Origin of the sequence: Shewanella sp. SM32, from assembly GCF_025654235.1 — a bacterium.
Lineage (GTDB): Bacteria > Pseudomonadota > Gammaproteobacteria > Enterobacterales > Shewanellaceae > Shewanella > Shewanella oncorhynchi.
The window spans coordinates 57,672-115,342 of the sequence record NZ_JAKKRO010000003.1 but is presented as its reverse complement, the minus strand read 5'-3'; the positions used below and the strand labels follow the sequence as shown (position 1 = coordinate 115,342).

Here is a 57,671-nt window from a genome sequence, read left to right as displayed (position 1 = left end):
GGGCGACCGATTGCTCCGCCGCCGAAATGGTAAAGGCAGGGCCGTTAAAGTCCCAAAGGGATGCGATACGTGACGCCATGATGTTGCCAATAAAACTGGTGTATTGGTTCAGTTTGGCGGCATCGAGCACACTGTCCATGGCGATCTTTTCAAGGGCGAGATACTCGGCTTGTGTGAGTGTTATCCCTTGTTTTTTAAGACTGTCTGCCAGTTGAGTGTGCAGATTTACGCGGCCACGGAACTGGTGTAATTCCAGTTCGGTTTCCATCGCTACTAATACAGCAACCTTGCCACCGGGTTTTAAGTTGGCATCACGGATCGCTTCATCGGCCACTTTGATCAGCAGCAGTTGCTGGGAGATCAGGCGATCATCCTCATTGGGCGGCACTTTAAAGCGCAGGAAGTCAAAATCGAACTGGTCGATATAGGCGCCTTGCGGGACAGAAGGCAAGCCAAAGTTAGCTAAGATCTCAGGATGTTTATCTAAGCCTTTCCAACGTTTAGCGGGTAGCGGGATAAAAGTATCTTGCTTCGCGCTTATCGTTTTATCCAGTGCATTTATGGAGGATAAAGGCCCGAAGTGTGATGCTAAGCCAATGATATTTAATGGTGTGTGCTGATAACTTACAGTAGCAGCCGGTTGTTCACTCTTTTTGTTTGTATTGGCAGCATAGGATTCCAGCAATAAATGCGCGTTACAGCCGCCAAAACCAAACACAGAAACACCCGCGTGGCGGCGGTCATTGCCGGCTTTATCTGGCCAAGCATGCAACTCTGTTGGCAGATTTTTAGCGCTAAACAAGCCCTTAGGCGAAGATATCGGCGCTGATAAGTTAATACTTGGCGGCAGTCGACCCGAGCGCATGGCAAAAATCATCTTCATGATCCCCGGCATGCCCGCGGCTGTGAGTAAATGGCCTAAGTTGGATTTTGCCGAACCGATCAGCGGCACCGCAGAGCCCGCGAGTTTGTCCTCAAAAAAGCGTTCCATCGAAGCGAGTTCGACCTTATCCCCCAGCGGCGTGCCTGTGGCATGGCATTCAATCACTTCGATATTGGCGGGCAGTGTGTTTGCCGCACTATAGGCGCGCTCGAAGGCTTGCACTTGGCCCTTGCTGTTGGGGCTTAATACAAACTGGCCTTTACCGTCGTTCGACAAACCAATGCCGCTGACGACGGCATAGATGTTGTCGCCATCGCGCTCGGCATCTTCTAAGCGTTTTAAGACTAACACCCCAGCGCCTTCTCCAGCGAATAAGCCCTTGCTATTGCTATCAAAGGGCGCTGAAATACCGTGATCTGGGTAGGCGTGGAAAATTGAGAATCCCATGTTGATAAAAAAGGGATCGGCGCCCGATACTGCGCCCGCAAGCATCATATCGGCCTTGCCAGTTGTTAGGTAATCGCAGGCGAGTTTGAGTGCATAAACCGAGCTGGCGCAGGCGGCGTCCAGACTCAACTGGGTGCCACCCAAACCGAGTGCATCGCTGACTAGCTTTGAGGCTGTGTGAGCAACGGCGCCATTGGCGACGTTTAAGGCTTGGCTATTGGCATTGAGATCGTTAACTGAGTTGCCAAAGTCAGCCAGCTGAAATGCGCTTTGGTTAAGTTTGTTTTGCAGCGCCTTTTCAACAGTTTGATGATACAGAGGCAAAAACAGTTCGTTGGAGCGGGCGGTGGGGAACGACAAGGTTCCCATTACAATACCTGTGCGCGCCAGTACGGCATCGCTTGGTGCAATCCCTGCGTCTTGAAGGGCTTTGCGACTGCAATCGAGTGCCCATAAAAAGCTTTCATCTAATCCGTCAAAGGCGGACTCAGGCAGTTGATAACCCTTGGCATCAAACTCAAAGTGTTGGATATAGCCGCCTTTATCACAGTAAAAACGGTCAGATTGCCCCTGAACACCTTGGTAATCGGCGGGATTGGCATTGAGCTTTTCGCGACTGATTTGGGTGCGAGAGTCTTTTTTATCCAACAGATTTTGCCAGAAGGTTTGTGGATTATCGGCGTCAGGATACTGAGTCGCGAGACCGACAATCGCAATTTTTGATGCGCTTTTTGATGCGCGGTTTGACGCAATGGTAGGCACGGTAGTTTTATCAATAGTAGGGGAATGCTGAGAACTCACAGGGGTTCTCCTTTTGGTGATACTGCTGATGATAAAGGGGCTGCGTTAGCACTTAATGGCTGCATGAGCGACAGCGGCACTCTGTGGCTTATCAGCTGAGCTAAACACTTGAGTAAGCTGGTAATCGCGTCGGCACCCTTGGCATTGCAGGCTATGGCGACTGTAGTTGCGTTCTCGGTGCTTTGGCTTGCATGGGCATGGCTGATTTTATCTATGAGTGTGCTGGTTTGCCTATCGGCGCCCACTTCGACAAATAGCCTTGCGCCTTGCTCAGTGGCATTTTGAATGAGCGCACTAAAGTCGAGTGGCGAACAAAAGGTATCGGCAATCGCGCGGCCAATGCTGTGACTATCCACGGTGACTGGCGCAGTTTGCGCTGCGCTGATAAAGCGAATAGGCGAGCCATGTGCTGCCGCTTCCAGCGCCTTAGGTTTTAATGCCTCAGGTTTCAGTGCCTCGGGTTTTAGCGCTTGCGTATAGAAATCTTGTACTTGCCCATGGACTAACATGGCAGGTGCGGTATGCATTGCCGTGACGCGATTGGCGGCAATCCCACGCTTACCTAACTTTGCAAGCAGGGCTTTGCAGCTTGTTTCGCAACCTGCAATGACGCAGGTATCACCTTGAATGATGGCTAAGTAAGCGCGAGGGAACTCTGGCAATAAAGCCTTGATTTCATTGCTGTCGGTGCGCACCACAAAGCTGTTCCACACTATGGATTCATTATCCTTAAGCTGCCATGCTCGGCGCACTGCGGTTAGCTCGCCAGAAATGGCATGGTTGAAAATATCGCTATTTTCGGTGGTGTTGATCATAGCATGGGGTGTTTGCCACACATCTAGGCTGGCCCACATGGCTGCTTCGCCCATTGAGTAACCGAGCGCCATTTTTGGCTTAATATTAAAGACTTGGGTTAACAGTTTAGTGAATAGGTAACTGGCACCCACGCCACTAATCGCTTGTTGGCTTAAGCTCATGCTTGCTGCGGTTTTTACATCTGCTGCATAAATCTGCGGTGATTGCAGCATGGCGCTTAAATCGCCTTCACGCTCCAGTTGGTGATACAGCGCGGGGAAATACTCATGCAAGTTATTGAACATATTGGCGTAAACAGTGCCAACGCCGGGATATACAAAGGTCAGCCCCGCATCCCCTAGCGGCTTAGCGGTGAAACAGCTACCCGCTGGCGTCTTAAAGTGTTGACCATGATGACGTACTGCATCATTTTCAAGCGCCGTAAGCATGGCCTTAGCTTCAAGTTTGAGGTCGTCAATCGATGCGGCCATCAAGACTAATGCCAGTGGTGCGTTGGCATCATAGCGTTCAAACCAAGCTTTGAGTTGCTCAGCGCGAAAGTCAGCGTGAAAGCCTACGCTATTTTCCAGTGTGTTAACTAGTTGCAATACTTGCGCGATGAGTGAATCAATATTGTCACCACTTATCGGCACAAACAGCCGGTTTTCATCAACAAGAGCTTTGGGCGCGATAACTTGTGTGCCTTGGGTCAGTACTAGGCTTTGGCAAATATCTTGGCCTGAATCCAGCAAGGTATCTGCTGGGTTTGATCTTGTTGCCGCTAGATTCTTTGCTACAAGATTTAGACATAAAACCCGCGCTTGATGTTGGTCGCTAAACCAATAGCCAGTTTGATGATTGGTGTCGTTTGTCTGTTTTATATCAGTAGTGCCTTTAAGCGGCGCTTGTGTTCGTGCGGCGAGGGCGGTTACACCTTGGCGCAGCGCAACAAATGCTTCGTTGAGCGTGTTGGCGATAAGCTGATGCTGAACGGTTTGTGCTGGATTACGCTTTGCCGCCGCTAATGCAGCATTAGCAACCGCCGCTGCATTAGCAACACCTATTGCCTCATTACCAGCGGCAAAGCCAGCAATAAACGCGTGGGCGTGAAGACGCAGTTTGGCGGCGCGTAAACCATCAAGCAAATACAGGGACTGAGTCAAAGGCTGGGGCAGATTGCCATCATTGAATTTAAGTTCAACGAGCTTGCCTTGCTCAATGGCTGTTGTTGCTTGGCCTAACAAGGCAGTGAGCGAGCTTTGCTCATACACTGACGGTTCATGCACTTTTGGTTCATGAGCTGTCGGCTCTTGTGTTGTAGATGGGGCAGCATCTAAAGCGCAAATTTGAACTCTTTCACGTTCCGCAAACGTCTCTAATACTTGGGCTGAGTGAGAGTCAAGATTGACCGCGTCGCCAAGCAATACTGCAATACGCAGTGGCTTGGCAAGCTTTTCAGTCATAGCCGTGTCTGCTATCGACGTTTCAGTTTGGCCGCTATGTATAGTTACTAAAGTGTGGGCTAAATTCACTCGACTTTTGCCTCCACGCTTTCAATGGCTTTATTAGCAACTTTATTAGCTAAGAATGCACCGTTAAGGTTTTTGCTGATGGTGACTTTGGCGTTGTTCATCTCGCAGCTTAAGCGGCCATCTTGATGATACAGAGCAATATTGGCTTCAAGGGCACGGCCTGAGTGTTTTACCACCTCGAGCACTAGATACCCTTTATCGCCAAAGGCAAACGGCGCATGGGAGATAAACTCACCAATGCTTGATGGCAAACTTGCCGCGCCATATTTGAGTCTCGCCCACACCAGCATCGCCTGTAGCAACAAATCTTCCGCAAAGGCTTGTGAGCCTTTAGGCGTGAGATTAGGCACAAAATCCCCGCAGTCTGCTAACGCAACATGGGGTAGGCTCACCTTGGCGATTAAGCTCGCATCGTCAAACTTCACCACCGACTCAATACCTTGCAGTCTTGGGCCGTGGAAAAGTGTGCCGTCGCTGTAAAGGCTGCCCGCAGTTGTGATGACAGAAAGTCCCGCCAAGCTTTGCGCGTCAAAGGCGGTTGCTTTGCTGTTAGTGGCTAAGTAATCGTTAGCCGCGTCATCAACAGCATCATCAACGACTAGGATAGCTTGATATTGCGGACGACCTTCAAAGCTGATTAAGGCACTGAATTGTCTACTCATGCACTCGTCTGTGTCTTCCGTTGCTTTATCCGTTAACGCAATCGGTACAAGTTCAAGTTCCAGCGTGATGGGGGCTGCACTTTCTAACACTCCATTTTGTAACACGGCAGTGTCGAAAATAATGCCCTTCAACAGCTTGTAGCTTTGCACTTTGACTGGTTGCTTGAGCACATCAAAGGCGGCTTCACGCATCCACTGAATCGCGCACACAGTCGGTAATACGGGATTACCGTTAATGCAGTGATCTTCAATAAAGATCATTGCCTTAGGGTCCAGTGCGCGCTGCAGTGTTAGCGGTCGCGTGAAAGCGATTGCAGCAAGTGTTGATGCCAAAGCATGCGGATCCGACGCGTCAGTGGTCAGATCCGCTTCAGGCTTTTTTAGATTGCTACCTTGAGTTGCTTGCTCGTCACTTGGAACTGTGCCTTGCATATCAGTACCGACCAGCAATTGTGCGCCTGTGTTGCTCAGTAATTGGCTAGCAAATAACTCAGCGCCTGCCTTTAGCGGGATCACATAAACACCGCGATCGATAAACATCTTTTTCAGCGCAGGATTCACCATGCCGCCGTCCCACGGACCCCAATCGAAGCTCATCACTTTGGCATTTGGCAGTTGCTGCGCCAGTTGCAGTGCGGCTTTGTTGAGTATGTCGTTGGACATGGCGTAATCGCTTTGGCCAGTATTGCCGTAAAAACCCGCCGCCGAAGAGAATAGGGCAATCAGTTTTACTTTATCTAAATCCAGTGCGGCTAGCAGATTGCTAATGCCTGTGACCTTAGTGCCATAAACCCGTGCCAACTCATCTAAGGTTTTGTCTTGGATGTGTTTATCGGCGAGTACGCCCGCACCATGGATGATGCCAGTAATAGGCGACAACTCGGTGATCGGCACTATCGTGCTGGCGATCGCATCTGGATTGTTAACATCGAGACTTAAGTACTCGGCGCTCGCGCCCACAGCGGTAAAGGCTTGCAGTGCTGCTGCAATTTCTAGGCTGCTTTGAACTGGCCATACTAAGGCATCCACTTGTTTTGGCGTGGGTTTCTCGCCCAAGCTTTGAATGTGGGCAATAGCTGCGGCTTTAAGTTCACTGTTATTCTTACCCTGTGCCCAAGCGGGAATGGCTTGTTGGCTGCTTCTGCCAGCAAGGATAAAGTGCGCCTTGCTGCGTTTGGCTAAACTTAGCGCACATTCAAAGGTCACGCCTTTTGCGCCACCGGTCACCAGTATTTTATCTGCACTCGTCAAGTTTGCCGCGCTGTGGCGGGTATCAGCCTTGCCAGCAACTAAGGTTACGCGCTCAAGTGCTTGGGCTGCGTCTTGGCTAACACCGACTTCCAATAGCTTATCGGTTGCAAATAGCTCAGCGATCACTGCATTGGCCAGTTGCTTGGCATCAAGTGCTGGCGCGATATCTAAGGCGCGGCAATGCACGCTTGGCCACTCGTGACTCAAGGTTTTAGTCAGACCTGCCAATGCCGCTTGGTTTAACTCGCTGCGGGCAATTTGGCTGTGGTTAAGATAGCCAAAACCACCGTCGATACGACTGACGCTGATAAAGCTACTGCCAGTATTGGCGGTTGCTGCTGTTGTTAAAAGCGGTTGTAAGTGCTTGGCGAACAAGAAGGCTTGTTCGACCGACGCTTTGGCGGCACTGGACAACACTAAACCTTTAGTATCTGCTGAGGTTTTATGTTGTGGTTGCAGATGAATAAAGCCTGCAACCGTACCTAAGCTTTTGATCTCATTAATTACTGCACCAATGCTGGCATCGTCAATCGCCGCCAATGTGAAGCTGGCAATGTGGCTATTGAGCGGTGATGCACTGGCTACAAGGCTTTCTGGCGAGCGTACAACCACAACAGTTAGACCTTGAGCATGCAATTTTTCGGCAAGTACGCCAGCATTGTGACCATCATCGCTAATGATAATGCAGGCATCTTTAGCAAAAACGCGTGGCAGACCTTGTTGCGCTGATTGCTTTGACGATTGCTGTGGCGATAGTTGCGCTAGCTCAGCCGCCGCTGGCAACTTTTTTAGCACCACCTCACTGTGTGGCGGTAAATCGATAGTAGGTTCAGCTGCGACAGCGACGTTTACCACATTTACCGCAGTATTCTGTCCTAGCTTACCTTGCATATAGCTAACGATTTCACCTAAGGTGCGGCACTCGGCCAGATCTTCAGGATTGAGTTCAGGCAAGCCCGGTAGCTCGTCTTGCACTGTGCCTAAAATTTCAACGCGCTTGATGGAATCTATGCCTAAATCGGCTTCCATATCCATGCTGAGTTCCAGCATTTCAGTGGGGTAGCCAGTCTTGTCGGCCACTACTGACATCATGGTTTGTTGGACAAGTGCAGCACTTAAGCCGTTATTTGTTGTAGCGGTAACAGTGACTTGCGCTGCTGTTGTAGCTGAAACCGAGCCAACCGCAGGTAGTTTGCTGTTCATGTAGTCAACGATTTCACCTAAGGTGCGACACTCGGCCAGATCTTCAGGATTCAGCTCAGGTAAGCCCGGCAGTTCGTCTTGCACTGTGCCTAAGATTTCAACGCGCTTGATAGAATCGATACCTAGATCAGCTTCCATATCCATGCTCAGTTCCAGCATTTCAGTGGGATAGCCTGTCTTGTCGGCCACCACAGCCATCATGGTTTGTTGCACTAACGCAGCGCTTAAACCGCTGGCGGCATGCGCGGCAGTTGTCACATGAGTTGCTACGATAACTGCGCCCGCTGCAGGCAGCTTGTCATTTTGTGTAAGCTTACTTTGCATGTAGTTAACGATTTCACCCAAAGTACGGCACTCGGCCAAATCTTCTGGGCTGAGCTCAGGTAAACCTGGCAGTTCGTCTTGCACTGTGCCTAGGATTTCAACGCGCTTAATTGAATCGATACCGAGATCGGCTTCCATATCCATGCTGAGTTCCAGCATTTCAGTGGGGTAGCCTGTCTTGTCGGCTACCACAGTCATCATAGTTTGCAGCACTAACGCAGCACTTAAACCGCTGGCTGCAGGAGTTGTTGGCGTTGTTGTAGAAACTACAACTTGGCCAGCCGCTGGCAGTTTAGAGTTCATGTAGTCAACGATTTCACCTAAGGTACGACACTCGGCCAGATCTTCTGGGCTGAGTTCAGGTAAGCTGGGCAGTTCGTCTTGCACTGTACCTAAGATTTCAACGCGCTTGATGGAGTCGATACCTAGATCGGCTTCCATATCCATGCTGAGTTCCAGCATTTCAGTGGGGTAGCCTGTCTTGTCGGCCACCACAGCCATCATGGTTTGTTGAACAAGAGCAGCACTTAAGCCGTTAGATGCAGGAGCTGCAATGGTTTGCGCAACTGGCGCAGCTGTCGAAGCAATAGCTCCCGCTGCAGGTAATTTGCTATTCATATAGCTAACGATTTCACCCAAGGTGCGACACTCGGCCAAATCTTCTGGGCTGAGTTCAGGTAAGCCTGGTAGCTCATCTTGCACTGTGCCTAAGATTTCAACGCGCTTAATCGAATCGATACCTAAATCGGCTTCCATATCCATGCCAAGTTCCAGCATTTCAGTGGGATAGCCTGTTTTATCGGCCACCACAGCCATCATGGTTTGTTGCACTAACGTTGCACTTAAGCCGCTCGTTGCTGGTGCCGCAGGTGTCACTTCTGGCATCACTACAGCAGGCATGACTAATGCAGGAGCGGCAGGCGCAACTTGTACTGTCACAGCTGGTGCATAAGCAACGGGAGCCGTTTGCACAACAGTCGCAACAGGTGTGCTAACAGCGGGGCTCGTCGCAACAACTTGAGTCGCTACTGGTGTAGGAGCGGCATTGTGCACAGTTGCAGCCACAGGCGCTGGAGCAACAGGAGCCGGCGCAGTTGCTCGTGGCTGACTTGCAACTGCTGGAGTAAAGTTAATCGGCGCATTGTTTAACATGGCCAAGGCCGCTTGGCTGCCACTGCTTTGCAGTTGCATAAATTCGGCGTGGCTTTGCAGGGTTTGTGCTTGATGCTGGTGGAACATTTCCATCGAGCGTTGCAGGCTTTCAGGGATTGCAATGCCAAGGCTTGCCATCTTGGCTTGTTCTGTCATCAGTGTCGTGAAAGTATCGCCGTATTGCTGTGGGATAGCTAAAAACTGTTGATGCAACTGCGCCGCTTGAGATTGTGCGCTGAAAAATGCCGTTAACGCATCGCCGCTGACGCTTGCCGTACTTGGATTCAATTGCGCCGTCGCTTGTTGCTGGTGATTGTTTAAGCCTTGCGTCACGCTTGGGGATGTTTGTTTCATTTCAACAGTTGCCACTTGATTCGCTTCCACTTCTATTATTTTTTCAACAACTTTTTCGACGATGACTTCTTTCTCAACGATTTTTTCGACTTCTTTTTCGACAACCGTTTCAACGATGCGATCCACATATTGCACTTGGCTAGTCACGCTGCCTGTGGCGAGGGATTTAGCCATCTTAGCTTTGGTTGCAGCACTAATATGGTTAGTGGCAGTGAGTTTGATGTTCATCGCTGATGGCGCTTCACGTTCGGCAATTTCTTGTGACGTGACGGCTTGATAGGGGTCAACCTCAGTTAACGCCACACCGGCTACCGCGAGTTGTACTGCGGCTAAGCGTAATTGACTGTCACTGTCGCCCTTAGGATTCGGGTTCATGCTGACAAGGCAAAGCTCATTTAAGTGTTCACCTAAGGTATTTTCAACTAACTTTTGCAGTATGTTTTTAGGGCCAAACTCAACAAACACACGGGCGCCAGCGTCATACATGGCCTGCAGTTGTTCGCTAAAGCGAATCGATTGCAGCATATGTTGCTTGAATTCTGCTTTAATCGCTTTGCCATCGCTTGGGTGCAATTGACCCGTACCGTTGGCATAAAGTGCGACTGAAGGCGCGCTGAATTTAGCTTTATCAATGGCTTTGGCAAATGGCTTTTGTGCGTGTCCAACCAATGGGGTATGGAACGCGCCTGAGACAGGCAGGGCAATCGCTTTAAAGCCCAGTTCACTAATGGCTTTCGCGGCCAGCTGAGTTTGCTCTGTGCCACCTGCGATGACTAATTGCGTCGGCGCGTTGTAGTTGGCAATTTTAACGCCATCAAACTGGGCTAAACAGCTATTGATCGCATCGATATCATTCTTTTGCTTAAGAATAATCGCGAACATGGTTCCTAAATCAACTTGAGTCCCAGTATCGCTCGGCACTTGCGCCATGGCATGCCCACGGGCGAAGGCCAGTTCGACGTAATCTTCATTGGAAATCACGCCTGCCGCGCAAAGGGCTGACAATTCACCAAAGCTATGACCCGCCACCATATCGGGTGCAAAACCCGCTTGCGTTAATAGCGAATATTGCGCCATTGAAACCGCGCCTATGGCGCTTTGGGCGAACATGGTATTGGTCAGCGCCGCTTCTTGGGCTTTAACTGCATCTGCATCGAATGCCGGAATAGGGTAAAGGATGTTCGATAACGGCGTTTGGCCGTGGCGAGCAAATACCTTATCGCTGGCCGTCACTTGTTGGCGCATTTCTGGGAAATGGCAGGCGAGTTCGCGGCCCATGTTCAGGTACTGTGAACCTTGACCAGCAAACAGGGCAGCTACTTTCTTTGATTCATTTTTAGCGACCAAGGCATGGGAGCGGTAGCTGATCCCAGACGGTAATTGCCACGCCTCGCTTGCACTGGTTTCTAGGTGCCCGCTTTCTAAATGCGCACTGCTTTCTAGATGAGAGATGGCTTGATTTAACTGAGCTTGCAGCTGTGCGATATCCTTAGCCACAAAACCTAAACGGGCATCTGTGCTTGCCAGCGCGCGCAGCGGATATTGCTGAGCGATAGCGTTTAGGTTCGCAGCGCTGCTCTTATTCGCGTTTGCGCTTGTGTTCACGCTTTGGCTCAGCGCAGCTTTTAACTCGCTAAGCAGCGCGGCTTTATTGGCTGCGGCAAATAATAGCGTCTGCGGCACACTGCGCTGACGATATTGCTCGTCACGGCTGTGCTCAGGTTTGTATTCTTCTAATACAAGATGGAAGTTCGTACCGCCAAAACCAAAGGAGCTTACACCTGCACGGCGCGGCGTTGCATCGGCGCGCTGGAACCATGGGCGAGTTTCGGTATTTAAATAGAATGGTGAGCTTTCGATATTCAGTTTTGGATTAGGCTTGCTAACGTTAATGGTCGCAGGCAATACCTTGTGGTGTAGCGCTAGCGCGGCTTTGATCACCCCTGCAGTACCTGCGGTTGATTTAGTGTGGCCCACTTGGGATTTCACTGAACCTAACGCGATATGCTGATTGGTGTCGTTGCCTTGGGCAAATACCGATTTTAAGCCATTGAATTCGGCCACATCACCTGCGGCAGTACCAGTGCCGTGGGCTTCAACCAAACCAATGCTGTGCGGTGCAAAACCTGCATCGTCGTAAGCGCGCTCCAATGCTTTAGCTTGGCCTTCAGGGCGCGGCGCATAAATACTCTTAAACTTACCGTCAGATGAGGCGCCAACGCCTTTGATGACCGCATAAATTCGGTCGCCATCGCGCTCGGCATCTTCAAGGCGCTTAAGTGCGACCATGCCAATACCTTCGCCGATCATCATGCCTTTTGAATCGATATCAAAGGGTTGAATGGTTTCATTGGTGGTGAAGGCTGGCGTTTTTGAGAAGCTCATGTACATGGACGGCGAGTTATCGGTACAGACACCACCAGTGATCATCATGTCGCTGCGACCTTCGGTCAGTTCAGTTAGCGCCATACGCATAGCGGCAAGCGAGCCCGCACAGGCAGCATCGACCACACAGTTCATGCCGCCAAAATCAAAACGGTTGGCGATACGGCCTGCAATCACGTTGCCTAAGGACCCTGGGAAAGAGTTTTCTTCCCAGTGGATATATTGGTCTTGGAACTTTTTGATCAGCATTTCGCTGTCTTCATCGCTCAGGCCGCTGCTTTTGAATACTTTTTTAAGCACTGGATATTGCAGGCGCGAGTTCAAGCTCTGACTGATTTTTTGACCACCACCCACGCCTAGGGTGATGCCGATACGGTCACGGTCGTAATCGGCGGGCAGATTAGCATCGGCAAGCACTTCTTTGGCGACAATCAGCGACAGCAGTTGCGAGGTATCTGTCAGCTCAAGAATATTGGGCGGCAGACCGAATTCCATAGGATTGAAGTCGACTTCTGGTAAAAAACCACCGCGTTTACAGTAGCTTTTATCGGCTTTGCTTTTGTCGGCATCGTAGTAATCTTCGGCGCGCCAATGGGTGTCTGGGATGTCAGTAATGGCATCGATTTTTTCGCTGATCAAATCCCAAAAATTATTTAAATAACGCGAGTTAGCGAAGATGCTGGCCATGCCGACGATGGCAACGGGCATATCTTTTAAACGTTTGTTGAGTCGTTTATCTTTTTTTGACTCAGTCGCAGAATTAGGTACAGAAGGGGTATGGCTCATAAAGAGTCTCCACGGGTCGACCTGGATACGGTGACCTTGTTTTGGGATTCAGCCGCGTTTGTCTTTGGCGTGCCATGGGCACCGGGAAAACGGGCTAAGAAGGTGTGATAGTTGCGAACAAGCAACTTTCGTAAATGAAACGGCCCATGTCTGAGGACATAGGCGATATATCTATTGGTCGCTTGGGTATTACTGTCTTGATAAATATCGAGGTAAATCCAATCACTTGCTGTGTCTACGCCTAATAGTACTGAGCTTGGAGCTTGCTCAGTGAGCTGCGGCGGTATGGTGAGTGAGACCACTTGCACCACAGTATTGCCGTCGGTACTCGGCAATGCGAGCGCCTTAGCCAAGGTTTCTGGATTGACCGTATAGGTTTGGATATCGCTGCCTTGCGTCACAGGCAATTGATTAAAATAGCGTTCGGGGACTTGCGGTGCTTCAAATTCATCGAGCCGCGATATGCCGTAGCGCTTTAAGCAACGGGCAAGGCCGGAGCGCGACACATTGGGATTAATAAAGGTTTGGGTAACCTGAAGTAATCTATCTAAGGTGAGTTTGAGTTGATAGCGTAATCCCACCACCACATATTCTTCCATCGGCGTGAGCGTGGTATTGAGATGATGGGGCGTGTTCGAACTGTTACTAATGGACTCACGCTTCCGCCATTTACGCACCGTTGCCTCGGTAATATTTAAAATTTTTGCCAGCTGGCTGACGCTCAGATTCGATTGCTGGATAAAGAGTCGCATTTCAGGCGTGGTGGTGGCGTTGCGATGCCGAGGTGCGCTGTCTTTTTTCGCCGCTTGAGTCGTGCTCTTGGGGGCGTAAGACGGCGCTTTAGATTGAGAGTCGCGAGCTGCCATTAATAATAATTATCATCCGACATAATCTATTGGGACTGAGAAGCCATTTTGGCTGAGTCAGCTGTGGCACTCTTGAAGAACATAGTGACACTCATCGTAAAACCTGTGCTTATCATCTGTGTCACTTAATGGGGATGCAGATTACCTGAGGTTTCGGGTCGATACAATCATCTGGGACTGGAATTTATTGGCTTTCGTTGAGTAATGGTATTTTCTGTGCGTTATGTTGGGTTTTCGCTGACCGCTTGGTTTTTTTAATACTTTGATAGTGGAAGAATTAAATTTTTAGGATCGATAAAGGCCGCTTTTTTGGGTTAGCGGGGTAAAATAGCCCAATATTGGCTTACGTCCCTTTCGTCATGAATGAGACTGTGCGGCTAAACCTGTTAATTTGGGCGCAAAACCTTGGTGCAATTGCAGCAAAAATTGGCGCTTAGGATGGCGTTCAGGGTCGTTCTAAGAATTGCTCTAATTAGAGAGCTGCTAAGAATTGCTCTTATTAGAGTGTGGCTAAGAATTGAAATAGGGCTTAGTTGAAACTATTTAAGATGCATAATGAACTCAGATAACGATGAACCTAGACAATACCGAGATAAGAATGTTGCTAAGTGCTCTCCCAAAAGCCAGACAATGATAACCATCAGCCGCAAGGCTTTGTCCTGCAAGGCCCTCAAATGACCGACTCCAGAACATCTAGCAAAAACGGCGTGAATGTGGATCTATTTTTTATTCCTCTGAGCGATATTTCATTGCCGCAAACATCACTCGCTCAGTCTTGGTTAAGTGATGATGAACTCGCTAAGGTCGCGCGTTATCGCGATCCCAAGGCGCAAATGAAGGGATTACAGGTCAGGGCAGCGTTGCGGGCCGTGTTATCTCGCTATGCTGATTTATCGCCACACGAGTGGTGTTTTGAATATGGCGCTAAGGGTAAGCCGAGTTTAACGGCAAAATTGCAACAGCAAACGGGGCTTGAGTTTAACCTAAGCCATAGCGGCGATTGGTTATTGATTGGTGTGACTCAGTTTCATGGTGTTGAGTCTGGTTTATTTGGGGTCGATATTGAAAGATCGCGGCCGAAGACGGATATCTATCCAATCCTAAATCATTATTTTTCCGCCCAAGAAACTGCGGCTTTGTTGACCCTTGTCGATGAAGCGAGTCAGCGGCAGCGCTTTTTCGATTTATGGGCGTTAAAGGAGTCTTATATCAAGGCGACTGGCCTAGGTTTAGCGCAGTCGCTTAAATCCTTCGGCTTTGATCTTAAGCCATTCGATCAATTGGTGGCTGGATCGGTTGAGCTTAGATGCCAAGATGCAGCGTTGATGCCGTTCTATGGTGTGGCGCCTTTGCTGAGTGTCTATCCTAATATCCCGCTGCAAACCATTGATGCAAGTTCATTGTATTGGCAAACCTATTTTGGGCGTTTGACCGAGGAATACCGTTTTGCCGTGAGCTTAGGGCATGCTGGTAACACCGAGATTTCCATAATGCTAACGGCGCAACTGAGCAACATAGAAGCCTTACTTGCCGATTATGGTTAACTTGTCTTATTCATCTTCAGTTAAACATTGCTGGGTATAGTCACGCCCATAATATTTTGAATTTGAATGAAATAAATGAGGTTTAACAATGAAACGGATTAAGTGCCTAATACCTGCCACTATGATGGTGTTGCTATCTGGTTGTGGTTATTTTGGTGGCGATGAAAAGCAGCAATTGGAGCAGGCTTGGTTAGCCCAAGATCCACAGTTGCAGCAAGTGGTTGAGCAAATTCGTGCCAATGGCTTAGATGTTGTGGCTCAAAGCGCGGCAGCAGGCACAGTTTCGGCCTGTGTGGCTGAAAAACTCAGCCAAGATCCGCTGGGTAAGTTAGTCAATGTTGAAGGCTCGCTGGTGGAGTCTGCTAAGGTGGCAGAACTGCTGGGTGACTTACAGAAAGTAATGGAGCAAGACATCAGTTTTGATCAGGTCGCGAGCTTGTTACAAAAGGGCGCCGATGCGGCGGCTTATGCTAAAAGTCTTATCGAGCAACAAGGTTTAGATCAAGCCTTACAAAGCCTTAAGCAAATGGTGACCGCGAGCGAGCAATTTGCCCAGCAAGACTTAGGCGCGCATTTTCAGCAGTTATTGCTTGAGTGCAAAACTTCAGTCCCAACGCCAGAGTCTGCGAATTAATTTTCTTACTTTAATCTGGCCTTTAAAGATTGCACGAGAGAACATGTCGTGCAAATGGCTATCCGTACTTCACTCTTGCTTACAGAACACGACTCGCCAAGTGTCAGAATGGTTAGTGCTAGTGTGATTTTTCCATAAAAACGCCCTGAAGGTTCAGGGCGTTGATTTGGTTATTTCGTGCTTGGTAGTGGGACGATTTCAAAGCTTTCATCGAACTTTACTAAGGTCGACGCTATCTTACCGAAGGCATCTTTATCACCTTCTAACTTGGCAGTACCCTTAGCCAGTAACTCTTTAAGTGTGACTTTTCCGAGTAAAATCCCCGTAATATAGCGTTTATCAATATAAAGATTGGCATCGGCCTCCATCGGTTTATCAACCTTAATATTGCTTAAATTACCGTTACTTAGTTCAACATAGAGCGTTTCTTGGGTGTCGGGGTTAATCACATTAAGCCTGATTAGCCCAAGTTCAGCAGCTTTGAGGCTATCGACTTTTACGGCGAGGAAGTCAAATAGGGTCGATATGTCCATTTCTCCTAAAATATCTGCAGAGGCCGATTTAGGCGCGCCGGGTTGAATGCCTACGCGTAACTCTTGGGCGCCAGTGAGGTAAATGTTGCGCCAGCCAGCCCCTTCGGCTTGATAACCCAGTTGCTCATAGGTATCGGCAAGTAATTGTCTTGCCTCTTTGTTATTAGGTTCTGCCATCACGACTTTATTGAGTGCGGTGGCCACAAAACGGTACTCGCCTTGGGCATAGTCGGCTTTGGCGTGTTTCACTACGGCTTTGGCACCGCCCATATACTCCACAAATTTCGTCGCTTCATCTTTTGTCGGTAGTGGGTTTAAGTTGGCGGGATTCATATCGAAATAGCCAAGGTACATGTTGTACACGGCTTTGGCATTATGGCTGTAGGTGCCATGGTAACCATTGGTGTACCAAGTATCGCGCACAGCCTTAGGGATAGTGGTTTGAATCGCATCGCCAATATCTTGAATACCCACGCCATTATTGGCTAAACGCAGGGTTTGATTATGCACTAGGCCATAGTTATCCCTTTGCATTCTTAAGTATTGGTTTATATCAGTATTGCCAAATACGGGGGCTGAGTGGGCAGTGAATATAACCTGTGCATCATTACCAAAATGAGTCAGTAATTCGTTGATATCCTTAGACCATTTTATCGCATCTCGAACTTTTGCCCCGCGTAAGGTATAAATGTTGTGCATGCCGTGGAAGGTGAGCTCTGCGGTCCACAATGCTTTCATTGAGGGAATATAGGTGGCCATTTCCGAGGCGGCTTCTGTGCCTGAGGCATCCATAAACACCATGTCGATACCATCAATGGTGAGTGTTTCCCACTTGTCTTTGGCATTTAAGGTGACATCGGGTTTAACGTAGGTCACTTCGCCTTTGGATAATCCCTTAGCAAGTGCGGCATCGACAATGCCTTGATCGTTTCGCTCTAATGTTGCGCCGTATTGATAGGCGGCGCGGCGGCTCATGGCATTACCGGCAAGCACGTTTTCGTCGACAATTTCTTTGGTGATGTTATTGGAACCATAGACTTTGACGTTTGGGAACATGTCTTTGATGGCGCGGGAGCCGCCAAAATGATCTCCATGACTGTGGGAATAAATCATTGCGACTACGGGTAAGTTATTGCCCTCTGGCAAGTGTTTTAGCGCAAATTCGAGGGATAATTTTGCCGCTTCTTTGGTCAGCAGCACGTCATAAAGGATCCAACCCGTTTTACCGCGGATAAGGGTTAAGTTCGATAAGTCTGTGCCACGCACTTGATAAATGCCATCTGTGACCTTGTATAAGCCGTTAGACACCATATTCAACTGGGCTTGGCGATAAAGTGAAGGGTTTACTGTGTCTGGGGTTTTGTCGCCAATAAAGCTGAAATCGGCACGTAAAATGGCTGCTGTTGGTTCATCTAGTTCAGCAATAAGATTTTTAGAAAACTCTTCAAAGGCTTTTTTATCGGCAAAATTAAGGCTTGCTGCTGAGGCTTTGTTTACCGCAATGGTTTGCTCGGTGGCAGGCTTTCCCTGATAGTGCAGGCTGATATGTTCATGCTCGTGTTCAGCAGCCACGGCGCTTAAAGAGAAGCTGGCGATAATACTCATTGTCATCAAAGATTTTTGCATTATTTTACCTACCAAAAAGTGGGATAGTGTCGTTGATGGTTTGAGTATAGCCAGCTTGTGTATTTAGATAACTCGAGTTAGCTTGGGTTGTAATATTCATATAGTGAATGAGTGCACTCCCTTATGCCGACACGAAAGCCATTAGATTTAAATTTATTACGCGTGTTTATGGTGGTTTACCGTACTCGTTCATTCACCCAAGCGGCACAGGAGTTAGATTTAACTCAGTCTTCCGTGAGTAATGCGATAAGTCGGTTCAGGGCTTGGGTCGGGGAGTCGCTGTTTAATCGAGTTGGACGGGGAATTGAGCCAACGGCGGTGGCACGGGAGATGTACCGTAAATTTGAGCAGCCCATGGCGGATATTGAAACCGTATTGTTGGGGTTTGAGCATTTTGATCCCACCTCGAGCCAGCGGCGTTTTTATGTATATGCTAATGAGTCGGTTATCGAAGCGCTGCAATCAGGCGTGCAGGCTTTGTTACAGAATGCGGATATTGAAGTCATTTTCCGCGAGTCACCGCCGCAGGAGGATGAGCTATATCGCGATATTTTGCTTGAGCGGGTCGCCGTTGCCATAGACATTAAGCCCGCGCAGCAAAGTTTGCTCTCGAGCAAATTGCTCTTTACCGAAAATTTAGTTTGTATCGCCAGTCGGCAGCATCCTCGTATTCAAGGTGCTATCACCCATGGGCAGTATTTTGAGGAGAAACACGTCTTTTTAAATATGCGGCGTTTTAATTTGACTGCAGGGGATTTGTTTACCGAAGGCGTGTTACCAAGGCGCAAAATGTACAGTGAGCAATCATCTTTATTGAGTATGTTTGCAACTGTCGGCAAAAGTGAGGCGATAGGCATAGCGCCTTTGCGGTACGCCAGTCAGTACGCTGAGATGTTCGGCTTACAGATTTTACCTATGCCCCTGAAAACTCGGCCAATTGATTTGTATATGGTGTGGAGCAGTAAATATACCCAAAACCCGAGCCACCAATGGCTACGGCGTTTATTGCTCAATGCGAGTGCAAACACTGTGAATAAAAAAGCTCTGAATCTAGCGAGCAGCTAGGGCTAGCGATTCAGAGCTTTGTTGCAGTTTTTAAACCTTATTTTCTATCTCAGATTGTTAATCTAATCGCCTAGGAAGGTCATTACTGTCTTGCGAGTCTGTGGCTTTCACCAGGTTGCTCGAAGTCACTGCGATAAGGGTTGATATCTAAACCACCGCGACGCGTGTAGCGGGCGTAAACCGTCAATTTAGTGCAATGACAGAAACGTTTTAAATCGACGAAAATTCGCTCGACACATTGCTCGTGGAATTCGTTATGTTGGCGGAAAGAAATCAAATAGCGCAGCAGTTTCTCGCGATCGATTTTAGGGCCTTGATAACGGATCATCACGCTGCCCCAATCGGGTTGCGAAGTGATCAAACAGTTGGATTTCAGCAGGTTTGAATTAAGCGTTTCCGCGACCGTTTGCTTATCGTCTGTACTGTTAACTAAGTAATCAGGATTAAAACTATAATCGCTGACTTCAATATCGAGATCGTCAATACAAGTGCCAGGCAACTCAATAATACGCTGAATACCAAAGCTTTTGGGCTCGATAATCTTAACGCTAACATCACCTTGAGCACACTGACTTAAGTCTTGCACTAAGGTTTTTTGCAGTGAATCTAGGCTATCAAACTTGGTTTGATTAAAGCTATTGAGATACAGTTTGAACGATTTCGACTCAATCAGATTCAGGCTTTCATAGCTTAAATGAAATTCAGCTATGGCCACCATAGGCTTACCTTTGGCATTTAACCAAGACAGCTCATAACCCGTCCAGATATCGGCACCATGAAACGGTAACGTCCCAGTGAGTGCAATAGCATTACGGTTTAGTGAGCGTGGAACCCCTTGCAGCAGCGACGCATCATACTCGGCTTGGTAGTCGGTGGCTTTACCTAAAGTCAGGCCAACAAGCGCTTGCGCATCACTATAGGGATCGTGATTCTGTGTCATCAATACTGTTTCCATGTCAAAATAGGCGCACATTATACCTGAAATTGGATTGTGCTTAAGTGTCTTGTCTGCCCGCACTCGATAAATTTTTGCAAAACTATCATCAAGCTTACTTAACGAGTTTAGGTGAACTACCGCGTTATTACCCACAGGGTGAGCCTTCTGTGTGTATTCAAGGCGAATTTCAACCGGATCTTGAACAGGCCGTTTCTTGGCAGCCAGTGAAACGCAAAGTTGAAGGCAGTTTCGCCAATGTAGAGCATGCACTGGAGTTAACTTTATGGCCAGAGATCAATGATTTTTACGGTCATTATTTCTCCGCCCCAGTATTATTTGACTCTAAGTGGGGCACTGGGGAGTTACTGCAAGTCTGGAATGATGACGATTTTAACTGCCTGCAACAAAACTTGATTGGTCATCTGATGATGAAGAAAAAACTGAAGCAGTCACCGACTTGGTTTATCGGTCTGTTAGATGAGGGAGATAAAATGCTCACCATCAATAACAGTGATGGTAGCGTATGGATTGAAATCCCTGGTGAAGTGCAATCTGAGCAATTGTCCTCGAGTTTGACTGCGTTTATCGAAGCATTATCGCCACGGATAGCACCACCCGTTAAACATGAAGAACTACCTATGCCCGCATTAGAACATCCTGGTATTTTCGCCAGTTTTAAACGTATGTGGCAAAACCTTTTCGGTAAACGTTAACTTCTGTGATCGACATTTTTATTCTCAACCTAAGTATTAACTCAACCTAAGCGTGGCTTATCTTAGGTTGAGTTTTGCAAGGGGATAAACAGATGTTATTGATGATCCCAAGACAGATTCGACACTATGCGGCAAGGCTCGCAGCGAAAATGGAACATATCCAATAAAGGTTCATCGAGTTTCCAATCATGACTGCCACAACGTGGGCAAGGTCGCGTTTTTTCTGTGGCTAAATCTTGGCCGCCAACGCGATATAAGTAGTAATAGGTCGGGATCTGAGTGAGATATTCGATACGACCGCGCAAATCCCAACCTCTGCGAAATAAATCACTGTCAGGACTCGATAATTCCTCTAGCGCGGCAAATTCTGCCTTAGTGGCCGCTGCCATTTGCAGCTCGTCGCAGGCTTGCCATTCGCTCTGCCAACGGATAATACGTTTATGATCGCCATTAAAGGTTGCGGGTATACGGTACAGGGGAATGGGCAATAAATTGTCGCCGCTGCGTAGGGGCGAGCACATATGCACAAAACTGGTGTATAGCAGTTGCCAGCTGGGTGTTTCGGTATTACTTACTTCAGAATTGATATCCTGACCAATAAACTTTTCCCGCGGCGCGAGTAGTTTAGCGTCGGTTAATTCTACTAAGGCTTTTTTGACCCAAGGGCTGTGATATTTGTGCGCTAAACTGCTTTTCTCTGGCATCAATAAACGCACTCTAAACTCACCGTCATTAAAGGCGACCGCAAATTCTCGTCCTAAGATTTGGCCATTAGCTCGATAGGCTTCAAGGAGCTGATTAATGGCCTTCTCGGCGGCAGATATCGTGGTGTCGGCGAAGCATTCGAAGCGCAGTTCAGTAACAAACATTAAGCTGTTTTTCCTTGGATTTCTAATAAGTTGATGCGTTGTTTAAGTTCAAGCAGTTCGTTTTTTAATTGCATTATTTCTGTTTTTTGCTGCTCAGCATGACGTTCAAAATACGCCTGTTGTATCTGCAGGCGCTCGGCGAGCACTGCAAGGGTTAAGGTATCGTTAGTTGCGGGAGTGTCAATTGTAGGGCTGATAGTTTGCAACTCAGCTAAACGCTCGCGATCCGCCTTAGGCATAGATTTAAATTGCTGTAAGCCTTGGATCAATATAGGTAAAGGTAGGCTACTACCTAAACGGGTTTTAATTAAGGCAAGGCTCGGTACTTTACCGCAGGCTTCGAGCGAACGTGCGGCCGCTAATACTTGGTCAAGGGGACTCATAATTAGCAAAATTCCTTAATTTGTTGAATTGTTTAAACCAATTTTAAAATAATAATTATTTTTTTCATTTAAAAACAATGTGTTGTCTTGTGGCATTTATTTTGCTTATTGTCCAGCCGAAATACCATTTTTTAAGCTTCAATAATAATTACACAGGATGTCACATGATGAACCATAAATTGAATAACAAACTTATCGCCATCACTTTTTTAGGGCTCGCAAGCTTAGGTCTTAGCGGCTGCGTGGTCAATGTCGGTGATGGAGAATCGGGCTGGGATAGCAGCGAATCTTGGGAGAAAGTGCAGGATAAAAATCGCACTAACTTAACCAAACTGAGCTTAGGCATGCCTAAAGACCAAGTGATGATCTTAATGGGCACCGCTGATTTTAGTGAAGCCTATATTCAACAAAGTGCTCAACAAGGTGAAGCCAATAAAGAAGTCTTAGTGTTGTTTTATCGTACCCAGCGTAATAATGGCGATGGAAAAACCACTAAGGATGAATGCACGCCTATCGTGCTGAGCAACAATGCCTTAGTGGGTTGGGGTGAAACGGCTTACGGTAAAATCTGAACCAACGAGTCTTATCGTTTACGTAGCTGAGTGTCTAATTGCTCAATGGGCTCAGTCCAGAGGGCATCGGCTTCTAAACCTTCAATGATAAAGCTCTTTTGGGCAGGGGTCCAAAAGGGCGCTTGGCTTAAATGGATGTGATGGTCGATATCATGGGTTGCAATAAACTGCGCTATGGCCTCTTCGCTACTGTCTAAACCGAGTTGCTCAAACAAGTGGCTTAAGTCTACTGGAGTTGTATCCATCATTATTTCCTTTTCAGTATAGTGCCTTCGTTTAGAGTAAGCGCCTGATTGAAAAATGCAATCTATGATTAAAATTTGCACTTTTTAGTTTCCTTGGTAGATTAACAGTTACGCATAAAAAGTGTGAGCTAAGTCAAGGAATGCTAACGATGGACAATGAAATTCTGGAGGACTGCCGTGCAGTCTATTTGACAGCGGAAGACTTACGCATTGCCGCTTCTATTCTCTATAACGCTTACCATGATGATCCTTTTTTTGTCGATTCACTCTTTACCTCAGACAAAGCCGCTTATGAGCAAAAATTGCGCGCCGCAATTAGGGAAGAACTCAATACGTTATGGCAACAAAAACAAGCCCTCATTGGTTTATTCGACCATGAAAGACTCTTTGGGTTAGCCTGTGTAGTTACTCAAGAAGTGCCTTTAGGGGAAGGGCGTTATTGGCATTGGCGCTTAAAGATGTTGTTAGGTACAGGTTGGCAATCGACTCAAGCACTAATGAACAAAGAGTCCAGTATTATTGAACTTTTACCCAGTAAGCACTGCGGTATTTTGCAGTTTATTGCTCTTGCACCAAATGAACAGCACAAAGGACTTGGACATAAGTTAGTGCAAGCTGTGGTGAGTTGGTGTGATGAGCAGCCTGATTTGGATGGCATTGGTGTGTTTATCGCTCAGGAGAACCACTTGCAACTGTTTACTCAGCATGACTTTGTATCCATAGGCGAGCTGAGTATTGGCAGTGTCCATGGCCAGCTTTTATTCTATTCGGTTCAACAAGATGACTAACTCTTATAAACGTTTCGCCGATTTTTATCCTTTCTATTTATCCCAACACCAGCACCCGACTTGTCGGCAATTACACTTTGTTGGCAGTTGTTTAGTTCTGCTGCTGATTGGCATTGCCTTGGTTTCACAAGCCTGGTGGCTATGTTGGTTTATTCCTATTGTTGGCTACGGTTTTGCGTGGGTGGGACACTTCGTATTTGAGAAGAATCGACCCGCGACATTTCAGTATCCCTTTTACAGTTTGATGGCAGATTGGGTGATGTTTGCTCAGATGATCCGCCGCTTTTTTAAACGTTAAAAAAATTGCCCGAGTGAGATGCCCATGCCCGTGTGAGAGATCGCTTACAAACGTTGTAGGACATAATGTTTTCTTTTTGATTGTTTTTTGTCCTGCAGTATTTAATTTTAAATAGAATCATTGGGTTGTATTTATTTTTCTTTGGTTGGTCCGTAATTAATTTTGTAGTCCGTTCTTTGAGCCGAACAAAAACGTTAGGGTTAACGTAGAATTCACTCATGGCCAAAGCAAATGGATAGCAAGGAAAGCGAAACAGGCCAAAGGGACGCAAGAAGCAACGAATTAAGATTTCAAGGTTGAAATCGCTGACGGTAGGAAAACTGTCATTCGCCTCGGATAGGCTAAGGAAAAGCAAGATTGCTTTTCAAGGATGATTAGGGACAGTGATTTGTATCGTCAGGATGATGAATTTCAGGAAGAATACAGGACACGCTTAAGGATTAAGCATGAACTCGAAACAGGATGTGTCGAGATAAGGATAAAGTATAAGGGTGAACAGCTTGTACTAATCTATGGAAAATAAATTTTGCAGGATGCAATAGGAATACGTCATAGGAAATGACAGGCTCTGTAGAAAGGATTTACAGGTCAAGGGACTGAGTGTTATCTCACGTAAGTTTGACACACAGGGACGAAAAGGGATTACAGGGACGACGCAGGACGCAAGCAGACGCATGGATGGTGCAGGGAGCACAAATCGAGCAGGACGGCTTACAAAGGATAAATGGGGCGCACTTTAGTTGCGCCCTTTTCTTTGGTTCATTTTCAGCATTAATCTGGCTTTGCCAAGCTATAACGCTATTCACACAGACTTTATCTTAACGCTGCTTAAAGACATCTTGCCGTAAAACATGTTTACCAGTCTTACTTCTCTTATTGCTAAATGATTTATTCTCTGTGTTCTCTTTGCCGGTGATGCGTCGGAATGCTTGTTTAACTTTGAAGCTAGTGGTTTATGCACAAGGTCGTCAAGGGAGAAAATCTAGTACTTGCTTACTTTTGATTCGAATTGCCATCCTCCGTGTAAGAGATCTCTTACAAATATGTAAGTAATTTGTAAGTCTAAAGGGTGGTTATGTCTTGGGGCTGGTTATTATTTTCATTTACATCAGTAAGTTAGTCTATTTTTTGTCAGTTGAACTCACCATCTTCGTTAACATTTTAAATAATCCACAATGAGTACTTTCGTTGGTTGGCGTAGAATTCATCTTGTAGGAGGAATTGCGGGCAACAGGATGTTGGCGATCAGGATGATCGAACAGTGACTAAGGAATGTGACTTAAGGAAAGATAGGGATATAGGCCTTTCAGGATGAAAGAGAGCCAATGCCAAGGAAGGGAGACTATCAAGGATTGATAGACTCATTGCATAGGATGGCAATGGCACAGGGAGTGCAATTGAAATTGAATGGATGCAATACCCGTTTCATGGATGATGATGGAACCGCTCAGGAAAGAGCAAGCTTGGAACTGGATGACCAAGAGATAGGGAAGTACATGAGTACAAGGACCTCAAGGATTGAGCAGGGATGAAGCAGGACGCAGATTGACGCATGGATGGTGCAGGGAGCACAAAAATAGCGGGATAGTTTAACAGAGAATAGGAGGGCGTGGCTTTAGGGCCGCGCCCTTTCTTTTTTAACTTTTACAGTGAGTTATTTTTTAGCCGTATTTACGATAAAAAAGAATGATGTCTTGCTCTCTATGTTGGCTCACATTTTATTTGAGCCAACATTGTCGATAAAAGCTTAATGGCATTTGCCTGAGTTGCAACCACTTTGCGTACCACACCCGCCAAACTTACCCTGTGACGTTGGGGCTTCATGCCATTCAGGCTCAGGGAAGATAGGCCATTCAATCTTTTGAATTTTCTTGCCTTGCATCCAAATATGGCCACGGTATTGGTTAATGCCGTCGGTGCTGAATTCAAATAAATATTTCGCCTTCCAGCAGATCCCCGTCGTGCCGCCAATGCTAGGGCGGGCAGTTTCCATGGCAATGGCTAACAGTTGAACTTTTTGTCGCCAACATTCTTTTTCGGCAAAAATACGGCTCAACTCTGCCATTTGGCGTAGTTGCCAAAAGAATGCGGCAATCACGACGAGGCCAATAATTAACAGTAAATCTGACATCATTTGCTAGCTGCCTTAAACAAACCACCTATGGCTTGTGATAGTTGAACACTTCGATTGGGATTTCTTAATTCGCCTAGTAGTTGATTGCGCAAACTAGGAATAGCCACAATATCAGCAAAGACCTGATTAAAAAAGGCTTGGGGCTGCAGTGCCAGAGCTTCTAAGTAAAGACTGCGACTTGAATCTTGTTTTAATACCGACCAGTTACGTCCGGCAATGCTGATGAGGGCATTGGTATCTAAAGAGGATTGGCCGTGTAGATGCGCAAACGCTTTTTGGCTGTGTTTGGCGCTAGAAGCCAAAGCGCGAAGGAAATAGGCTTGGTGCTCTGGCGCTGCGTCTTGAAATTTCGCGAGAATCTTATCGGCGAGTGTGTCGCTAAGCAGTAAGTGTTCAAGACATTGACATAGGGCGATTTGCACTTCGATGGCGGCTGTATCAAAACTCGATACCAAGTGCTGCTCATGATCAAATTCTTTTGTGCGTACACACACATCGGCTATGCCTTGCATTCCAATATGTTGCCACTGTGATGGGGCTACTTGGCCTGACAGATATTGCACGGCAAACTCGTATTGTGATGAAGCGCGTTGGCCAAGTTGTTTACGAACGAGTGCGTTAAATACGGCCAGTTTTTCCTGGCTTGGCTTGAAGTTAAACGGATTATTTGCGAGTCGTTCTTGCTGCTCATCACTAAGTGGCTGAGTGGGATCTTGCCCTAATGCCGCTAATATCATTTCGATAAATTGTGAGCGCGGTGCAGGCGACAGTAATCCTTGCTCATCTAACGCCAGTTTTAGAAACCAAATAAAGTGTTGCTGACTCGCATCCCAAAAGACGATAGCAAATTGTGCATGCCCTTGAATGGGATAAGGATAAGGGGCTAACAGAGATTCGATTTGGTGAAATGCGAGCATATCAATATGTTGCACCCTACGGCCAAGATCATACACTTGGAACTGGGTTTTGGCTGTGGTTAAAAACTGGCTTAAAGTTGTAATTTCAGTCATTTGGCTGCCATATCAATCAAAGAGGCTCAATAAATTGGCGCCATTATAGGGGGAAGTGCGTCTGGATGGTATGATTGCGGCACTTTAATCGACCTATTCGGCCAGTGAATTGTGGGGAGTTCTTGAATCACACAGGGCTAACATGAGAATGGATCTGAAAGCTATGTTATACAGTCAAACCCAAGCTAAATTGGCTCAGATTACCCACGCGCTGCAAGCGGCCGAGTTGTGGTCTGAGCAAGCGCCTTCTGCCGCTGCAATGGCAAGCACAGCACCTTTTGCCTGTGATCTTATGCCCCTTGAGCAGTGGCTGCAGTTTATTTTGCTGCCTAGAATGCAGACTTTAATCGAAACGGGGGCGCCATTGCCGACTCAAATTGCGATTGCCCCTATGGCTGAACATGTTTGGCTGGATATGCCACCGCGCCAAACTTTAATTAGCCTATTGAATGAATTGGATATGTTGTTAAATGAATCAAGATGATATCTGGCTTGAAACGCCTGAAAATGCAGTGAATGTATCCCAAGAGGATGATTCAGAAGAGCAGGCGCCTGAGATTGAAATTCTTTATGAAGATGAGCATTTAGTGGCAATTCATAAACCCGCAGGCTTATTGGTCCACCGCAGTTATTTAGCGCGTCGGGAGCGATTTTTTGCCATGCAGCTGACCCGTGACTTAGTGGGCTGTCATGTGTTTCCTGTACATCGTCTCGACAGGCCGACATCCGGCGTGCTCTTGTTTGCCAAGAGTAGTGAAGTGGCCAATGCTCTGTGTGAGCAATTTGCCTCCCATACGGTTGAAAAACAATATCTGGCTTTAGTGCGCGGTAATATGCATGAGAGCGGTGTTTTAGATTATGCGCTTAAGGTTGAGTTGGATGAATTAGGCGATAAGAATGCCGATCCTAACAAAGCCGCGCAGGAGGCTGTGACGGCGTATGAGCCGTTACTCAATACTGAAATTCCGTATCAGTCAGGCCGATATCCCACTAGCCGATTCGCACTGGTACGCTTGAGTCCTAAAACGGGGCGTAAGCATCAGCTCAGAAGGCATATGGCACATTTACGCCACCCCATCGTCGGTGATACCACCCATGGCGATGGTAAGCAAAATGCATTTTTTCGTGAGCATTTCAGTATTAATCGCCTGTGGCTTATCGCAAAAAAACTCACCTTTACACATCCAATAACTCAAACTCGGCTCAGCATAGAAACCGAGCTTGAGTCCGAGTGGGAAACTGTGTTTGCCGAGCTAGGTTGGGATGAGGCGACCTTGAGTCAGCAAGCAGAGTTATTCATCGCCCAAGAGGCGTGAACAGCAAGCGGCCAATGCTTGATATGGTGATATCAACTTAGCCGCGTGAATAAAATTAAGAGCATTCACTTTGTTTTGTTATTGAAACTAAAGTCATCGAATTTAAAACGAGGTGGATTGCTTAATCGAGGAGTTGTGGCGTTTGTGCTGTTTGTGGCCGCAGCTCTTGCATCATAACGGCTAAGGTTGAGAATCCAGACGTGAGTGCAAGTGGCAATATGAGATTTTGCTGGGCGGAGTGGAAGTAGTTTTTACGTCGAATATGGGTTGTTTTGTGGTGCTGCTTGAGGTGTTTTTGGCGGGTGGACTGTCGCATTAGATATTTTCTCACGCTCAATGGCTTGATTTATAAAAAATTTGCGCCTTAGCTTGCTCATACGCTGAACAATAAAGTAAGGTCAGCCTAATAAGGTTTGCAACGCGATGTGGAGTGTATCATGAAAAACGTGAATCTGGTGTTTGGCACTGTATATGGTAGTGCACAATTTGCCGCTGAAACCCTAGAGAAAGAAATGCAAGTTTTAGGTTATGATGTCACATTGTGGCAACCTAATGAGGTAGCAAGCTTTATTCCTCCTCAGGATGAATTGTTAGTGGTGGTGACTTCGACGACCGGACAAGGGGACTTACCCGATGATATTCAGTCTTGGTATCATAATCTTAAACATCTAGCACCCTATTTACCTGAGCTTAGATACAGTGTGATAGCTCTAGGTGATTCAAGTTATGAGACTTTCTGCGGTGCAGGTAAGTCTGTAGATGCACTCTTGAGTGAACTTGGCGCTAAGCCGCTGGTGGAATTACTCGAAATTGATGCCTGTGAAACCATGGAACCTGAGGTTGAAGCGATAAAATGGCTAGAACGCTGGAATCAAGTCGTCAAAACCGAGCTCGTCGCTTAGGTAGTTTCGTCAATCTACAGTGGTTTAAATTTGCCCAGCGCTTAAGCCAAGCGCTGCTTATTCCTATTGCCATTTTACCCGCCGCTGGGGTTATGCTCGGCTTAACTGTTAGTCCGATTCCTTTTATGCCCGAAGAGCTGACAGTGCTGATGCTGGCGGTGGGCAAACTCATTTTCGCCATTATGCCGATGTTATTTGCCGTGGCTGTCGCTATTGGTTTTTGTCGCGATCAAGGCATTGCCGCCTTTTCGGCAGTGTTTGGTTATGGGGTGATGACGGCGACGTTAGCCGCACTGGCCGATTTGTATCGACTTCCAACCCAACCTTTATTAGGAATGGATACCTTAGATACTGGAATTGCAGGTGGCATGATGCTCGGTGGTATCACTTGCCTCGCAGTCCGTTGGAGTCAATATATTCGCTTGCCTGCGATTTTCTCTTTCTTCGAGGGACGTCGCAGTGCATCTTTACTTATTATTCCCCTAGCGATGAGCCTAGGTTATGTACTCGCCCATGTGTGGCCACCCTTAGCTTTATTGATTGAGCTCGTATCCGACTGGGCGGTTTATCAAAAACCCGCCATCGCCTTTGGCGTTTATGGCGCATTAGAGCGGTTACTTATTCCCCTTGGCTTACATCATATTTGGAATGCGCCTTTTTACTTAGAGGTGGGCCAATATCAGTTATTGGGGCATGAAGTCGTTCGTGGTGAGGTGGCGCGCTATTTAGCGGGCGATCCGCAGGCAGGAAACCTTGCCGGTGGTTATCTGATTAAAATGTGGGGATTACCGGCGGCTGCACTGGCAATGTGGCGCTGCGCAGATCCCTCAGAGCGGAATCGCGTGGCGGGTATTATGCTCTCGGCGGGGGCGGCAAGTTGGTTAACTGGGGTGACTGAACCTATCGAATTTGCTTTTATGTTTGTGGCGCCGATTCTATTTATTATTCACGCCTTACTCACTGGGCTCGCTTATTTTGTCTGTATTATGCTGGATATTCACCACAGCATAGTATTCTCCCAAGGGCTGGTGGACTTTACGCTGCTATTTCCATTGTCCCGTAATGCCAGCTGGTTTATTTTCCTCGGACCTTTGACCGCCATCATATATTACCTGTTGTTTAGGTTGAGTATTTTAGCATTTAATTTGAAAACGCCCGGCAGGCTTGAGCATAACGACAGTAAAGGACCTAAAGAAAGTTTACGGGCGATTATTGCGGCGCTTGGTGGGCGTGACAATATTGTTGAGCTGAATGCCTGTTTGACACGGTTACGCTTGAGCGTGCACAAGCCTGAGTTAGTCAATAAGGTGCGTTTGAGTCAGTTGGGTGCTAAGGGCGTGATCGTTATGGGCAAAGGTGTGCAGGTGGTTTACGGCACTAAGGCCGAAACTTTGCGTAAAGTATTGCAGCGTTACTTAGATACTCGCCGCTAGGATTGTGTTTTTACAAAATTAACTGCTTAATTTTTACATTTTATTGATTCAAGCCTCTGAAATATCATTTTTATTTTCGCATTATAGGATTTTCATGCTGTTCAGCACGATTTGCTATGGCAAACTCGATGTAGGGACAATATAGGAGATCCAACTTTGCAACAAATGACTGAAACTCGCGGTAATACTTCGCCATCCATAGAACGTAAAATCTTACTGACGGATTGCGCCGATGCCCAAGGCCTCATCGCCAAAATCACCAGTGTTTGTTTTACCCATAAACTGAATATCATCAAAAACAGTGAGTTTGTGGATAATGCCCAAGGGCGTTTCTTTATGCGAACTGAGTTAGAGGGCATTTTTAACAGCGAACAGTTATTGCAGGATCTGCGCGACGTGCTGCCTGCTAAGAATCACATGACCTTGGTCAGCGCCGGCAAGAAACGTATTGTGGTGTTAGTGACAAAAGAAGCGCACTGCTTAGGCGATCTGTTGATGAAAGCCTATTACGGTGGTTTAAGTGTCGAGATTGCCGCTGTGGTGGGCAACCATGATGCGCTGCGCGAACTGGCCGAAAAATTTAACATTCCCTTTCATCTGGTGAGTCACGAAGGCTTAGACCGAATTCAACACGAGCAAGCACTGTTGGCTGCGGTATCTCAATACGAACCCGATTATTTAGTCTTGGCTAAGTACATGCGGGTATTAACGCCTGATTTTGTGGCGCAATATCCTAATCGCATCATCAACATTCACCATTCTTTCTTACCAGCCTTTATCGGCGCAGCACCCTATCGCCAGGCTTGGGAGCGCGGGGTGAAAATTATCGGTGCGACGGCGCATTTTGTGAATAATTGCCTCGATGAAGGGCCGATCATCAAGCAGGACGTAATTCCCGTCGATCACAGTTATAGCGCCTTAGAAATGGCGCGTGCAGGGCGCGATGTTGAAAAGAGTGTGCTGAGCAAAGCTCTGCAGTTAGTGCTTAACGAGCAAGTGGTCGTGTACGGCAATAAAACGATCGTCTTCTAAAGCGTAGGCAGTCGCGCTAAGGTAATGACAAGCGTAGCGATAACATGACATTCAGCTCAGCCTATTTTAGCCCGCATATGTCATGGGATCAGCTATCATTATGTTTATTGGAGATTTTATAGTGCTCACATTCGGGCGAATATCACGCTAAAGCGTTTTGCCCATGCTCTAATCAAAGACTGGAGTGCTGGATGTCAACTCGTCAAAGCCTTATCGTTGGAATGAAAGACTTGCCCGATAGTTTGAATTTGTCTTGGGCACAGCTTGATGAGCAATTTCGCGTGCTACGGATGAGCCAAGCCTTTTACAGCCGTTGCAAACGCTCGGCGGCGCAAATCATTAATCAACCCATTAGCCAACTGTTTAGTGCCTTTAATGCCGAGTTGTGCGCCGATATCGTGAGGCGACGTGGGCAAGAGATAGGTTTTCAATTACAAGATCATAGAGGCATACGTGTGCATCTTGCGCTGCATTCTTTGCCTGAAATGGGATGGTATTTGATTCTATCCGACATCAATTTTGAAGATCCGCAGATGAAGGAATTGCATTCGGATTATCGCCGAGCGATTCAAGCCAGCGATGCTTGGCTGCAACACATTGAAGATGTGATTAAATCCTCCCAAGAAGAAGTGTTTAAAGTTGCCGTCTCCAAGGCGATGTCGCTCACTGGCAGTCGATATGGCTTTATTCTGTTGTATAACGAAAAGTTAAAAACACTCACACTCGCCGCGCGTTCTGAGTATCCCCACGCAGAGGCTAATCAAGCCGATTTTGTTGAAGATAATACCCAAGTGTCAGAACTTGAAAGCCGCGTATGGCTCGAATGTGTGCGAGATTATAAGCCGATCATCCAAAACCAAACCGACTCCCAAAGGCGCTTAGGGGATTTGCCCTTAGATAAACTGCTACTTGGAGGGCGTTACTTGGCGGTGCCGATTTTATTTCGCAGTCGCTTAGTGGGCATGCTGTGCGTGGTCGACCGTAATGAGCCTTATAGTCGTAATGATGCGAGATCATTACTGACTTTTGCCAGCATTTTATGGCACAGCATTGAACTACCACGCACATTGCGCGCGGTATCCCGCCAGTCCAAAATCATTAAAGCGCAAAAAGAACAATTATCTCAATCGTTAACCCAGCTTATTAGTGCTATTTCTGAGGCATTAGAACTGAAAGATGCCTATACCGCAGGGCATCAAAAGTCGGTGGCGCAATTAAGTTATTTGATTGGTGAGAAATTAGGTTTAGACCCGCTGCGTTTAGAAGGGCTGAAGATTGGTGCCTTAGTTCATGATATTGGTAAGTTAGCGATTCCATCACAGATCTTGACCAAACCTTCGAAGCTTTCAAAAGAAGAATACGCATTAATACAGACCCATCCACTCCATGGCGCTGAAATTATTGAGGATGTGGAGTTTCCATGGCCCATCAAAGAGATGATTTTACAGCATCATGAGCGGCTCGATGGCTCAGGTTATCCCGCGGGCTTAAAGGATAAGGCGATTTTATATGAGGCGAAAATTATTGCCGTCGCCGATGTTGCCGATTCGATATTGTCCCATAGGCCTTATCGCCCATCGTTAGGGCTGGAGAAAATGACTGAAGTATTGCGTGCGGGTAAAGGGACTCTTTTTGATCCTGAGATAGTCGAAACTTGTTTAGCGATTTTGATTAATCGAGAGTTGAGTATTAGCGATCATATTGGTGCTGCGCCGCTTGAACCTTTAGTCACGATTTCACTCGACCATGAGTTAGTTGATATTAAGCGTTTACTTACGACTGCCCATGCTAAGGTGGCCGTGGTATTGGATGAGCAACATAAGATACTTGGGGTGATCACTAGTCGCTTACTGGAACATTGGTTTAGCCCATTACTTGGCACTGCGGCTGAGCGTGAACTGGATAGGGCATCTTTACATAAAAAAGCCCATCAGATCATGGAGCATTCAGTGCCTATTATCAGTGAGGTGGCCACATCGGAAGATGCATTACTGCAGTTGAATCTTTTGGATTCAGAATATCTTGTGGTGGTGAACAAAGCGCAGCAGCCATTGGGGATTATCGGCTGGCGGGCCATTGCAATGACGAGAAATGCATTCCGTGAAGTAGAGCGTTTGATTTAAGTGTCTTATTAAACACTTTATTTTTAAGCCTGATAATGACAGCGCAACCGTAGGCTAAATTTTACCGACAATAAAAAAGATGCCCTTAGGCATCTTTTTATGGAACTCATGTTATCGAACAAATGCTGTGACTGTTAATCAACAATACGCAGTAATTCGTTGATACCCACTTTACTACGGGTTTTTGCATCCACTTTCTTAACGATAATGGCGGCATAGAGGCTGTATTTGCCACAGGCTGATGGTAGGTTGCCAGAAACAACAACAGAGCCTGCTGGTACACGACCGTAATGCACTTCGCCGGTTTCGCGATCATAAATTCGAGTACTTTGGCCGATATACACACCCATGGAAATCACTGAGCCTTCTTCAACCACGACGCCTTCAACAATCTCAGAACGTGCACCGATAAAGCAGTTATCTTCGATGATGGTTGGGCCCGCTTGTAATGGCTCAAGTACGCCACCAATACCTACGCCGCCAGATAAATGCACGTTTTTACCGATTTGTGCACATGAGCCAACGGTCGCCCAAGTGTCAACCATAGTGCCTTCATCAACATAGGCGCCTAAGTTCACATAGGATGGCATCAACACGGTATTTTTACCTATGAATGAGCCTTTACGTACTGTCGCCGAAGGCACTACACGAATGGCTTCCGCTTTAAAGCGGGCTTCATCATATTCGGCAAATTTTAACGGCACTTTGTCGAAGTATTTGGTTTCGGCGCCATCGATAACTACGTTATCGAAAATACGGAAGGACAGTAATACCGCCTTTTTCAGCCATTGGTGCACATGCCATTGTCCGTCGATTTTCTCGGCGACACGGACTTCACCTTTATCGAGCATATTGATGACATTTTGCACATCGCTGCGCACACCTGCGTCAACTGTGCTTGGTGTGATGTCGGCGCGCGCTTCAAAAGCCGCCTCAATACGTTGGCGTAAAGCCTCCATTTACTTCTCCCACTGGTCTTGTTAATTAACTGATTCGATATTCTTTGCACTCAGGGCACTGATTAAAGCGTCCCTGAGGGTATTCTCTTGGGTTTCGTTAAGTTGCAAGCCATCATTAGTCTGCAGCATAAAAAAGTCTTCGGCTCGCTCACCAATGGTGGTGATTTTGGCCGCGAGTAATGTTGTGTTGCAACGGTAAAAGATATCCCCAACTTTTGCCAGTAATCCTGGCGAATCTAAGGCGATAAGCTCCATCATACTTGTACCATGACGACTGCTTTCGAGGAAACTCACTTGTGTCGGCACATTAAAAGGTTTCATCTTGCGCGATAGTTTTCTAAAGCGCGGCAGTTTTGGGCTGTCGCTCGACAGGGCTTTCTCAAGCGCTTTACGGATACTTTGAATGCGTGAAAGCTGGCTAACGGGCTCACCATCTTGCTCTAAGATCACAAAGGTATCGAGGGCATAATTGTCTTTTGACGTCATGATGTTGGCATCATGGACGTTGATATTTTTATTGTCGAGTACCGCCATCACAGTTGCGAACAATTTAGGTCTGTCTTGGCAATAGACAAATAGCTCAGTACCACCACGGGTGGTGTGTTTGGACACTAAGACTAAGGGCTCATCCTGTTGTTTGTGCTTTAAAATCGCTTCGGCGTGCCACGCGACTTGATTGGGCTGGTGGCGTAAAAAGTAATCTGCCTTAAAACGTTGCCACAGGGCATCGAGATCTTTCTCTTTCAATCCGCGGCGCAGCAGCTCTTTTTTCGCCTTAGCTTGGTATTCACGTACTCTGGCACGAATATCGACGGGTTTTTCTTTACCGCGGGCGAGCACTCTTTGGGTCGAAAAGTACAAGTCGCGTAGCAGTGAGCCTTTCCAGTTGTTCCAGGTTTTTTCGTTGGTGGCGCAGATATCGGCGACGGTTAAGCAGTACAGATAGCTTAAATGCACGGCATCGCGGACTTTATTGGCAAAGTCGGCCACCACATCGGGATCGGAAATATCGCGGCGCTGGGCGGTGACAGACATCACCAGATGATTTTCAACCAGCCAAGCGACTAGACGGCCATCGTGATCGTTTAACCCGTGCAGCTTACAAAAGGCGAGGGCATCGCTTGAGCCCAGTTTACTGTGATCGCCACCGCGGCCTTTGGCGATATCGTGGAAGATAGCGCCTAATACCAGTAAACCTTTTTTAGGCAGTTGGTTGATCAGAATCGAGCCTAAGGGAAATTCTTCCTTTTGTTCTGCTTGGGAAAAACGCTCGATATTGAGTAGTAATCTGTGGGTGTGTTCATCGACCGTATAGGCGTGAAACAGGTCAAACTGCATCTGGCCTTCAATATTTCGCCATGCGGGTAGATAGGCCGATAACACACCGTGTTTATGCATTAAAGACAAAGCAACAATGCCGCGAGGGTGGCGCAGAATTTCCATAAAGGCTTGGCGACAAAGCGGGTTTTCTTGCAAGGCTTGAGATTGCGCGCGTCTTGCTCGGCGCAGCGAACGCAGTGTTGGTGCGTAAATGCCTTTGATGTTGGAGTTTTTAGCGACTAACAAAAACAGCCGGACAATTTCTTCGCCACTATCGAAAAGGTCATCGCTTAGCGCTTCAATAAAAGTGCCGCGGCGCTGGTAGTGTTTATCTATCGATTGAATTTCTAAAGCTTTTGTGTGCCCCAGTGTTGCCCGTTTAAACAGCTGCAGCAACATTTCGTTTAGCTCCATCACTCGGCGTACCGTGCGATAGTAACGTTTCATCATTTGCTCAACAGCAAGCTGGGTGGCGTCTTCATACCCCATAAGCTCGGCAACTTGGCGCTGTACATCAAAGAGTAAGCGATTTTCATCGCGACCGACCACCATGTGCAGGGCAAAGCGTAACTTCCACAAAAAGTGCTGACATTCGAGCAGCTCTTCTAGTTCACCTGGCTCTAAAAAGTCGTATTGGACTAATTCTTCGAGGCGAGCGGCGCCAAAGTGACGCATGGCTACCCAAGCAATGGTTTGAATATCCCTAAGACCACCGGGACAACTCTTGATATTGGGTTCTAAATCGAAGGCACTGGCTCTGGCATGACGGGCATTTTGCTCATCCCGTTTTGCGATAAAAAAATCGCTTGAAGTCCAAAAGTCACTCTGACGAATCGCATCATAAAGTTGATCGAATAAAAATTCGGGCCCTTCGAGCAATCGTGCCTCTAACAGATTAGTGGCTATGGTGATGTCTTCACGGCCGAGAATAATCGTGTCGTTTAACGTACGGACACTGTGGCCGATTTCCAGATTGGCATCCCACAGAAAGGCAATAAACTGACTGAGTGCCGCTTCGGCGGCGGGTGACAAGATATCATTAAACAGGAACAGTAAATCGACATCTGAGTGGGGATGCAGCTCCCCACGGCCATAGCCGCCCACGGCAATCAGGGCAATATCATATTCCCTTAGACCGTGCTGTTCCCAAGCTTGCTTGACAAGGGCATCGACAAATTGACAGCGCTGCGTGACGAGCTCTTCAATCGGGGTTTTAGCCTTAAAACTGGCCAAAAGAATCTGATTCTGTTCGATTAATGATTGTTTAGCGAGCAGAGCTATATTCATCGAGTCCCTTGTTTTTATGTTTTTTAGTGTGGCCTATCGCTCGTGATTGATAATACGTGGAAAATCCTCATCCTCACGCAGGGTAAGTACTTCAACCCCTTTTTCAGTCACCAGTAAGGTATGTTCCCACTGGGCTGAATTTTTACCATCGGAGGTGGTAACCGTCCACTTATCATCGCGATCGAGTATGGTCGTGTGGCGACCAGCATTGATCATAGGTTCAATGGTGAAACACATGCCTGGGCGTAATACTGTGTTATCGCCGTTACGGTAATGCATAACCTGAGGTTCTTCATGGAAACCCGAGCCAATACCGTGGCCACAATAATCTTGCACGATGGAATATTTCTCAAGGCCTGTTTTACTTGCTTTGATGAATTTTTCGATAGTATTGCCAATTTCACCCAGTTTTAAACCTGGACGAACCTTACGAATAGCTAAATACAGGCTTTCTTGCGCGATGCGGCACAGACGTTTGTCCTTCGCGCTCACTTCACCGATTAAAAACATCATCGAGGTATCGCCGTGATAACCGTCTTTAATCACTGTGATGTCGATATTGAGGATATCGCCTTCTTTCAATGGTGGGTTGTCGTTTGGAATACCGTGGCAAATGACATGGTTTACAGAAGTACAAATGGATTTGGGAAAACCATGGTAGTTAAGCGGCGCCGAAATCGCACCTTGCTCTTCGGTATATTTGGCGCAGAGGTCATTGAGCTCATTGGTGGTCACGCCCGGTTTAACATGCGGCGCGATCATTTCTAATACCTGTGCGGCTAGTTTGCCCGCAGCACGCATTTTTTCAATTTCTTCAGCGGTCTTGATGACTATACTCATTGCGTTTTCTCTTGTGTCTTTAATGTCTGTTGGCCACGCAACCTAATGCAAAAATTTGTGCTTTAGGGCTATTTATGGTATAAAGCGCGCCGTTATGTTTAAGTCTTGATGAATTGTCTAAGCCAGCTTTTGCGCTGCTTTGATACTTGCAAGACTAAAGATGGCGGCCATTATACATGGCTATTTGTCTAAATACTAAATCACACACGTGTCGACACATTCTTCGGGGTGCCCTCAGTTGTTATATAAGGGGTCGAAGACATGGGATACGTGGAGGTCTAACCCCCTAAATTTTAAGGTAATAGAAATGACTACAGTTTCAATGCGCGATATGCTTCAGGCCGGTGTCCACTTCGGTCACCAAACCCGTTACTGGAACCCAAAAATGAAGCCATTCATTTTCGGTGCTCGCAACGGTGTTCACATCATCAACCTTGAGCATACTGTGCCAATGTTCAATGAAGCGCTAGCTTTCATCAGCAACGTAGCTTCAAAGAAAGGTAAAGTATTATTCGTTGGTACTAAACGTGCTGCTGGCGAAGCGATCAAAGAAGCTGCTCTATCTTGTGACCAGTACTATGTTGATCACCGCTGGTTAGGCGGTATGCTGACTAACTGGAAAACCGTTCGTCAGTCAATCAAACGTCTGAAAGAACTGGAAAGCCAATCAGTAGACGGTACTTTCGACAAGCTGACCAAGAAAGAAGCGCTGATGCGTACTCGTGAGCTTGAAAAGCTGGAAAAATCTTTAGGTGGTATTAAAAACATGGGCGGCCTGCCAGACGTATTATTCGTCATTGGTGCTGACCATGAGCATATCGCTATTAAAGAAGCTAACAACCTGGGTATCCCTGTTGTTGCAGTTGTTGATACTAACTCTGCGCCAGATGGTGTTAACTACATCGTTCCTGGTAACGACGACGCTATGCGTGCTATCCGCCTGTACACTTCTTCTGTTGCTGCTGCTGCAAAAGCTGGCCGTGGTCAAGATTTGGCTGTTCAAGCTGAGCAAGACGGTTTCGTAGAAGCCGAATAATAATAAGGCGGGATGATTATCATCACCCTTATTAACCAAGATTTTTGATTGGTTAACAGGGGCCATTCGGCCCCTGTTTTATATCTGCAAATTAGTCGATTTTTTATAGAGGATTTAACAATGGCAATTACTGCTGCCCAAGTTAAAGAACTGCGCGACCGTACTGGCGCAGGCATGATGGATTGTAAAAACGCTCTGACAGAAGCTAACGGCGACATGGAGTTAGCAATTGACAACATGCGTAAGTCTGGCGCTGCTAAAGCGGCTAAAAAAGCGGGTAACATCGCTGCTGACGGTACAATTCTGATCAAGAATGGCGAAGGTTTCGCTGCGCTATTAGAAGTTAACTGTCAAACTGACTTCGTTGCTAAAGATTCAAACTTCTTAGCATTCGCGAACGCAGTATTAGATGCCGCTGCTGCATCTAAAGTGACTCTTGAAGATTTAAAAGCACAGTTCGAAGATGCACGCGTTGCATTGGTAACTAAAATCGGTGAAAACATCAACATTCGTCGTGTTGAGTACATCGATGGTGCAAACCTATCTTCATACCGTCACGGTGAGCGCATTGGCGTTGTTGTTGCCGGTGAAGCTGACGAAGAAACCTTAAAGCACATCGCAATGCACGTTGCTGCTTCTAAGCCTGAATACGTGAACCCAGAAGATGTTCCTGCAGAAATCGTTGCAAGAGAACAAGCTCTGCAAATCGAAATGTCAATGAACGAAGGCAAATCGGCAGAGATCGCTGAGAAGATGGTTCTAGGTCGTATGAAGAAGTTTACCGGTGAGATTTCTCTGACTGGTCAAGCTTACATCATGGAACCAAAGAAAACTGTTGGCGAAATTCTGAAAGAGAAAGGCGCTAAAGTCACTAACTTCATTCGTTTAGAAGTGGGTGAAGGTATTGAGAAGAAAGAAGAAGATTTCGCGGCTGAAGTTGCTGCTCAAATCGCTGCTTCTAAAAAGGCTTAATCGCCAACGCTAAATACCCCCAAGACCGCGGCAATAGCTGCGGTCTTGTTATGACCAGGATAAAAATTATGAGCACCAATCCAAAACCCGCATTTAGACGCATTCTTCTTAAATTAAGTGGCGAAGCACTGATGGGCGACGAAGGCTTCGGCATCGATCCCAAAGTATTAGATCGCATGGCTCAGGAAGTGAAAGAGCTGGTTGAGCTGGGTATTCAGGTGGGTGTGGTTATTGGTGGTGGTAATCTGTTTCGCGGTGAAGGCCTAGCAAAAGCCGGCATGAACCGTGTGGTGGGCGATCACATGGGTATGCTGGCAACGGTTATGAACGGCTTGGCAATGCGAGACGCCCTGCACCGTGCCTATGTTAATGCTCGTCTGATGTCAGCTATCCCGTTAAAGGGTGTGTGTGATGATTACAATTGGGCTGAAGCGATCAGCTTGCTAAAATCTGGCCGAGTGGTTATTTTTGCTGCCGGTACAGGTAATCCTTTCTGCACGACCGATTCTGCGGCCTGTTTACGCGGCATTGAAATCGAAGCTGAAGTCGTATTGAAAGGCACTAAAGTCGACGGTGTATACTCTGAAGACCCAATGAAGAACCCAGATGCTGTTAAGTATGATGAAGTGACTTATGCGGAAATTCTGGAAAAAGAATTAAAAGTAATGGACTTAGCCGCCTTTACTATGGCGCGTGATCACGACATGCCTATTTTAGTCTTCAACATGAATAAGCCTGGCGCTCTACGCCGCGTTATCATGGGTGAAGAAGAAGGCACGTTGATCAGAGCGAAAAAAGTTATTTAATGACCAAGAAGGACATTTAACGTGATTGAGAACATTAAGAAAGATGCGCAAGAGCGTATGGGTAAATGCGTTGACGCGACTAAAAACCAAATGGCAAAAGTGCGTACCGGTCGTGCCCACCCAAGCCTGTTGGATTCCATTCAAGTCTCTTACTACGGCACTATGACGCCACTAAACCAAGTGGCTAACGTGGGCGTTGAAGATTCACGCACTCTGTCTGTGACTGTGTTTGACCGTAGTGCTATCCAAGCCGTTGAAAAGGCTATTATGAGCTCTGATTTAGGTCTGAACCCTATGTCAGCTGGCGCGACATTACGTATTCCATTACCCGCGCTGACCGAAGAACGTCGTAAAGACTTCATCAAAGTGGTGCGTAACGAAGCTGAAAACGGTCGTATTGCTATCCGTAACGTGCGTCGTGATGCGATTTCTGAAGTGAAAAAGCTTGAAAAAGCTAAAGCTTGTACTGAAGATGATGTGCGTCGCAGTGAAGAAGAAGTGCAAAAGTTCACCGATGCTCACATTAAAAAGGTCGATGAGATTTTAGCGGCCAAAGAAATTGAGTTGATGGAAGTCTAATCTCAGTTCGATAAGCTAGAGTTGATGCGCCGTGTAGGGGTATACTACACGGCGTTTGTCTATTTTAAAGGGCTGTATTAGATGTCATCCACAGTGGAACTTGATCCGCACCCTAGGACGAGTGAGAGTGATTTATACACTCAAACGACCTTGCCGGGACAATTACCCGAACTCGTGAAACAGTCGTTACCTAAGCATGTTGCTATTATCATGGATGGCAATGGGCGTTGGGCACAAACCCAAGGTAAACCACGAGTGATGGGACATAAGGCTGGTGTTAAGGCCGTTAGAAGAGCCGTAAGCACGGCAAGCCAATTAGGCATTGAATCGCTAACCTTATTCGCATTTTCTAGCGAGAATTGGCGTAGACCCGATAAAGAAGTCAGCTTGCTGATGGAGTTGTTTTTTACCGTATTACAGCGCGAAATTAAATTGCTGGATAAGAATCAGGTTAAGCTCAACATTATTGGCGATATCAGCCGCTTTTCGGCGCGATTACAGAAGCAAATTGCTGCTGCCCAAGAGAAGACATCTCGCAATACTGGCTTGGTTCTGAATGTTGCGGCTAACTATGGTGGCCGTTGGGACATACTTCAAGCAGCACAAAAATTAGCGGAAAAGGTCGAAACTGGCGAAATGACCAGCAGTCAGTTCACCGAAGAAGCCTTAAGTGCACATTTGTGCATGCAAAATCAGAGTGAAGTTGATTTAATGATCCGCACGGGCGGGGACTGTCGCATCAGCAATTTTGTGCTGTGGCAGGCGGCCTATGCAGAATTGGTGTTTACCGACACCCTTTGGCCTGATTTCGATGAACAGGCTTTTCATGAAGCGATAGCCATTTTTGCAAGTCGCCAGCGCCGTTTTGGTCTGACTGGAAGTCAGATTGATGAGATGCGTGCATTGTAAAACCTCATGAGGGATTTTTTTTGCTAAAACAACGAATAATAACAGCAACTTGGTTAGTTCCATTAGTTTTAGGGGCGATATTTTTGCTCCCTGCCAGCTACTTCGCCTGGGCCTTAGTTGCCGTCTTCCTTATTGCAGCAAAGGAATGGGGAAGAATTATCGATAATCAGTGTGATGTCACTCAGTGGAGCTTTACCTTCACAGTTGGTATCTTATTGGTGGCAATTAATCTGATTGTGCCAATTGATGCCGTTTGGTTAAGCCACCAGTTACATCCTATCTATTTGGCCATTCTCTATATTGGTGCATTCTGGTGGTTAGCATCACTATTATTAGTGGTAACTTATCCTAAAAGCGCTAAGTTCTGGCAAAAGAATCCTATGTTTAAGTCCATGTTTGGACAGTTAACCTTAGTGCCTTGCTTTGTTGCTCTTATCGCGCTCAAATCCATTAGTTCACAAACTTCTCCCTATTACGGCCCAGTGTTAGTACTGTTAGTGATGTTGATTGTGTGGGCAGCAGATTCTGGGGCTTACTTCGTCGGTAAAGCGATAGGTAAAACGAAACTGATGCCTGCAGTGAGCCCTGCTAAAACCTTGGAAGGCCTAGTTGGTGGTTTAGTGACGACTATGCTCGTGGTTGCCGGTGTTATGTATTATTCGCCAGAGCAAGAACTGGGTTTAGTTGTGGCAGTGACCTTATTTGTTGCTTTAGTGTCAGCGCTGGGCGATTTATCTGAGAGTATGTTTAAGCGTGCGGCCTGTATTAAAGATTCTGGCACTATTTTGCCCGGTCACGGCGGCGTGCTCGACCGCATCGACAGCCTGACTGCAGCCTTGCCGGTGTTTACCCTGATCTACATTGCATTCTGGATGTAACGCTATGCAAAATATGGTGATTTTGGGTGCTACTGGTTCAATTGGTGCTAGTACCTTAAGCGTGATTTCGGCTAATCCATTGGCTTATAGCATCTATGGATTGGTGGCCAATGCGAGCGTTGATAAGATGCTGGCTTTGTGTGTAGCCCATAAACCGAAAGTCGCGCATATGGTGGATGAAGCGGCTGCGAAACAGTTACGCGCCGTTTTACCCACTGCGCTCAATATTCAAGTCACTACTGGCATGAACGATTTACTCGGTTTAGTGACGGCTGCCGAAGTGGATACTGTAATGGCAGCGATTGTCGGGGCGGCAGGGCTAGTACCAACCCTTGAAGCCGTGAAGGCGGGAAAGCGAGTATTACTGGCCAATAAAGAAGCTTTAGTCATGTCGGGTGAGTTGTTTATTGAGGCGACTAAGAGCTCTGGTGCTGTGCTCTTGCCCGTGGACAGTGAGCATAATGCTATCTTTCAATGTTTACCCCTAGAAGTGCAGGCTAACCTCGGCCGTTGCGATTTAGCTGCGTCGGGTATATCCCATATTTTGTTAACAGGTTCTGGCGGACCTTTCCTGCGGTCGGATCTTGCGACACTTGCGGCCATGACGCCTGCCCAAGCCTGTAAACACCCTAATTGGTCCATGGGACCTAAAATCTCTGTTGACTCCGCCACTATGATGAATAAGGGTTTAGAGTTCATTGAGGCGCGGTGGTTGTTTAATACTCAGGCTGAGCAACTTAAAGTGGTTATTCATCCGCAAAGCGTGATCCACTCTATGGTGCAGTACCGTGATGGTTCGGTTATCGCCCAAATGGGTAACCCAGATATGCGCACACCGATTGCCCATTGCATGGCTTATCCGCAAAGAATTCATTCGGGCGTTGAACCTTTAGATTTTTTCAAAGTCGGACAGTTAAGCTTTTATGAACCTGATTTTGAACGTTTCCCCTGTTTAGCTCTGGCAATGGACGCGTGTGCCCAAGGCCAAGAGGCGACAACTGTGTTAAATGCTGCCAATGAGGTCGCTGTTGAAGCGTTTTTACAGGGACAAATTGGCTTTACTCAAATTGCAAAAGTGAACGAAGCTTGTTTAGTGACTGTGCCTAAACGCCCTATGGGCAGCATAGAAGATATTTTAGCCTTAGATGCGCAAACTCGCGTCTATGCGCGTGAAACCTTAGCAAGCATCGCTTAGCAATAGCTGAATGATTAAATTTATAACGTAAGGAGTGGGATGTTAGATTTTTTATGGAACTTAGGTTCTTTCATCGTTGCACTGGGTCTGTTAATTACTGCCCACGAATACGGCCATTTCTATATCGCGCGACGTTGTGGCGTGAAAGTCGAACGTTTCTCCATTGGTTTTGGTAAGGCTATTTGGCGCCGTGTTGGTAAAGACGGCACTGAATATGTGTTAGCCATGATCCCCCTTGGCGGCTATGTCAAAATGCTCGATGAGCGTGTTGAAGACGTTCCCGATGAATTAAAAGATCAAGCGTTCAATCGTAAAACCGTATGGCAACGTATTGCGATTGTGGCCGCTGGTCCAATTGCTAACTTTATTTTTGCCATCGTTGCCCTGTATTTTATGTATCTGATTGGTGTGCCATCACTTAAGCCTGTGATCACCTCGACGACCCCCGGGACTGCTGCTGCGCAAATTCAAATCACAGAGCCAATGCAAATAACGGCCATTTCCGGTCAGGCCGTGCGTAACTGGGAAGAAGTGAATTTAGCTTTAGTCGGCCACATAGGTGATGAAAGTCTGAGTGTATCGCTAACACCATTGAATGGTTTGCAAGGTTTGGATTCTAGTGCGCGGTCTTACACCTTAGATACGCGTAATTGGCGTTTTGATCCTGAAAAAGAATCCCCGATTACGGCATTAGGGTTAGGGATTTATCGTCCCGAAATCGTCCCCACCATTGCTGCGATTAGTCCTGACAGTGCCGCTGCGAATAGTGAGCTAAAAGTCGGTGACACCTTAGTCGCAATAAATGGTAAAAGTTATACCGATTGGCAGGCTTTTGTTGACATTATTCAACATTCTGCCAATGTGCCTGTGAGTTTAACTGTGCGTCGCAATGGCGAACAGTTTAATGTGGCAGTGACACCCTTAAGCAGTAAAAATGCCGATGGCCAAGAGATAGGTATGCTCGGAGTGAGCCCGACCCAAGCACAATGGCCAGACAATATGCGTTTACAACTTGAATATGGACCAATCGATTCTTTCGGCATAGCAGCGGATAAAACATGGCAACTTGTTGCTGTGAGCTTTAAGATGATTGGCAAATTATTTACCGGCGATGTGTCGGTGAAAAACCTGAGTGGACCCATTTCGATCGCACAGGGTGCGGGCAGTAGTGCAAACTATGGCTTGGTCTATTTTCTCGGGTTCCTCGCGCTCATCAGCGTCAATTTAGGCATCATTAACTTGCTGCCTTTACCTGTGCTCGATGGGGGACACCTGCTGTATTACTTTATTGAAGTAATAACTGGTAAACCTGTACCTGAAAAGGTGCAGGAAATAGGATTCAGATTTGGGGCAGCAATACTGCTGATGTTGATGAGCGTTGCGCTTTTCAATGATTTTGCCCGACTCTGAGCAAGGACAGACTAATAATTAGAAGTGCTCTATGAGATTGAATAAACTTTTTGCCTCGATGTTATTCGTCGGTGCGTCGTTTTCAGGGACTGTGTTGGCAGATACTTTCCAACCGTTTGAAGTGACCGACATCCAAGTTGAAGGTTTGCAACGAGTTGCACTCGGTGCTGCCTTGTTAAGCTTACCAGTAAAAGTAGGTGACACTGTTGACCAGTTAAGAATCCAGCAAGCGATTAAAAGCTTGTATGCATCGACTAACTTTGAAAATGTCTCCGTGAGCCGAGATGGCGGCGTATTAGTGGTGAAAGTCACTGAACGTCCAACTATCAGTGCCGTGACATTCGATGGCAACAAAGACATTAAAGACGAACAGTTACAGGAAAGTCTGGACGGTTCTGGCGTTAAAGTCGGTGAGTCGCTCGATCGCACTATGTTGACCGGTATTGAAAAGGGTCTGCAGGATTTCTACTACGGCGTGGGTAAATACGGCGCGAAAGTGGAAGCCCAAGTGATTAACTTACCCCGTAATCGGGTAGAGCTGAAATTTAAGTTTACCGAAGGTTTAGCGGCCGAAATCCGCCAAATTAACGTGGTCGGTAACAAAGAGTTTACCGATGCTGAACTGATTGGCATGCTGGAACTTAAAGATTATGTGGCTTGGTGGGATCTGTTCGGCGAACGCCGTTATCAGAAGCAAAAGCTGCAGGCCGATCTCGAGACCATCAAAACCTATTATCACAATAAAGGTTATATCCGCTTCGAAGTGACTTCGACTCAAGTGGCCATGACGCCTGACCGTAAAGGTTTATATATCACCATTAACGTTGAAGAAGGTGAGAAATATAAAGTTAAAGACGTGAATTTGACGGGCGATTTGATGGGCCGTGAAGAGTTGATGAAATCAATTCTGCCAATCAAAGCGGGTGATATGTACAACGGCGGTGATGTGACTTTCACCGAAGAAATGTACAGCAAGTATCTAGGCCGCTTCGGTTATGCTTACCCTGAAGTGAAAACCTACCCTGAAATTGATGATAAGACTAAAGAAGTCACCTTAAACATCAATATCAAACCGGGTAAACGTGTTTACGTACGGGCGATTAACTTCACTGGTAACACAGTGACTAAAGATGAAGTGATGCGCCGTGAGCTGCGTCAGATGGAAGGGGCTTGGTTAAACTCAGCGCAAGTTGAGCAATCTAAAGCGCGTCTTAACCGTTTGGGCTTCTTCGAAACCGTTGACACTGAAACCATTCAAGTGCCGGGTACCGATGATTTAGTCGATGTTGCGGTTAAAGTGAAAGAGCAGCCGTCGGGCTCATTTAACGCGGGTGTCGGTTATGGTACTGAATCAGGCCTGAGCTTGCAGTTTGGTGTACAACAAAACAACTTCTTAGGTACAGGTAATCAAGCGGGTATTAGCTTGAGCACCAACAAGTACTCTAAAAACGTTAACTTATCCTATACCGATCCGTACTGGACAAAAGACGGTGTGAGTTTAGGCGGGAGCGTTTATTGGAGTGAGTTTGATGCCAATGAAGCTAACTTAGAACGCTATAAAAACAGTTCGTATGGTGTGGCGCTTAACTCGGGTTTCCCGATTAACGAATACAACCGTATCAATGGTGGTATTGGCTATCGTCACAACACGATTTCTGAGATCTCAGCTTATGAGCAGGCGCTGCGTTTCTATAACATCTATCGTGATGACGATCCAAATGCGGACTTAAGTTTCGATAACTTCGAACTCAGCCTGGGCTGGTATCGTAGCACCTTGAACCGTGGCACTTTCCCAACAGATGGCTCGTCCCAGCGTCTGAACGGCAAAATGACTTCGCCAGGGTCTGATTTACAGTATTTTAAGACAGACTTTGACACTAACTACTATTTCCCTGTTAACCGCAGTCAGAGCGTTGTGCTCTTGGCCCGTGGTCGATTAGGTTATGGTAACGGTTATGGTCAATTTAATGATAATGACCAAATTCTGCCTTTCTGGGAAAACTATTACTCAGGTGGTAGTAGCTCGCTACGTGGCTTTAAGTCGAACTCTGTAGGTCCACGTTCATTCTATCTCTATCGAGGTAGTGAGCCGTGTGCACCGGATCCATCGGGCGATGGCTGTAGCTTGCCTGGCGATCCTAATAGTATCCAAGTCAGTTCTGGCCGCTCTATCGGTGGTAATGCCCTTGCAACGGCAAGTATGGAGTTGATTGTACCAACCCCATTCCTGGATGAGGCTTACACTAACTCAGTTCGTACTAGTTTCTTCGTCGATGCGGGTAACGTCTGGGATACTGAGTTTGATTACGAGTCATATCAAACACTTCCGGCGGACGAGTTTGCTAAGTTACAAGACTATAGTGATCCAGCTCGCCTGCGCGCCTCTTGGGGCTTGAGTGTTCAATGGTTATCACCTATGGGACCTATGGTGTTCAGCTTGGCGTGGCCGCTTAAAGAATATGAAGGTGACCAAACGGAGATCTTCTCTTTCAATATTGGCAAAACTTTTTAAAAGGCATACACTCGGCAAGTTTTGCTGACAATAACAAGGTAACAAGGAGTTTATTTTGAACAAGATGGTAAATTGCGCGCTGATGACGTTAGTTTTGTTAGGCGCGCCGTTAGTGGCACATGCTGAGAAAATTGCCGTAGTGGATATGGGCGCTGTGTTTGAACAGCTCCCACAACGTGAACAGATCTCTCAATCTCTGAAGAAAGAGTTTGGTGATCGCGTAGCTGATGTCCAAAAAATGCAAGAAGAAATGCGTTCTCTGATGGAGAAGCAGCAACGTGATGGTGCGTTAATGAACGATGCACAAAAAACTGAGCTGGTTCGTAAAATGGAATCGCTAAAATCTGAATATCAGTTAAAAGGCAAAGCATTGGATGAAGACCTACGTCGTCGCCAAGGTGAAGAGCAAAATAAACTGTTAGTTAAAGTGCAAAAAGCCATCAACACTATCGCTGAAAAAGACCAATATGATTTGGTATTACAACGTGGTGCTGTCATTTATGTTAAGCCTAACGCTGACATCAGTGGCAAAGTGGTTGAAGCCTTAAGCAAAGGCAAGTAATAGATGAATAGTGTGACTTTAAAAGAGCTATGCCTGTTATTAGACGGTGATATCCAAGGCGACGAAACGCTAATTATTAATAGTGTGGCGACCTTAGAAAATGCCAAGGCGGGTCAGATCTCTTTTTTAGCCAACAGTAAATACCGCTCTCAGCTTGAGGCAACTCAAGCGAGTGCGGTGTTATTGTCAGCTAAAGATGCGCAGGATTATCAAGGTACTGCGTTAATTGTAAAAGATCCATATGTCGGTTTTGCTCGTGTTGCTCAGTATTTGGACACTACACCCAAAGCGGCGGTGGGTATCCATCCTTCGGCACAAATTGATCCTTCAGCCCATTTAGGGGAAGGTGTCGCTATTGGCGCGAATGCTGTGATTGGTGCGAACGTCATTTTAGGTGAAAATGTGCAGATTGGTGCCGGTGTTGTGCTGGGACAAGATGTGGTTATTGGCTCAAAAACACGTTTGTGGGCTAATGTCACCGTCTATCATGATGTGCATTTAGGACAGGATTGTATTATCCATTCGGGTGCCGTATTAGGCTCAGATGGTTTTGGTTATGCTAACGAGCGTGGTCAGTGGATAAAAATTCCGCAGACAGGTGGCGTGCGTATTGGCGATCAGGTTGAGATTGGTGCGAATTCAACGGTAGATCGTGGGGCAATAGGCCATACAGAGATCCACGACGGTGTGATTATTGATAACCAAGTACAAATTGCCCATAACGATATAATCGGCGAAAATACTGCTATTGCAGGCAGCACTACTGTTGCAGGCAGTGTCACTATTGGTAAATATTGTATTATTGGCGGTAGCTGTGCCATCGCAGGTCATTTGAGCATAGCCGATGGTGTGCATGTGTCTGGTGCTACCAATATCACCACTAATATGCGTGAGCCTGGTTTATACTCTTCCGCCACCGTGGCAATGGATAATAAACTTTGGCGTAAAAATACAGTTCGTTTCCGTCAGTTAGATGAACTGTTCCAGCGTGTTAAAACGTTGGAAAAAAATTTAAAAACACCAGATTAATTGCCCCAAGGCAATTTGAGGAACTCGGTTCGTGTCTAATCAAATGAACACTATGGATATTAAAGAAATACTTAAATATCTACCCCATAGATATCCATTCCTATTGATCGATCGTGTGCTTGATTACACTCCTGGTGTTAGTCTGCAGGCGATCAAAAACGTTTCAATAAATGAGCCATTTTTTCAGGGACATTTCCCGATACAACCTGTGATGCCAGGTGTGCTTATTTTAGAAGCGATGGCACAGGCAACTGGCCTGTTAGCCTTTAAAACGATGAGTAGTGATGTACCTCCACCAGGTGTGTTGTATTACTTTGCTGGTATCGATAATGCGCGTTTTAGACGTGTGGTTGAGCCAGGAGATCAAATTCATTTTGATGTCAAAATGATTAAAGAGCGCCGCGGGATTGGCGTTTTCTACGGTGAGGCCAAAGTGGATGGTGAAGTGGTTTGTTCCGCTGAAATCATGTGTGCCCGCAGAGAGATTAGTCAGTGATAGATACATTAGCGTTTGTGCATCCCGATGCAAAAATTGGCAATAACGTCACTATTGGCCCTTGGACCTATATCGGTGCGGGCGTCGAAATTGGTGATGATTGTTGGTTGAGTTCCCATGTGGTGGTCAAAGGTCCAACGATTATCGGCAAAGGGAATCGTATTTTTCAATTCGCCTCCGTTGGTGAAGAATGCCAAGACAAAAAGTACGCTGGCGAGCCGACACGACTGATCATTGGCGACAATAACGTCATCCGTGAAAACGTGACCATTCACCGCGGTACAGTTCAAGATAACAGTGAAACCCGTATTGGGTCGAATAACCTGTTTATGAACTATGTGCATATCGCCCATGACTGTGTGGTCGGCGATAATGTCATCATGGCGAATAATGCATCTATTGCAGGTCACGTGCACGTCGGTGACTGGGCGATTTTAGGTGGTATGACAGGTGTGCATCAGTTTGTGCATATTGGTGCCCATGCATTTACTGCCGGTTGTTCTTTAGTACTGCAGGATGTGCCTCCCTTTGTGATGGCAGCGGGTCAACCGACGGTGCCTCGCGGCTTAAACAGTGAGGGTATGAAGCGTCGCGGTTTTTCTAAAGAAAGCCAGTTAGCCGTGCGTCGTGCTTATAAAACCTTATACCGTAGCAGTTTAACGGTAGAAGAAGCGATTGAAGCGTTGGCTGAAGATGCGCAGAACGATGAGCAAGTCAAATTACTGCTTGAGTTTGTAAAGTCATCGAGTCGCGGCATTATTCGCTAACTTGATGACCACATGACAACAAAAGGGCATTTTTATGCCCTTTTGTATTATTGGTTTAAGCCTTTTTTGTGGTAGACGTAGTCGTTAAAAATGCGTTTATTCATCAATGCATTCGACCATAAATGAGCTTAGTCATTAATTGAATCATTAACTTAACATAAGTGTAGGCTTGGAACGATGCATTTTAGGTGCGGTTTACCTCTTCATCCAATGCCATTAATTCATGAGACGTGATTGGTTTATGAGCAATAAAACTCCATTAGTGTTTGCCATGGTTGCCGGAGAACTCTCAGGCGATATTTTAGGTGCAGGTTTAATGGCTGCGCTGCAAAAGACCCATCCCGATGCGCGCTTTGTCGGTATCGGTGGACCCCGCATGGAAGCCCTAGGCTTCAAATCCCTGTTTGCGATGGAAGAACTCGCAGTGATGGGAATCGTTGAAGTGTTATCCCGTCTACCTCGCTTATTAAAAGTGCGGTCATCCTTGATTAAAGAGATCACCGCGCTTAAGCCCGATTGTTTTATTGGAATAGATGCACCGGATTTTAATATAGGCCTCGAGCTTAAACTCAAAGCGCGCGGTATTAAAACCGTTCATTATGTGAGCCCATCCGTGTGGGCATGGCGCCCAAAACGTATATTCAAAATCGCGAAGGCGACCCATATGGTGTTGTCGTTATTGCCATTTGAGAAAGCTTTTTATGACAAGCATCAAGTACCTTGTACCTTTGTGGGTCATACCTTAGCGGATGATATTCCGTTGCGAAGCGATAAAGCTGCTGCGCGCCAGTTACTTGAACTCGATGCCGATGCCGAATATTTAGCGATTCTACCGGGATCCCGTGGTGGCGAGTTAAAGCAATTGGCCGAGCCTTTCGTGAAGGCGGCTTTACTGATTAAGCAGAACTTCCCTGATATACGTTTTGTGACGCCACTGGTCAATCAAAAACGCCGTGAGCAATTTGAGCAAGCGCTGAAGGATTTTGCACCGGATCTCGAAATTCATATGGTCGAAGGTCAGTCGCGCGAAGTCATGGCGGCTGCCGATGGCATTTTATTAGCATCTGGCACCGCGACGTTAGAAGCCATGTTGGTCAAGCGTCCAATGGTGGTGGCTTATCGTGTTAGCCCTATGACCTATTGGATTGCTAAGCGCATGATGCAGGTCGAGCGTTTCTCGTTACCGAATCTACTGGCTGGAAAAGATCTCGTCCCTGAGCTCATTCAAGAAGATTGCACGCCAGAGAGAATAGCTGCGGCGGTCACAGTCGAGTTAAATCGAGATTTTACGCCGCTCAAAGCTGAGTTTGATGCCCTGCACCAAGTGTTACGCCGTGATGCGAGCTTAAAAGCCGCTGAAGCGGTAATGGCACTGGTTGAGCCTAAACCAAGTCATGCTAAATCGCTGGAGGCTAACTAGTGGCAACTTTTAAAAGTTTAACCGACGCCGATTTGCTGGCCTTTTCGACGGGATTAATTGCTGGTGTGGATGAAGTCGGCCGTGGGCCATTAGTCGGCGATGTAGTGACTGCGGCTGTGATTTTAGATCCAAACAAGCCCATCAGTGGTCTGAATGATTCCAAGAAACTCAGTGAGAAGCGCCGTGAAGCTTTGTTTGATGAGATTTGTGAAAAAGCCCTGTGTTATCACGTGGGCCGCGCAAGTCCTGCTGAAATCGATACGCTTAATATCTTGCATGCCACTATGTTGGCAATGCAGCGCGCGGTTGCAGGGCTTAAGATTGCGCCTGCGTTGGTGTTAGTCGATGGCAATCGCAGTCCGGCATTTGTTGCCCATAATGGCGTCTCGCTTACCAGTCACAGCATCATTAAAGGTGATGGTTTAATTGCCAGTATTAGTGCCGCATCGATTATCGCTAAAGTGACGCGGGATCGTGAGATGGATGTGCTCGATGCTGCTTATCCGCAATACGGTTTTGCTAAGCATAAGGGCTATCCGACTAAGGCGCATTTTGAGGCCATCGCCGAACATGGGGTATTTGACCAATATCGTAAAAGTTTCAAACCCGTCAAGGCATTAATGGGGCTGTAAGCTGTGCTCCCAAACTACCTGAAGATACGAGTTTCAGGTTGTTTGGGTATAAGTTCCCGTTATCCAGCAAAGTCACTGGCTCTGGCTGCGTGACTTTGTTAGTCTGCTTTCTAGTTATTGTTAACCTGCTATTCAAAGATAATCCTAATTATGTCCGATCCTCGTTTTGTGCATCTTCGTGTCCACAGTGACTTCTCTATGACCGATGGCGTGGCCAAGGTCAAGCCTATTTTGGCGCAGGTGGAAGCGCAGGGAATGGCCGCGGTCGCCTTGACTGACCAAAATAACTTTTGTGGTTTGGTGAAGTTTTACAGTGGTTGCCATGGTGCGGGGATCAAGCCGATTATTGGTGCCGATTTTTGGATGCAAGTGCCCGGATTTGAAGGCGAATTGTGCGCCTTAACCATTATTGCGATGAACAATGTCGGTTATCAAAATCTGACCCAAATTATCAGTCAGGCTTATTTACGTGGCCAAGTGGCCGGCCGTGTAGTGATAGACCAAGAGTGGTTACTCACTTATAACGAAGGCATTTTGCTGTTATCGGGTGCCAAAGAAGGCGATCTGGGTAAGGCACTGCTCAAGGGCAATGGCACACAAGTCGAATCTTTATGCGACTTTTATCAGACCCATTTCACTGACCGTTATTTCCTCGAACTTATCCGCACAGGTCGCCCCGATGAAGAGCGTTATCTGCATATGGCTGTGGCCTTAGCGCAGGAGAAGGGCATCCCTGTGGTGGCGACCAATCAGGTGGTGTTTCTTAAACCCGAAGATTTTGATGCCCACGAAATTCGGGTGGCAATTCACGATGGCTTTACCCTTGCCGATCCTCGCCGACCTAAAAAATACAGTGAACAGCAGTATTTGCGTAGCGAAGAGGAAATGTGTGAACTATTCGCCGACATTCCTGCGGCGTTGGCGAACAGTGTCGAAATCGCTAAACGCTGTAATGTAACGATCCGTTTGTACGAATATTTCCTGCCCAACTTCCCGACGGGCGATATGTCCATCGAAGACTTTCTGGTCGATTGTTCGAAGAAGGGCCTTGAAGAGCGGCTCGAATTCTTGTTCCCCAATCCTGAGGTGCGCGCCGAGAAACGCGGCGAATACGATGAGCGCCTCGACATTGAACTTAAAGTGATCAACCAGATGGGGTTCCCAGGTTACTTTTTGATCGTAATGGAGTTCATCCAATGGGGTAAAGATAACGGTATTCCAGTAGGGCCTGGTCGTGGCTCGGGCGCGGGTTCACTCGTGGCCTATGCGCTTAAGATTACCGACTTAGACCCATTAGAATTTGACTTACTGTTCGAGCGATTCCTCAATCCAGAGCGGGTTTCTATGCCCGACTTTGACGTCGACTTTTGCATGGATAGACGTGATGAAGTGATCGACCATGTGGCCGAATTGTACGGCCGCGAAGCGGTATCGCAAATCATCACCTTCGGAACTATGGCGGCAAAAGCGGTTATTCGTGACGTTGGCCGTGTGCTGGGTCATCCCTATGGCTTCGTTGACCGAATTTCTAAACTCATTCCACCAGAACCTGGGATGACGCTGGCGAAAGCGTTTGAGGTCGAGCCAGCCCTGCAAGAATCCTATGATGCCGATGAAGACGTAAAAGATCTGATCGACATGTGTCGCAAGCTCGAAGGTGTGACGCGTAACGCGGGTAAACACGCGGGTGGTGTGGTGATTGCACCAACTAAAATTACCGATTTTGCGCCGCTCTATTGCGACGCTGAAGGTAAAAATCCAGTAACACAATTCGATAAAAACGACGTCGAAACCGCAGGTTTAGTTAAATTCGACTTTTTGGGTTTACGTACTTTGACAATCATCGACTGGGCACTGGAGATGGTGAACAAGGTCGAGGTCAAAAACGGTCGCCCACCTGTGCGTATCGAAGCGATTCCGTTAACGGATGCGGCATCTTTCCGCTTGTTGCAAAAATATGAAACCACAGCGGTATTCCAGTTGGAATCCCGCGGTATGAAGGATTTGATTAAACGTCTGCAACCCGACTGTTTCGAAGACATGATCGCACTGGTGGCATTGTTCCGCCCTGGGCCTTTGCAATCGGGCATGGTAGATAACTTCATCGAGCGTAAGCATGGGCGCGAGGAAGTATCGTATCCCGATTCTCAGTACCAGCATGAATCCTTAAAAGAACTGTTATCACCGACCTACGGCATTATTCTGTATCAAGAGCAAGTGATGCAGATTGCACAGGTGTTGTCGGGTTACACCCTTGGCGGCGCCGATATGCTCCGCCGTGCTATGGGTAAGAAAAAGCCCGAAGAGATGGCCAAGCAGCGCAGTATCTTTAAAGAGGGCGCAATCAATAACGGTGTCGACGGCGACTTGTCGATGAAGATCTTCGACTTAGTGGAAAAGTTCGCTGGCTACGGTTTTAACAAATCTCACTCAGCCGCCTATGCGCTTGTGTCTTATCAGACCTTATGGCTGAAAACCCATTATCCTTCGCAGTTTATGGCGGCGGTAATGTCGGCCGATATGGACAACACAGATAAAATTGTGACTTTGGTCGATGAATGTGAGCGTATGGGGCTACCGCTCATTCCTCCGGATGTGAACAAAGGCTTGTTCAAATTTACCGTCGATGATGATTTGCGCATCGTTTATGGCATTGGCGCCATTAAAGGCGTGGGTGAAGGTCCAGTTGAATCGATTTTAGAGGCCCGTAAAGATGGCCCCTTCGTGGATCTATTCGATTTCTGTGCCCGTATTGATTTGAAAAAGCTCAATAAGCGCGTGATTGAAAAGCTGATCTGCGCGGGCGCACTCGATACTCTAGGGCCGCATCGTGCGTCTATGATGGCAACCTTGCCCGAAGCGATTCGCGCTGCTGATCAACATGCCAAAGCCGAGGCGATTGGCCAACACGATATGTTTGGTTTGCTCAACAGTGAACCCGAAGACAGTAAGCAGCAGTTTGTCGAATGTACCCCATGGCCAGATAAAATTTGGCTCGAAGGAGAGCGCGAAACCTTAGGCTTGTATTTGACTGGTCATCCGATCAATCAATATTTAAAAGAGCTGAAGCATTACACGTCCGGTCGCTTGAAAGATGTGCATCCCACCGAACGCGGTAAAACTGCTAAGGCTGCGGGGTTAGTGGTGGCAACGCGAGTGATGCTGACCAAGCGCGGCTCGAAAATGGGCCTGTTGACACTCGATGATAAGAGCGCACGTCTTGAAATCATGTTGTTTACCGAAGCCTTTGAAAAATTTAATCATCTGCTGGAGAAAGACCGCATCCTCATTTGTGAAGGTGAGGTGAGTTACGATGATTTTGCCGGCGGCAACCGCATGACGGCGCGTAACATCATTGATATCAGTGAGGCGCGCAGCCACTTTGCCAAGGCGCTGGAAATTGATATGGATGGCAGCGAGTTAACGCCATCGGCGTTAGACACTTTCGAGCAAGCCCTAAGCCCGTGGCGTAACGGTGCTGTGCCTGTGGTGATCAATTACACTCAAGCTCAAGCCAAAGGTCAGTTTAGGTTAGCCGATGCTTGGCGAGTGAATCCGACCGATGACTTGATGCTCTCGCTCGAATCGTTACTCGGGCCAAACAAGGTGAGAATTTTATTCTAATGTTGGCGAATGTCTTAGGTGTAAACAGATGAAGTTAACTTATGTCGGCTAAGCGTGACGAAGCATTGACTGCTGGCGATCTCAGCGCGCATATCTGTGATTTTTTGGCTGCGCAATCCTTAGCGCCTGACAGCAAGTTAGTACTGGCTTACAGTGGTGGGGTTGATTCTGAAGTCTTGGCCTTTGGTTTAAGCCAGTTTGCACGGACACATCCGGAGTTTAATTATCAGCTAGTGTATGTACACCATGGCCTAAGTGATAACGCTGAGGCTTGGGCACAGCATTGCCTTGAGCGGGGCCAGCATTACGACCTGCCCGTGACGGTTGAGCGAGTCACGGTTAATCGTGGGCCAAGATTGAGCCTTGAAGCTGAAGCGCGCAAAGTGCGTTATCAGGCGATTGAGCGGCATTTAAGTGCCAATGATGTGTTGCTGACAGCTCACCATGAAGACGATCAGCTTGAGACTATTTTACTGGCGCTGAAACGTGGTCAAGGCCCGAAAGGGCTGGCGGCCATGGGGCAAGTACAAGCATTAGCACAAGGCAAACAATTGCGGCCGTTATTGGATATCAGCCGTGAGCAGATTGAAGCCTACGCAAAACAGCAGGGCTTAGTGCATATTGAAGATGAAAGTAATCAAGACGATAAGTACGATCGAAATTTTTTACGCTTAGAAATTATTCCCCGCTTAAAAGCGCGTTGGCCGAGTATTGCGACAACTGCGAGTCGAAGTGCGGCATTGTGCGCCGAACAACAGGCGACGCTGGATTTACAGGTGAGTGAACGTTTACCTTTATGGTTAACCCAAGCGCCTTACCATACTCAAAATGTATTCAAGC

At 47.0% G+C, this 57,671-nt stretch carries 45 protein-coding genes (2 of these 45 cut by a window edge); 30 read left to right on the top strand and 15 right to left on the bottom strand.

Translation table 11 applies throughout. The annotated features are described in order from the left end of the window. The 4 genes in view from L5M10_RS02140 to L5M10_RS02125 are tightly spaced (each overlapping or abutting the next) and all read right to left on the bottom strand, a layout consistent with a single transcriptional unit that may run on beyond the window. Window positions 1–2,131, bottom strand: partial view of a beta-ketoacyl synthase N-terminal-like domain-containing protein gene (locus tag L5M10_RS02140; RefSeq protein WP_263254770.1) — the start only. The gene continues 3,839 nt to the left of window position 1, outside the view; 2,131 of the gene's 5,970 nt are visible here — the first part of the coding sequence; it begins with the start codon at window positions 2,129–2,131; its stop codon lies off the left edge, out of view. Continuing rightward, window positions 2,128–4,458, bottom strand: a complete 2,331-nt coding sequence (locus L5M10_RS02135; RefSeq protein ID WP_263254769.1) for a PfaB family protein — start codon at window positions 4,456–4,458, stop codon at window positions 2,128–2,130. Before L5M10_RS02135 ends, L5M10_RS02140 begins: the two co-directional genes overlap by 4 nt. Continuing rightward, window positions 4,455–12,575, bottom strand: coding sequence for a type I polyketide synthase (locus L5M10_RS02130; RefSeq protein WP_263254768.1), 8,121 nt, complete (start codon window positions 12,573–12,575; stop codon window positions 4,455–4,457). Before L5M10_RS02130 ends, L5M10_RS02135 begins: the two co-directional genes overlap by 4 nt. Beyond that, the gene (locus L5M10_RS02125) at window positions 12,572–13,441 is read right to left on the bottom strand and encodes a transcriptional regulator (protein WP_263254767.1); all 870 of its coding nucleotides are present in this window, start codon (window positions 13,439–13,441) and stop codon (window positions 12,572–12,574) included. The genes L5M10_RS02130 and L5M10_RS02125 overlap by 4 nt, the downstream gene beginning before the upstream one ends. A gap of 674 nt (window positions 13,442–14,115) precedes the next feature. Between L5M10_RS02125 and L5M10_RS02120 the strand changes: the two genes are divergently transcribed. Both L5M10_RS02120 and L5M10_RS02115 read left to right on the top strand, forming a co-directional pair. Continuing rightward, the gene (locus tag L5M10_RS02120) at window positions 14,116–14,985 is read left to right on the top strand and encodes a 4'-phosphopantetheinyl transferase family protein (RefSeq protein WP_317629615.1); all 870 of its coding nucleotides are present in this window, start codon (window positions 14,116–14,118) and stop codon (window positions 14,983–14,985) included. 88 nt (window positions 14,986–15,073) lie between these two features. Next, window positions 15,074–15,619, top strand: a complete 546-nt coding sequence (locus L5M10_RS02115) for a hypothetical protein (RefSeq protein WP_105249737.1) — start codon at window positions 15,074–15,076, stop codon at window positions 15,617–15,619. Window positions 15,620–15,789: 170 nt separating this feature from the next. Here L5M10_RS02115 and L5M10_RS02110 read toward each other — a convergent pair whose 3' ends face one another. Next, the gene (locus L5M10_RS02110) at window positions 15,790–17,778 is read right to left on the bottom strand and encodes an alkyl/aryl-sulfatase (RefSeq protein ID WP_263254766.1); all 1,989 of its coding nucleotides are present in this window, start codon (window positions 17,776–17,778) and stop codon (window positions 15,790–15,792) included. Window positions 17,779–17,901: 123 nt separating this feature from the next. Between L5M10_RS02110 and L5M10_RS02105 the strand changes: the two genes are divergently transcribed. Next, window positions 17,902–18,843: a LysR family transcriptional regulator gene (locus L5M10_RS02105; RefSeq protein WP_263254765.1), complete on the top strand. Its 942-nt coding sequence runs from the start codon at window positions 17,902–17,904 to the stop codon at window positions 18,841–18,843. Between the two features lie 82 nt (window positions 18,844–18,925). Here the strand turns inward: L5M10_RS02105 and queF are convergent, their stop codons facing one another. Then, window positions 18,926–19,783 (bottom strand): NADPH-dependent 7-cyano-7-deazaguanine reductase QueF, encoded by an 858-nt coding sequence (queF, locus tag L5M10_RS02100; protein WP_105249734.1) that lies wholly within the window; start codon window positions 19,781–19,783, stop codon window positions 18,926–18,928. 59 nt (window positions 19,784–19,842) lie between these two features. Here queF and syd point away from each other — a divergent pair, with 59 nt between their 5' ends. Continuing rightward, window positions 19,843–20,493 (top strand): SecY-interacting protein, encoded by a 651-nt coding sequence (gene syd, locus L5M10_RS02095; RefSeq protein ID WP_028760624.1) that lies wholly within the window; start codon window positions 19,843–19,845, stop codon window positions 20,491–20,493. A gap of 95 nt (window positions 20,494–20,588) precedes the next feature. Here the strand turns inward: syd and L5M10_RS02090 are convergent, their stop codons facing one another. Together L5M10_RS02090 and L5M10_RS02085 are read right to left on the bottom strand one after the other, a co-directional pair. Beyond that, window positions 20,589–21,362, bottom strand: a complete 774-nt coding sequence (locus L5M10_RS02090) for a Zn-ribbon-containing protein (protein WP_105249732.1) — start codon at window positions 21,360–21,362, stop codon at window positions 20,589–20,591. Further along, complete coding sequence (locus tag L5M10_RS02085; RefSeq protein WP_263254764.1) at window positions 21,362–21,745, bottom strand: hypothetical protein; 384 nt, start codon at window positions 21,743–21,745, stop codon at window positions 21,362–21,364. Before L5M10_RS02085 ends, L5M10_RS02090 begins: the two co-directional genes overlap by 1 nt. Window positions 21,746–21,909: 164 nt before the next feature. Between L5M10_RS02085 and L5M10_RS02080 the strand changes: the two genes are divergently transcribed. After that, window positions 21,910–22,317 (top strand): DUF3192 domain-containing protein, encoded by a 408-nt coding sequence (locus tag L5M10_RS02080; protein ID WP_028760621.1) that lies wholly within the window; start codon window positions 21,910–21,912, stop codon window positions 22,315–22,317. Window positions 22,318–22,328: 11 nt separating this feature from the next. Here L5M10_RS02080 and L5M10_RS02075 read toward each other — a convergent pair whose 3' ends face one another. Then, window positions 22,329–22,562, bottom strand: coding sequence for a DUF2789 domain-containing protein (locus tag L5M10_RS02075; protein WP_263254785.1), 234 nt, complete (start codon window positions 22,560–22,562; stop codon window positions 22,329–22,331). 149 nt (window positions 22,563–22,711) lie between these two features. On the opposite strand from L5M10_RS02075, the gene L5M10_RS02070 reads away from it, so the two are divergent. Then, window positions 22,712–23,350 (top strand): GNAT family N-acetyltransferase, encoded by a 639-nt coding sequence (locus L5M10_RS02070; RefSeq protein WP_028760619.1) that lies wholly within the window; start codon window positions 22,712–22,714, stop codon window positions 23,348–23,350. Further along, window positions 23,343–23,648 (top strand): DUF962 domain-containing protein, encoded by a 306-nt coding sequence (locus L5M10_RS02065; RefSeq protein WP_105249730.1) that lies wholly within the window; start codon window positions 23,343–23,345, stop codon window positions 23,646–23,648. The genes L5M10_RS02070 and L5M10_RS02065 overlap by 8 nt, the downstream gene beginning before the upstream one ends. Window positions 23,649–25,395: 1,747 nt before the next feature. Here the strand turns inward: L5M10_RS02065 and L5M10_RS02060 are convergent. Then, window positions 25,396–25,782 (bottom strand): DUF3301 domain-containing protein, encoded by a 387-nt coding sequence (locus L5M10_RS02060; RefSeq protein WP_105249728.1) that lies wholly within the window; start codon window positions 25,780–25,782, stop codon window positions 25,396–25,398. Beyond that, entirely contained in the window at window positions 25,779–26,792 is a 1,014-nt protein-coding gene (locus L5M10_RS02055; RefSeq protein ID WP_263254763.1) for a DUF3549 family protein, read from the bottom strand. The genes L5M10_RS02060 and L5M10_RS02055 overlap by 4 nt, the downstream gene beginning before the upstream one ends. A 163-nt stretch (window positions 26,793–26,955) precedes the next feature. On the opposite strand from L5M10_RS02055, the gene L5M10_RS02050 reads away from it, so the two are divergent. Together L5M10_RS02050 and truC are read left to right on the top strand one after the other, a co-directional pair. Beyond that, on the top strand, window positions 26,956–27,276 hold the full coding sequence (locus tag L5M10_RS02050) for a YqcC family protein (protein WP_028760615.1): 321 nt from the start codon (window positions 26,956–26,958) through the stop codon (window positions 27,274–27,276). After that, window positions 27,263–28,108, top strand: a complete 846-nt coding sequence (gene truC / locus L5M10_RS02045; RefSeq protein ID WP_263254762.1) for a tRNA pseudouridine(65) synthase TruC — start codon at window positions 27,263–27,265, stop codon at window positions 28,106–28,108. Before L5M10_RS02050 ends, truC begins: the two co-directional genes overlap by 14 nt. A 121-nt stretch (window positions 28,109–28,229) precedes the next feature. On the opposite strand, the gene L5M10_RS02040 is transcribed toward truC, so the two are convergent. Continuing rightward, window positions 28,230–28,424 carry a hypothetical protein gene (locus tag L5M10_RS02040; protein WP_131523808.1) on the bottom strand — a complete coding sequence of 65 codons (195 nt, stop codon included), beginning with the start codon at window positions 28,422–28,424 and terminating at the stop codon, window positions 28,230–28,232. Between the two features lie 121 nt (window positions 28,425–28,545). Between L5M10_RS02040 and L5M10_RS02035 the strand changes: the two genes are divergently transcribed. The 4 genes from L5M10_RS02035 (at window position 28,546) to L5M10_RS02020 (ending at window position 33,598) form a co-directional block, all read left to right on the top strand. After that, complete coding sequence (locus tag L5M10_RS02035; RefSeq protein WP_263211522.1) at window positions 28,546–29,010, top strand: flavodoxin; 465 nt, start codon at window positions 28,546–28,548, stop codon at window positions 29,008–29,010. Then, on the top strand, window positions 28,962–30,443 hold the full coding sequence (locus tag L5M10_RS02030) for a PTS transporter subunit EIIC (RefSeq protein ID WP_263211520.1): 1,482 nt from the start codon (window positions 28,962–28,964) through the stop codon (window positions 30,441–30,443). The genes L5M10_RS02035 and L5M10_RS02030 overlap by 49 nt, the downstream gene beginning before the upstream one ends. A gap of 165 nt (window positions 30,444–30,608) precedes the next feature. Continuing rightward, window positions 30,609–31,475, top strand: coding sequence for a formyltetrahydrofolate deformylase (gene purU, locus L5M10_RS02025; protein WP_012088721.1), 867 nt, complete (start codon window positions 30,609–30,611; stop codon window positions 31,473–31,475). A gap of 191 nt (window positions 31,476–31,666) precedes the next feature. Beyond that, window positions 31,667–33,598, top strand: coding sequence for an HD domain-containing phosphohydrolase (locus L5M10_RS02020; protein ID WP_263254761.1), 1,932 nt, complete (start codon window positions 31,667–31,669; stop codon window positions 33,596–33,598). 134 nt (window positions 33,599–33,732) lie between these two features. Here the strand turns inward: L5M10_RS02020 and dapD are convergent, their stop codons facing one another. Genes dapD through map form a run of 3 tightly spaced genes read right to left on the bottom strand, consistent with a single transcriptional unit; the run spans window position 33,733 to window position 38,028 of the window. Beyond that, window positions 33,733–34,557, bottom strand: coding sequence for a 2,3,4,5-tetrahydropyridine-2,6-dicarboxylate N-succinyltransferase (gene dapD / locus L5M10_RS02015; protein ID WP_028760609.1), 825 nt, complete (start codon window positions 34,555–34,557; stop codon window positions 33,733–33,735). A gap of 21 nt (window positions 34,558–34,578) precedes the next feature. After that, window positions 34,579–37,164 (bottom strand): bifunctional uridylyltransferase/uridylyl-removing protein GlnD, encoded by a 2,586-nt coding sequence (gene glnD, locus L5M10_RS02010; protein ID WP_263254760.1) that lies wholly within the window; start codon window positions 37,162–37,164, stop codon window positions 34,579–34,581. 33 nt (window positions 37,165–37,197) lie between these two features. Beyond that, window positions 37,198–38,028 carry a type I methionyl aminopeptidase gene (gene map / locus L5M10_RS02005; RefSeq protein ID WP_226058787.1) on the bottom strand — a complete coding sequence of 277 codons (831 nt, stop codon included), beginning with the start codon at window positions 38,026–38,028 and terminating at the stop codon, window positions 37,198–37,200. A 283-nt stretch (window positions 38,029–38,311) separates the two neighbouring features. Between map and rpsB the strand changes: the two genes are divergently transcribed. The 17 genes from rpsB to tilS all read left to right on the top strand — a co-directional run. Beyond that, window positions 38,312–39,040 (top strand): 30S ribosomal protein S2, encoded by a 729-nt coding sequence (rpsB, locus tag L5M10_RS02000; protein ID WP_028760607.1) that lies wholly within the window; start codon window positions 38,312–38,314, stop codon window positions 39,038–39,040. Between the two features lie 120 nt (window positions 39,041–39,160). Next, window positions 39,161–40,012, top strand: coding sequence for a translation elongation factor Ts (tsf, locus tag L5M10_RS01995; RefSeq protein WP_028760606.1), 852 nt, complete (start codon window positions 39,161–39,163; stop codon window positions 40,010–40,012). Between the two features lie 68 nt (window positions 40,013–40,080). After that, window positions 40,081–40,818 carry a UMP kinase gene (gene pyrH / locus L5M10_RS01990; protein ID WP_006080981.1) on the top strand — a complete coding sequence of 246 codons (738 nt, stop codon included), beginning with the start codon at window positions 40,081–40,083 and terminating at the stop codon, window positions 40,816–40,818. 21 nt (window positions 40,819–40,839) lie between these two features. Then, complete coding sequence (gene frr / locus L5M10_RS01985) at window positions 40,840–41,397, top strand: ribosome recycling factor (RefSeq protein WP_012088724.1); 558 nt, start codon at window positions 40,840–40,842, stop codon at window positions 41,395–41,397. Between the two features lie 81 nt (window positions 41,398–41,478). After that, window positions 41,479–42,306 carry an isoprenyl transferase gene (locus L5M10_RS01980; RefSeq protein ID WP_028760605.1) on the top strand — a complete coding sequence of 276 codons (828 nt, stop codon included), beginning with the start codon at window positions 41,479–41,481 and terminating at the stop codon, window positions 42,304–42,306. Between the two features lie 20 nt (window positions 42,307–42,326). Then, complete coding sequence (locus L5M10_RS01975) at window positions 42,327–43,184, top strand: phosphatidate cytidylyltransferase (protein ID WP_105249720.1); 858 nt, start codon at window positions 42,327–42,329, stop codon at window positions 43,182–43,184. 4 nt (window positions 43,185–43,188) lie between these two features. After that, window positions 43,189–44,379, top strand: coding sequence for a 1-deoxy-D-xylulose-5-phosphate reductoisomerase (gene ispC / locus L5M10_RS01970; RefSeq protein WP_263254759.1), 1,191 nt, complete (start codon window positions 43,189–43,191; stop codon window positions 44,377–44,379). Between the two features lie 39 nt (window positions 44,380–44,418). Continuing rightward, entirely contained in the window at window positions 44,419–45,789 is a 1,371-nt protein-coding gene (rseP, locus tag L5M10_RS01965) for a sigma E protease regulator RseP (RefSeq protein WP_263254758.1), read from the top strand. A gap of 31 nt (window positions 45,790–45,820) precedes the next feature. Next, window positions 45,821–48,301 (top strand): outer membrane protein assembly factor BamA, encoded by a 2,481-nt coding sequence (bamA, locus tag L5M10_RS01960; protein ID WP_263254757.1) that lies wholly within the window; start codon window positions 45,821–45,823, stop codon window positions 48,299–48,301. A gap of 64 nt (window positions 48,302–48,365) precedes the next feature. Continuing rightward, a complete protein-coding gene (locus tag L5M10_RS01955) occupies window positions 48,366–48,863 on the top strand; it encodes an OmpH family outer membrane protein (protein ID WP_028760600.1) in 498 nt (165 codons plus the stop codon). A gap of 3 nt (window positions 48,864–48,866) precedes the next feature. Next, entirely contained in the window at window positions 48,867–49,892 is a 1,026-nt protein-coding gene (gene lpxD / locus L5M10_RS01950) for a UDP-3-O-(3-hydroxymyristoyl)glucosamine N-acyltransferase (protein WP_263254756.1), read from the top strand. Between the two features lie 31 nt (window positions 49,893–49,923). After that, window positions 49,924–50,388 (top strand): 3-hydroxyacyl-ACP dehydratase FabZ, encoded by a 465-nt coding sequence (gene fabZ, locus L5M10_RS01945; RefSeq protein ID WP_006080990.1) that lies wholly within the window; start codon window positions 49,924–49,926, stop codon window positions 50,386–50,388. Continuing rightward, window positions 50,385–51,155, top strand: coding sequence for an acyl-ACP--UDP-N-acetylglucosamine O-acyltransferase (gene lpxA, locus L5M10_RS01940; protein WP_028760598.1), 771 nt, complete (start codon window positions 50,385–50,387; stop codon window positions 51,153–51,155). The genes fabZ and lpxA overlap by 4 nt, the downstream gene beginning before the upstream one ends. A gap of 241 nt (window positions 51,156–51,396) precedes the next feature. Then, window positions 51,397–52,575, top strand: a complete 1,179-nt coding sequence (gene lpxB / locus L5M10_RS01935; protein ID WP_263254755.1) for a lipid-A-disaccharide synthase — start codon at window positions 51,397–51,399, stop codon at window positions 52,573–52,575. Beyond that, entirely contained in the window at window positions 52,575–53,207 is a 633-nt protein-coding gene (gene rnhB, locus L5M10_RS01930) for a ribonuclease HII (RefSeq protein WP_263254754.1), read from the top strand. The genes lpxB and rnhB overlap by 1 nt, the downstream gene beginning before the upstream one ends. A gap of 150 nt (window positions 53,208–53,357) precedes the next feature. Beyond that, window positions 53,358–56,831, top strand: coding sequence for a DNA polymerase III subunit alpha (dnaE, locus tag L5M10_RS01925; RefSeq protein ID WP_263254753.1), 3,474 nt, complete (start codon window positions 53,358–53,360; stop codon window positions 56,829–56,831). A gap of 41 nt (window positions 56,832–56,872) precedes the next feature. Beyond that, window positions 56,873–57,671, top strand: the 5' portion of a protein-coding gene (gene tilS / locus L5M10_RS01920) for a tRNA lysidine(34) synthetase TilS (protein WP_263160658.1). The gene runs 641 nt beyond the window's last position; the window shows 799 of its 1,440 coding nt (coding positions 1–799); it begins with the start codon at window positions 56,873–56,875; its stop codon lies off the right edge, out of view.

Excerpts from the sequence above, each read along its gene's own strand:
- L5M10_RS02050 (WP_028760615.1), top strand. The coding sequence starts at position 26,956 with ATGTTATACAGTCAAACCCAAGCTAAATTGGCTCAGATTACCCACGCG.
- L5M10_RS02105 (WP_263254765.1), top strand. The coding sequence starts at position 17,902 with ATGCCGACACGAAAGCCATTAGATTTAAATTTATTACGCGTGTTTATG.
- L5M10_RS02120 (WP_317629615.1), top strand. The coding sequence starts at position 14,116 with ATGACCGACTCCAGAACATCTAGCAAAAACGGCGTGAATGTGGATCTA.
- L5M10_RS02080 (WP_028760621.1), top strand. The coding sequence starts at position 21,910 with ATGATGAACCATAAATTGAATAACAAACTTATCGCCATCACTTTTTTA.
- L5M10_RS02055 (WP_263254763.1), bottom strand. The coding sequence starts at position 26,792 with ATGACTGAAATTACAACTTTAAGCCAGTTTTTAACCACAGCCAAAACC.
- L5M10_RS02130 (WP_263254768.1), bottom strand. The coding sequence starts at position 12,575 with ATGAGCCATACCCCTTCTGTACCTAATTCTGCGACTGAGTCAAAAAAA.
- L5M10_RS02085 (WP_263254764.1), bottom strand. The coding sequence starts at position 21,745 with ATGAGTCCCCTTGACCAAGTATTAGCGGCCGCACGTTCGCTCGAAGCC.
- ispC (WP_263254759.1), top strand. The coding sequence starts at position 43,189 with ATGCAAAATATGGTGATTTTGGGTGCTACTGGTTCAATTGGTGCTAGT.
- lpxD (WP_263254756.1), top strand. The coding sequence starts at position 48,867 with ATGAATAGTGTGACTTTAAAAGAGCTATGCCTGTTATTAGACGGTGAT.
- L5M10_RS02115 (WP_105249737.1), top strand. The coding sequence starts at position 15,074 with ATGAAACGGATTAAGTGCCTAATACCTGCCACTATGATGGTGTTGCTA.
- L5M10_RS02110 (WP_263254766.1), bottom strand. The coding sequence starts at position 17,778 with ATGCAAAAATCTTTGATGACAATGAGTATTATCGCCAGCTTCTCTTTA.
- L5M10_RS02065 (WP_105249730.1), top strand. The coding sequence starts at position 23,343 with ATGACTAACTCTTATAAACGTTTCGCCGATTTTTATCCTTTCTATTTA.
- L5M10_RS02090 (WP_105249732.1), bottom strand. The coding sequence starts at position 21,362 with ATGTTTGTTACTGAACTGCGCTTCGAATGCTTCGCCGACACCACGATA.
- L5M10_RS02125 (WP_263254767.1), bottom strand. The coding sequence starts at position 13,441 with ATGGCAGCTCGCGACTCTCAATCTAAAGCGCCGTCTTACGCCCCCAAG.
- glnD (WP_263254760.1), bottom strand. The coding sequence starts at position 37,164 with ATGAATATAGCTCTGCTCGCTAAACAATCATTAATCGAACAGAATCAG.
- tsf (WP_028760606.1), top strand. The coding sequence starts at position 39,161 with ATGGCAATTACTGCTGCCCAAGTTAAAGAACTGCGCGACCGTACTGGC.
- L5M10_RS02060 (WP_105249728.1), bottom strand. The coding sequence starts at position 25,782 with ATGATGTCAGATTTACTGTTAATTATTGGCCTCGTCGTGATTGCCGCA.
- truC (WP_263254762.1), top strand. The coding sequence starts at position 27,263 with ATGAATCAAGATGATATCTGGCTTGAAACGCCTGAAAATGCAGTGAAT.
- rpsB (WP_028760607.1), top strand. The coding sequence starts at position 38,312 with ATGACTACAGTTTCAATGCGCGATATGCTTCAGGCCGGTGTCCACTTC.
- L5M10_RS02035 (WP_263211522.1), top strand. The coding sequence starts at position 28,546 with ATGAAAAACGTGAATCTGGTGTTTGGCACTGTATATGGTAGTGCACAA.
- L5M10_RS02075 (WP_263254785.1), bottom strand. The coding sequence starts at position 22,562 with ATGGATACAACTCCAGTAGACTTAAGCCACTTGTTTGAGCAACTCGGT.
- purU (WP_012088721.1), top strand. The coding sequence starts at position 30,609 with ATGACTGAAACTCGCGGTAATACTTCGCCATCCATAGAACGTAAAATC.
- L5M10_RS02020 (WP_263254761.1), top strand. The coding sequence starts at position 31,667 with ATGTCAACTCGTCAAAGCCTTATCGTTGGAATGAAAGACTTGCCCGAT.
- L5M10_RS01980 (WP_028760605.1), top strand. The coding sequence starts at position 41,479 with ATGTCATCCACAGTGGAACTTGATCCGCACCCTAGGACGAGTGAGAGT.
- queF (WP_105249734.1), bottom strand. The coding sequence starts at position 19,783 with ATGACACAGAATCACGATCCCTATAGTGATGCGCAAGCGCTTGTTGGC.
- rseP (WP_263254758.1), top strand. The coding sequence starts at position 44,419 with ATGTTAGATTTTTTATGGAACTTAGGTTCTTTCATCGTTGCACTGGGT.
- pyrH (WP_006080981.1), top strand. The coding sequence starts at position 40,081 with ATGAGCACCAATCCAAAACCCGCATTTAGACGCATTCTTCTTAAATTA.
- L5M10_RS02040 (WP_131523808.1), bottom strand. The coding sequence starts at position 28,424 with ATGCGACAGTCCACCCGCCAAAAACACCTCAAGCAGCACCACAAAACA.
- bamA (WP_263254757.1), top strand. The coding sequence starts at position 45,821 with ATGAGATTGAATAAACTTTTTGCCTCGATGTTATTCGTCGGTGCGTCG.
- L5M10_RS01955 (WP_028760600.1), top strand. The coding sequence starts at position 48,366 with ATGGTAAATTGCGCGCTGATGACGTTAGTTTTGTTAGGCGCGCCGTTA.
- L5M10_RS02030 (WP_263211520.1), top strand. The coding sequence starts at position 28,962 with ATGGCTAGAACGCTGGAATCAAGTCGTCAAAACCGAGCTCGTCGCTTA.
- dapD (WP_028760609.1), bottom strand. The coding sequence starts at position 34,557 with ATGGAGGCTTTACGCCAACGTATTGAGGCGGCTTTTGAAGCGCGCGCC.
- dnaE (WP_263254753.1), top strand. The coding sequence starts at position 53,358 with ATGTCCGATCCTCGTTTTGTGCATCTTCGTGTCCACAGTGACTTCTCT.
- lpxB (WP_263254755.1), top strand. The coding sequence starts at position 51,397 with ATGAGCAATAAAACTCCATTAGTGTTTGCCATGGTTGCCGGAGAACTC.
- L5M10_RS02070 (WP_028760619.1), top strand. The coding sequence starts at position 22,712 with ATGGACAATGAAATTCTGGAGGACTGCCGTGCAGTCTATTTGACAGCG.